This window comes from Thermomonospora cellulosilytica (assembly GCF_014138835.1).
Lineage (GTDB): Bacteria > Actinomycetota > Actinomycetes > Streptosporangiales > Streptosporangiaceae > Thermomonospora > Thermomonospora amylolytica.
This window is the reverse complement of the sequence record NZ_JACJII010000001.1, coordinates 5713052-5769045: the sequence shown is the minus strand read 5'-3', so window position 1 is coordinate 5769045 and position 55994 is coordinate 5713052. Positions and strand designations below refer to the sequence as shown.

The 55994-nt window shown below is 74.2% G+C and carries 53 protein-coding genes (2 of these 53 running past the window's edge); 40 read left to right on the top strand and 13 right to left on the bottom strand.

Annotated elements, in window-relative coordinates; all coding sequences use genetic code 11:
* On the top strand, positions 1–132 hold the final stretch of the coding sequence (locus tag HNR21_RS27180) for a nitroreductase family deazaflavin-dependent oxidoreductase (protein WP_182707440.1). It extends 411 nt beyond the left edge of the window; the window shows 132 of its 543 coding nt (coding positions 412–543); its start codon lies beyond the left edge, outside the window; its stop codon occupies positions 130–132.
* Here the strand turns inward: HNR21_RS27180 and HNR21_RS27175 are convergent.
* From HNR21_RS27175 to HNR21_RS27165, 3 genes are all read right to left on the bottom strand, one after another.
* Positions 129–644, bottom strand: coding sequence for an XdhC family protein (locus HNR21_RS27175; RefSeq protein ID WP_182707439.1), 516 nt, complete (start codon positions 642–644; stop codon positions 129–131). The genes HNR21_RS27180 and HNR21_RS27175 overlap by 4 nt on opposite strands.
* Positions 645–668: 24 nt before the next feature.
* The gene (locus tag HNR21_RS27170; protein WP_119729755.1) at positions 669–1880 is read right to left on the bottom strand and encodes a DUF6986 family protein; all 1212 of its coding nucleotides are present in this window, start codon (positions 1878–1880) and stop codon (positions 669–671) included.
* A 177-nt stretch (positions 1881–2057) separates the two neighbouring features.
* Complete coding sequence (locus HNR21_RS27165) at positions 2058–3527, bottom strand: MFS transporter (RefSeq protein ID WP_182707438.1); 1470 nt, start codon at positions 3525–3527, stop codon at positions 2058–2060.
* An 87-nt stretch (positions 3528–3614) separates the two neighbouring features.
* Here HNR21_RS27165 and HNR21_RS27160 point away from each other — a divergent pair, with 87 nt between their 5' ends.
* A complete protein-coding gene (locus HNR21_RS27160) occupies positions 3615–4316 on the top strand; it encodes a TetR family transcriptional regulator (protein ID WP_182707437.1) in 702 nt (233 codons plus the stop codon).
* Here HNR21_RS27160 and HNR21_RS27155 read toward each other — a convergent pair.
* The 3 genes from HNR21_RS27155 to HNR21_RS27145 form a co-directional block, all read right to left on the bottom strand.
* Positions 4276–5688, bottom strand: a complete 1413-nt coding sequence (locus HNR21_RS27155; protein WP_182707436.1) for a YlbE family protein — start codon at positions 5686–5688, stop codon at positions 4276–4278. The genes HNR21_RS27160 and HNR21_RS27155 overlap by 41 nt on opposite strands.
* Positions 5688–7166 carry an AllF/FdrA family protein gene (locus tag HNR21_RS27150; RefSeq protein ID WP_182707435.1) on the bottom strand — a complete coding sequence of 493 codons (1479 nt, stop codon included), beginning with the start codon at positions 7164–7166 and terminating at the stop codon, positions 5688–5690. The genes HNR21_RS27155 and HNR21_RS27150 overlap by 1 nt, the downstream gene beginning before the upstream one ends.
* Positions 7167–7238: 72 nt before the next feature.
* Positions 7239–8231, bottom strand: coding sequence for an oxamate carbamoyltransferase subunit AllH family protein (locus HNR21_RS27145; RefSeq protein ID WP_312881327.1), 993 nt, complete (start codon positions 8229–8231; stop codon positions 7239–7241).
* Between the two features lie 174 nt (positions 8232–8405).
* On the opposite strand from HNR21_RS27145, the gene HNR21_RS27140 reads away from it, so the two are divergent.
* The 5 genes from HNR21_RS27140 to cutA all read left to right on the top strand — a co-directional run bounded on the left by HNR21_RS27140 (position 8406) and on the right by cutA (position 15711).
* Positions 8406–10157 (top strand): PucR family transcriptional regulator, encoded by a 1752-nt coding sequence (locus tag HNR21_RS27140; RefSeq protein ID WP_119729762.1) that lies wholly within the window; start codon positions 8406–8408, stop codon positions 10155–10157.
* Between the two features lie 180 nt (positions 10158–10337).
* On the top strand, positions 10338–11801 hold the full coding sequence (locus HNR21_RS27135; RefSeq protein WP_182707434.1) for a uracil-xanthine permease family protein: 1464 nt from the start codon (positions 10338–10340) through the stop codon (positions 11799–11801).
* 6 nt (positions 11802–11807) lie between these two features.
* Positions 11808–12686 (top strand): FAD binding domain-containing protein, encoded by an 879-nt coding sequence (locus HNR21_RS36450; protein WP_182707433.1) that lies wholly within the window; start codon positions 11808–11810, stop codon positions 12684–12686.
* Positions 12683–13183, top strand: coding sequence for a (2Fe-2S)-binding protein (locus HNR21_RS27125; RefSeq protein WP_182707432.1), 501 nt, complete (start codon positions 12683–12685; stop codon positions 13181–13183). The genes HNR21_RS36450 and HNR21_RS27125 overlap by 4 nt, the downstream gene beginning before the upstream one ends.
* A 119-nt stretch (positions 13184–13302) precedes the next feature.
* On the top strand, positions 13303–15711 hold the full coding sequence (cutA, locus tag HNR21_RS27120; protein ID WP_182707431.1) for an aerobic carbon-monoxide dehydrogenase large subunit: 2409 nt from the start codon (positions 13303–13305) through the stop codon (positions 15709–15711).
* Positions 15712–15871: 160 nt separating this feature from the next.
* Here the strand turns inward: cutA and HNR21_RS27115 are convergent, their stop codons facing one another.
* Positions 15872–16729, bottom strand: a complete 858-nt coding sequence (locus HNR21_RS27115; protein WP_119729770.1) for a polysaccharide deacetylase family protein — start codon at positions 16727–16729, stop codon at positions 15872–15874.
* Positions 16730–16905: 176 nt separating this feature from the next.
* On the opposite strand from HNR21_RS27115, the gene HNR21_RS27110 reads away from it, so the two are divergent.
* The 5 genes from HNR21_RS27110 (at position 16906) to HNR21_RS27090 (ending at position 22837) form a co-directional block, all read left to right on the top strand.
* Entirely contained in the window at positions 16906–17574 is a 669-nt protein-coding gene (locus tag HNR21_RS27110; RefSeq protein ID WP_182707430.1) for an SRPBCC family protein, read from the top strand.
* Between the two features lie 36 nt (positions 17575–17610).
* Positions 17611–18522, top strand: a complete 912-nt coding sequence (locus HNR21_RS27105; protein WP_119729774.1) for a carbon-nitrogen hydrolase family protein — start codon at positions 17611–17613, stop codon at positions 18520–18522.
* Positions 18523–18604: 82 nt separating this feature from the next.
* Entirely contained in the window at positions 18605–21136 is a 2532-nt protein-coding gene (locus tag HNR21_RS27100) for an ATP-dependent Clp protease ATP-binding subunit (RefSeq protein WP_182707429.1), read from the top strand.
* A 57-nt stretch (positions 21137–21193) separates the two neighbouring features.
* On the top strand, positions 21194–21937 hold the full coding sequence (locus tag HNR21_RS27095; RefSeq protein ID WP_182707428.1) for an SDR family NAD(P)-dependent oxidoreductase: 744 nt from the start codon (positions 21194–21196) through the stop codon (positions 21935–21937).
* Positions 21938–21949: 12 nt separating this feature from the next.
* A complete protein-coding gene (locus HNR21_RS27090; RefSeq protein WP_182707427.1) occupies positions 21950–22837 on the top strand; it encodes an NAD-dependent epimerase/dehydratase family protein in 888 nt (295 codons plus the stop codon).
* On the opposite strand, the gene HNR21_RS27085 is transcribed toward HNR21_RS27090, so the two are convergent.
* A complete protein-coding gene (locus tag HNR21_RS27085) occupies positions 22830–23204 on the bottom strand; it encodes an FKBP-type peptidyl-prolyl cis-trans isomerase (protein WP_182707426.1) in 375 nt (124 codons plus the stop codon). The two genes, HNR21_RS27090 and HNR21_RS27085, sit on opposite strands and share 8 nt — an antisense overlap.
* Positions 23205–23341: 137 nt before the next feature.
* On the opposite strand from HNR21_RS27085, the gene HNR21_RS27080 reads away from it, so the two are divergent.
* The 3 genes from HNR21_RS27080 to HNR21_RS27070 all read left to right on the top strand — a co-directional run bounded on the left by HNR21_RS27080 (position 23342) and on the right by HNR21_RS27070 (position 28509).
* A complete protein-coding gene (locus tag HNR21_RS27080; protein ID WP_182707425.1) occupies positions 23342–25414 on the top strand; it encodes a hydantoinase/oxoprolinase family protein in 2073 nt (690 codons plus the stop codon).
* The gene (locus tag HNR21_RS27075) at positions 25411–27222 is read left to right on the top strand and encodes a hydantoinase B/oxoprolinase family protein (RefSeq protein ID WP_182707424.1); all 1812 of its coding nucleotides are present in this window, start codon (positions 25411–25413) and stop codon (positions 27220–27222) included. Before HNR21_RS27080 ends, HNR21_RS27075 begins: the two co-directional genes overlap by 4 nt.
* Before the next feature lie 105 nt (positions 27223–27327).
* On the top strand, positions 27328–28509 hold the full coding sequence (locus tag HNR21_RS27070; protein ID WP_182707423.1) for a winged helix DNA-binding domain-containing protein: 1182 nt from the start codon (positions 27328–27330) through the stop codon (positions 28507–28509).
* A 49-nt stretch (positions 28510–28558) separates the two neighbouring features.
* On the opposite strand, the gene HNR21_RS27065 is transcribed toward HNR21_RS27070, so the two are convergent.
* A complete protein-coding gene (locus tag HNR21_RS27065) occupies positions 28559–29350 on the bottom strand; it encodes a carbon-nitrogen hydrolase family protein (RefSeq protein ID WP_182707422.1) in 792 nt (263 codons plus the stop codon).
* Positions 29351–29458: 108 nt separating this feature from the next.
* On the opposite strand from HNR21_RS27065, the gene HNR21_RS27060 reads away from it, so the two are divergent.
* From HNR21_RS27060 to HNR21_RS27000, 13 genes are all read left to right on the top strand, one after another.
* Positions 29459–30409, top strand: coding sequence for an ABC transporter ATP-binding protein (locus HNR21_RS27060; RefSeq protein WP_182707421.1), 951 nt, complete (start codon positions 29459–29461; stop codon positions 30407–30409).
* A complete protein-coding gene (locus HNR21_RS27055) occupies positions 30406–31254 on the top strand; it encodes an ABC transporter permease (RefSeq protein ID WP_182707420.1) in 849 nt (282 codons plus the stop codon). Before HNR21_RS27060 ends, HNR21_RS27055 begins: the two co-directional genes overlap by 4 nt.
* A gap of 70 nt (positions 31255–31324) precedes the next feature.
* Positions 31325–32536 carry a sensor histidine kinase gene (locus HNR21_RS27050; protein ID WP_182707419.1) on the top strand — a complete coding sequence of 404 codons (1212 nt, stop codon included), beginning with the start codon at positions 31325–31327 and terminating at the stop codon, positions 32534–32536.
* Positions 32533–33138 carry a response regulator transcription factor gene (locus HNR21_RS27045; protein WP_182707418.1) on the top strand — a complete coding sequence of 202 codons (606 nt, stop codon included), beginning with the start codon at positions 32533–32535 and terminating at the stop codon, positions 33136–33138. Before HNR21_RS27050 ends, HNR21_RS27045 begins: the two co-directional genes overlap by 4 nt.
* A 134-nt stretch (positions 33139–33272) precedes the next feature.
* Positions 33273–33815 (top strand): snapalysin family zinc-dependent metalloprotease, encoded by a 543-nt coding sequence (locus HNR21_RS27040; protein WP_182707417.1) that lies wholly within the window; start codon positions 33273–33275, stop codon positions 33813–33815.
* Between the two features lie 105 nt (positions 33816–33920).
* Positions 33921–35084: a pyridoxal phosphate-dependent aminotransferase gene (locus tag HNR21_RS27035; RefSeq protein ID WP_182707416.1), complete on the top strand. Its 1164-nt coding sequence runs from the start codon at positions 33921–33923 to the stop codon at positions 35082–35084.
* Positions 35085–35160: 76 nt separating this feature from the next.
* Positions 35161–35706, top strand: a complete 546-nt coding sequence (locus HNR21_RS27030; RefSeq protein WP_182707415.1) for an RNA polymerase sigma factor — start codon at positions 35161–35163, stop codon at positions 35704–35706.
* The gene (locus tag HNR21_RS27025) at positions 35703–36839 is read left to right on the top strand and encodes a CU044_5270 family protein (protein ID WP_182707414.1); all 1137 of its coding nucleotides are present in this window, start codon (positions 35703–35705) and stop codon (positions 36837–36839) included. Before HNR21_RS27030 ends, HNR21_RS27025 begins: the two co-directional genes overlap by 4 nt.
* Positions 36840–36962: 123 nt before the next feature.
* Positions 36963–37913: a carbamate kinase gene (locus tag HNR21_RS27020; protein WP_312881321.1), complete on the top strand. Its 951-nt coding sequence runs from the start codon at positions 36963–36965 to the stop codon at positions 37911–37913.
* 5 nt (positions 37914–37918) lie between these two features.
* Entirely contained in the window at positions 37919–39025 is a 1107-nt protein-coding gene (bar, locus tag HNR21_RS27015) for a barbiturase (protein ID WP_119729791.1), read from the top strand.
* A gap of 164 nt (positions 39026–39189) precedes the next feature.
* Positions 39190–39894, top strand: a complete 705-nt coding sequence (locus HNR21_RS27010; RefSeq protein WP_182707412.1) for an SseB family protein — start codon at positions 39190–39192, stop codon at positions 39892–39894.
* Entirely contained in the window at positions 39878–40501 is a 624-nt protein-coding gene (locus HNR21_RS27005; protein WP_182707411.1) for a prepilin peptidase, read from the top strand. The genes HNR21_RS27010 and HNR21_RS27005 overlap by 17 nt, the downstream gene beginning before the upstream one ends.
* Complete coding sequence (locus tag HNR21_RS27000; RefSeq protein ID WP_312881319.1) at positions 40498–41049, top strand: HD domain-containing protein; 552 nt, start codon at positions 40498–40500, stop codon at positions 41047–41049. The genes HNR21_RS27005 and HNR21_RS27000 overlap by 4 nt, the downstream gene beginning before the upstream one ends.
* Here the strand turns inward: HNR21_RS27000 and HNR21_RS26995 are convergent.
* Positions 41034–42071 carry an alpha/beta hydrolase gene (locus HNR21_RS26995; protein WP_246442342.1) on the bottom strand — a complete coding sequence of 346 codons (1038 nt, stop codon included), beginning with the start codon at positions 42069–42071 and terminating at the stop codon, positions 41034–41036. The genes HNR21_RS27000 and HNR21_RS26995 overlap by 16 nt on opposite strands.
* A 105-nt stretch (positions 42072–42176) precedes the next feature.
* On the opposite strand from HNR21_RS26995, the gene aroC reads away from it, so the two are divergent.
* Genes aroC through aroQ form a run of 4 tightly spaced genes read left to right on the top strand, consistent with a single transcriptional unit; the run spans position 42177 to position 45398 of the window.
* A complete protein-coding gene (gene aroC, locus HNR21_RS26990; RefSeq protein ID WP_182707409.1) occupies positions 42177–43355 on the top strand; it encodes a chorismate synthase in 1179 nt (392 codons plus the stop codon).
* An 8-nt stretch (positions 43356–43363) separates the two neighbouring features.
* Entirely contained in the window at positions 43364–43879 is a 516-nt protein-coding gene (locus tag HNR21_RS26985; RefSeq protein ID WP_182707408.1) for a shikimate kinase, read from the top strand.
* Positions 43876–44952 (top strand): 3-dehydroquinate synthase, encoded by a 1077-nt coding sequence (gene aroB / locus HNR21_RS35590; RefSeq protein ID WP_182707407.1) that lies wholly within the window; start codon positions 43876–43878, stop codon positions 44950–44952. The genes HNR21_RS26985 and aroB overlap by 4 nt, the downstream gene beginning before the upstream one ends.
* On the top strand, positions 44949–45398 hold the full coding sequence (aroQ, locus tag HNR21_RS26975; RefSeq protein ID WP_182707406.1) for a type II 3-dehydroquinate dehydratase: 450 nt from the start codon (positions 44949–44951) through the stop codon (positions 45396–45398). The genes aroB and aroQ overlap by 4 nt, the downstream gene beginning before the upstream one ends.
* Before the next feature lie 149 nt (positions 45399–45547).
* Here the strand turns inward: aroQ and HNR21_RS26970 are convergent, their stop codons facing one another.
* Positions 45548–46123 carry a TetR/AcrR family transcriptional regulator gene (locus HNR21_RS26970; protein ID WP_119729799.1) on the bottom strand — a complete coding sequence of 192 codons (576 nt, stop codon included), beginning with the start codon at positions 46121–46123 and terminating at the stop codon, positions 45548–45550.
* Between the two features lie 145 nt (positions 46124–46268).
* Here HNR21_RS26970 and HNR21_RS26965 point away from each other — a divergent pair, with 145 nt between their 5' ends.
* The 8 genes from HNR21_RS26965 (at position 46269) to HNR21_RS26930 (ending at position 52847) form a co-directional block, all read left to right on the top strand.
* Entirely contained in the window at positions 46269–46931 is a 663-nt protein-coding gene (locus tag HNR21_RS26965) for an enoyl-CoA hydratase-related protein (RefSeq protein ID WP_182707405.1), read from the top strand.
* 70 nt (positions 46932–47001) lie between these two features.
* The gene (locus HNR21_RS26960) at positions 47002–48048 is read left to right on the top strand and encodes an LLM class F420-dependent oxidoreductase (RefSeq protein ID WP_119729801.1); all 1047 of its coding nucleotides are present in this window, start codon (positions 47002–47004) and stop codon (positions 48046–48048) included.
* 55 nt (positions 48049–48103) lie between these two features.
* Positions 48104–49186: a M24 family metallopeptidase gene (locus HNR21_RS26955; RefSeq protein ID WP_182707404.1), complete on the top strand. Its 1083-nt coding sequence runs from the start codon at positions 48104–48106 to the stop codon at positions 49184–49186.
* A gap of 49 nt (positions 49187–49235) precedes the next feature.
* On the top strand, positions 49236–49793 hold the full coding sequence (gene efp / locus HNR21_RS26950) for an elongation factor P (protein WP_119729803.1): 558 nt from the start codon (positions 49236–49238) through the stop codon (positions 49791–49793).
* A complete protein-coding gene (gene nusB, locus HNR21_RS26945) occupies positions 49793–50209 on the top strand; it encodes a transcription antitermination factor NusB (RefSeq protein ID WP_119729804.1) in 417 nt (138 codons plus the stop codon). The genes efp and nusB overlap by 1 nt, the downstream gene beginning before the upstream one ends.
* 22 nt (positions 50210–50231) lie before the next feature.
* Complete coding sequence (locus HNR21_RS26940) at positions 50232–51002, top strand: methyltransferase domain-containing protein (RefSeq protein ID WP_182707403.1); 771 nt, start codon at positions 50232–50234, stop codon at positions 51000–51002.
* A gap of 19 nt (positions 51003–51021) precedes the next feature.
* The gene (locus tag HNR21_RS26935; RefSeq protein ID WP_182707402.1) at positions 51022–52275 is read left to right on the top strand and encodes a DNA polymerase IV; all 1254 of its coding nucleotides are present in this window, start codon (positions 51022–51024) and stop codon (positions 52273–52275) included.
* 161 nt (positions 52276–52436) lie between these two features.
* The gene (locus HNR21_RS26930; RefSeq protein ID WP_182707401.1) at positions 52437–52847 is read left to right on the top strand and encodes an SCO2097 family morphological protein; all 411 of its coding nucleotides are present in this window, start codon (positions 52437–52439) and stop codon (positions 52845–52847) included.
* A 202-nt stretch (positions 52848–53049) separates the two neighbouring features.
* Here the strand turns inward: HNR21_RS26930 and HNR21_RS26925 are convergent, their stop codons facing one another.
* Positions 53050–55503, bottom strand: a complete 2454-nt coding sequence (locus HNR21_RS26925; protein ID WP_182707400.1) for a transglutaminase TgpA family protein — start codon at positions 55501–55503, stop codon at positions 53050–53052.
* A protein-coding gene (locus tag HNR21_RS26920) for a DUF58 domain-containing protein (RefSeq protein ID WP_119729808.1) crosses the window boundary here: on the bottom strand, positions 55503–55994 show its final stretch. Its footprint extends 753 nt past the window's final position; only the last 492 of its 1245 coding nucleotides appear in the window; the start codon falls outside the window, past its right edge; it ends in the stop codon at positions 55503–55505. The genes HNR21_RS26925 and HNR21_RS26920 overlap by 1 nt, the downstream gene beginning before the upstream one ends.

Genomic DNA, 55994 nt, shown 5'->3' with positions numbered 1-55994 from the left:
GACTTCGACGACTACCAGCGGTGGGCCGGCGACCGCGTCATCCCCGTGGTCGTCTGCGAACCCGTCCGGGAACGGCCCGGCGCGCAACGCCACCGCCGCGGCGACGCCGCCCGTGGCGATGGAGCCGTTTAGAACTCGAAGCCGCCGGGGCGGCCGTTGCGGTCGGCGAGGAGGCCCGCCAGCGTCGCCACCGCGATCTCGGCGGGGGTGCGGGAGCCGATGTTGAGGCCGATCGGCCGGTGCACCCGGGCGATGTCGTTCTCGGCGACCCCCAGGGCCCGCAGGGCCGGGACGTGCGGGGCGGGGTGGCGCGGGTTGCCCATCACGCCGATCCAGCGGATGCCGGCGGCCAGGATGTCGCGCAGCACCGGACCCAGTTCGTCACGGTGGTGGTCGGTGACCACCACGTCGGCTCGTCCGTCCAGGTCGGCGGGGGCGATCGGCTTGACGTCGGTCCAGTCGGCCGCGCGTTCGGGATCGGGTTCCAGCAGGAAGGCGTCGAACCCCAGATCGGCCCCGTAGCGCAGCAGGTACCGCGCCACCGGCGAGGCGAAGACCGCCACCAGGATCCGGTCGCCGGTGTCGGGCTTCACCTCGCCGTGCGCGACCGCGCAGGCCGCGTCGTCGTCGTGCGCGTGGGTCATGCGCCCAGTGTCGCACCGCCCCGCTCAGGTGGGCAGGGAGCCGGCGTCCAGGGCGCCGCAGTCGACGGCTCGCTGCAGGCGGTCGGTCAGGGCCTTGATGGTGGCGGGCTCGTCCAGCACGCCCTTGGCGCCCGCGACCTGCTCCCGCCATGCCCGCACGCGGGCGATCGCGTCGTCGACCCCGGACAGCAGGAACGCGTACATCACCGCGTACCGGCTCGGCAGATGCGCCGGGTGCAGGTCCCAGCCCTGGTAGAGGCCGTGCCGGAGGGAGTGGCGGACGCCCGCCGAGTGCGCCCGCCAGGTCCGGCCGACCTCCTCGGGGCCGTCGTTGCGGGGGACCACGTTGCACGAGCCGTCGCTGATCCGGATGCCGGTGCCCGCCAGCGCCACCTGCATGACGTGGCGGGCGAAGTCGCAGGCCGGGTGCTCCAGCCGCTGCTGGTCCGGGGGGAGGCCGAGGGCGGCGGTGAAGTCGTAGACCCCGAAGTGCGCGGCGGTGATGCGGCCCGCCCCGGCCCGCACGATGTCGCGCACCCCGAAGGCGCCCTCGCGGTCGATGATCGCCTCGGTGGTCTCGATCTGCACCTCGAAGCGCAGTATCCCGTTCGGCAGCCCGAGGGCCTCCTCCAGACGGTCCAGGTAGTCGACGAAGATCTGCACCTGCTCGGGCATCGTCACCTTGGGGAAGGTGATCACGAATCCGCCGGGCAGCCGGCCCAGCCGGTCGCGCAACTGGGTCAGGAACCCGTCCAGGGTCCGCATGGCCCGTTCGTGGCCGCCCTCGCTGAACGACTTGACCCGCAGCCCCCAGAAGTGCGGCAGCCCCTTGACCTGGTACGCCGCGGCGACCGCCTCCACCACCTGGGCGACGTGCGCGTCCTCCTCGGCGTCCGGGCGGACCCCGTAGCCGTCCTCGAAGTCGATGCGCAGGTCCTCCACCGGCTCGGTGCCGAGCTTGGCGGCCACCCGTTCGCGCACCGTCGCCGCCAGTTCCGGTTCGATGCCGAACGCCGCGCCGAACGACCCCGGATCGGGGGTGTGCACGGTGAACAGCCGCAGCGCCTCCGCGCCGAAGTCGGCCGGGGTGGTCCGGGAGAACCGGTCGGCCGGCACGTACACGGTGTGCACCGGCTGCCGTCCGGTCGCCGCGCCGGGAAAGTGCTTGTCGTGCTCGGCGTTGACCGCGGCCACCCGCGCGGACAGGTCGTCGATCGAGGAAACGCTCAGATTCACCCCGCCATGATCCCGCAAGTTCGGCCGATCGTGTCCATGGGTTCACAGGCGATCACATCCATGTCCGTGCCCGGTGCGTCCGGCGGGACGGGGGCCGGCTCCCCGCCCGCCATCATCTGTGGTTCCAGTGGCGTGGGGCCGCGGTGAGGGGCGGGCCCGTGCCGGACGGTGAAGCGGTCAGGAGGCCGGCTGGGGGACGGGCCTGTCGGCGTCCTCGGCCTGGCCGGGGTCCCCGGCGGGCCCGGGCACGGGGACGGCGCGCAGGCCGCGCAGGGCCCACAGGCTCAGAGGGGCGCCGACCGCGACGATCAGAGCGCCGACGACCAGGGTGAACTGGTAGGCGTCCAGGAAGGCGACCGGCGGGGCGAGGCCGTCGTGCACGCCGTCGCTCTGCCGGGAGTTCAGAACGGCGCCCAGGACCGTGATGCCCAGCAGGCCGAAGACCTCGCGGGAGACGTTCAGGGTGCCGGAGGCCACCCCCGCCCGGTCCGGCGGCAGCACGCCGAGGATCACGTCGGTGAGCGGCAGCAGCAGTCCGCCGCCCAGCCCGAACAGCAGGAACCACGGCAGCAGATCCAGATAGCCATCCCCGGCGCCGACCGTGGACACGCCGCCGACCGCCACCGCCATCAGCGCCAGGCCCGCCGCCACCGTGACGGCCGGGCCGAGGCGTGCCGCCACCCGGCCCGACAGCGGCGCCGCCACCGCCATCACCAGGGCCATCGGGATGAACCCGGCGCCCGACTCGGTGGGGGTGAAGCCGAGGGAGTTCTGCAGGTAGAGGGCGGTGAAGAAGTAGACGCCGAAGATCCCGAAGGCCCACAGGCCCATCGCCGCCAGGCCGCCGGCGAACACCCGGTCGCGGCCCAGCGACAGGTCGATCATCGGGTCCGCGGCCCGCCGTTCGGCCAGCACGAACAGCGCCGCGCCCAGCGCCGCCACCGCGAAGGAGCCCAGGATCACCGTCGAGGTCCAGCCCCGGGACTCGCCCTCGATCAGCGCGAACGTCAGCGCGAACAGGGCGGTGGCCGAGGCGGCCAGCCCGGCCGGGTCCAGCCGCCGCCAGGACGCGCCGCCTCCCGCGGGCAGGCCCCGCACGCTCACCAGGGCCAGCGCCGCCGTGACCGCGCCGATCGGCACGTTGATCAGGAAGATCCAGCCCCAGTGCGCCTGCTCGCTGAGCACCCCGCCGGTGAACGGGCCGACCGCCAGCGCCAGCGCGCCGACCCCGCCCCACACGCCGACCGCCAGGGTGCGCTCGCGCGGGTCGGGGAACATCGCCGGGAGCACCGCCAGCGCCGCCGGGGTGACCAGCGCGGCGCCCACGCCCTGCACGGCGCGCGCGGCGATCAGCACCTCCTGGCTCCCGGCCAGGCCCGCGGCCAGCGACGACAGGGTGAAGACCGCCAGGCCCGCCAGCAGCGTCCGGCGCACCCCGAACACGTCCGCCAGCCGCCCGCCGACCACCAGCAGCCCGGCGAACACCAGGATGTAGCCGCTGACGATCCACTCCAGCCCGGAGAGGGTCAGCCCCAGGTCGCGCTGGATCGACGGCAGCGCGACGTTGACCACGTTGTTGTCCAGATACGTCATGAAGGTGGCCAGCGCGACCGCGACCAGCGCGATCCACCGCCGTGAGTCGTTCATCGAAGCCTCCCGACCGTCCTGTACGGCGTACTTGTACGGCGTACATGTACTGCGTACAGGACAGCATGTACGGCGTATAGTCGTCAAGTGGCATCGGACAGGCTGACGCGGGACACGGTCGTGGCGCGGGCGCTGGAGCTCGCCGACGCGGAGGGGATCGAGGCGGTCACCATCCGGCGGCTGGCCCAGCGGCTGGGCGTCACGCCGATGGCCCTGTACTGGCATTTCAAGAACAAGGACGAGCTGCTGGTGGGGATGTTCGACGCCGTCTTCGCCCAGCTCGCCGACGCGCCCGACCCCGGCGACTCCTGGCGGCGCGGGCTGCGCGCCATGGTGACGGCGCTGGTCGAGGTGATGCGGCGGCACCGCTGGATCACCGGGCTCAAGCAGACCGCGGCCAAGCGGGGCACGCAGAACTTCCATCGCGCCACGGACCGGGCGCTGGCCCTGCTGACCGAGGGCGGCTACCCGCCCGAGCGCGCCTTCCAGGTCGCCTCGTACCTGCTGAACGGCGTGACGGCGCTGGTGGCCGGAGACCCGTCGGGCCCGCCGGGAATGTCGCCCGCCGAGGCCGAGCTGTGGCGGCGCGCGAACCGGCTGGAACTGGAGTCCCTGCCCCCCGGGGAGTACCCCTGCCTGGTCGAGTACGGCCGGCTGGTGGCGGAGAACCCGGACGTGGAGGGCTACTACGCGTTCGGCGTCGACCTGCTGATGGCGGGGGTCGAGGCGATGGCCCCCGGCGACCCGGTCAGCCCGCCAGCCTCGCCAGCGCCCGCAGAGCCTCGCTGAACGCCTCGGCGGGCGGGTCCACCAGCCCGGCCCCGACCTGGCCGGTGCCCGCCACCCGGCCCGCCATCCCGGTGTTGATCACCGGCAGGATCCCGGTGCGCACCACCCGGGTCACGTCGATGCCCGCCGGGGTGCCCCGGAACGACAGGATCGGCACCTGGAACACCGGGTGCTCGGCCAGCGTGATCTCGTACATCCGGTGGGTGGCGGCCAGCGCGTCGGGCACCTGGCCGCCCACGAACCGCACGATCGCCGGGGCCGCCGCCATCGCGAACCCGCCCAGCCCGGTGGTCTCCATGATGGTCGAGTCGCCGATGTCGGGGTTGGCGTCCTGCGGCCCGTACGAGCCCAGGAACAGCCCGTCCGGCACACCCGCCGGGCCGGTGAACCAGCGGTCGCCGGTGCCCGACACCTGGATCCCGAAGTCGGTGCCGTTGCGGGCCATCGCCACCACCATGCTCGACCCCGGCACCCCGCGCGCCGCGTCCGCGCCGACCTTGGCCGCCGCCATCGCCAGGTTCAGGTAGAAGTGGTCGTTGCCGTTGACGAACCGCAGCACCTCGGCCACGTCCGAGGCCGGCGCGCCGGCGGTGATGATGTCGGCGGCCAGCTCCCGCACCAGCAGCGACGTCGCGGCCCGGTTGCGGTTGTGCAGCTCGTCGCCCATCTGCAGGGCCTGCGCGGTGATCGCGGTCAGGTCCACCGGGCCGTGCCGGCGCACCGCGTCCCGCAGCACCGGGCCGAGCACCGCGCCCATCCAGCGCAGCCGCTCGATCACCTCCGGCCCGTACGCCCCGTACCGCAGGACCTTGCCCAGGCCCTCGTTGAGGGAGCAGTACGACCGGCGCGCCCGCCCGTTCTGGTCGTCCTCGACGACGAACATCTGCATCGACGGGCTCACCACGCCCGCCATCGGCCCGACCGCGCCGTGGTGGTGGCAGGAGTCCAGCGTCGCCGTCCCGGCCTCCAGCGCCCGCTCGGCCTCCTCGGGGGAGGAGGCCAGGCCCTCCAGCAGCATCGCGCCGACCAGTGCGCCGCGCATCGGCCCGGACGCCCGTTCCCACTCCAGCGGCGGCCCGGCGTGCAGGAACGTCCCCTTTTCCAGCCCCAGCACCTCGCTCGCGGGCCGGACGTCCACCAGCCGCGGACGGGCGGCCAGCATCCGCTCCACCGCCGTGGCGTTGGCCGCGGCGTGCCGCGGGTCGCCGAGCACGGCGTTCAGCGCGTCCACCGCCCAGTCCGGCGGGGGCCGCCAGTCCACCCGCTCGACCCGCACCGCCTGCTGCTGCAGCGCCTCGGCCAGGATCGGCGCGCCCGCCGCCACCACCTTCGGCTCGCCGCCCAGCAGCCCGCCCAGCCGCGCCCCGTCCATCACGCGCCCTCCAGGTGTCGCCCGTGCGCGGCCGCGGCGGCCCGGCCGCGGGCCAGCCTGGCCGCATGGCGCGCGGCCTCGGCGTTGGAGGCGAACACGTCCGCGCCCGCCGCCTGCAGCGCCGCCGCCTGCCGGTCCCGGTCCTGCGGGTCGGCCGGCGTCCCGCACAGCGACACCACCACCCGCAGGTCCGGCCGCCGCGCCAGCGCGTCCTCGATCGCCGGGGCCAGCAGCGCCGCCGGGTCCGGGTCGGCCCCGTACCCCAGCACCACGTCCATCAGCACCACCGCGCACGCCGGGTCGGCGGCCTCGGCGGCCAGCCGTTCCAGCCGCAGCGTCGGGTCGATCATCGGATGCGCCCGGCCCCGGGTGTACTCGTCGTCGCCGAAGTCGGTGAACGCGTGCCCGGAGACCGGGTCGGGGCCCAGCTCGCGGCGGGCGACCAGCGCCGCCTCCGCGCACAGCGTGCCGCCGGCGAACAGCCCGCGCAGCGCGCCCGGCGACGGCGGCCCCGGAGGCGGGGGCGCGGGCCAGGACGGCCACCGCGGCACGTCGCGGCCCAGCGCGCGCAGCACCTTCGCGGTGGCGTCGGTCAGGTCGGCGGCGTCCTCGCCGAGCATCGCGAACGTCACCGGGGTGTCCAGCCGGCGGGCCGCCGAGTGCACCAGGTCGGCCACCCGGGAGGCCGGCGGCTTGGTCACCACCGCGATCATCTCGGTGGCCGGGTCGGCGTCCAGCGCGGCCAGCGCCGCCAGCGTGGACCGCCCGCTGACCTCGGCGGACAGGTCCCGGCCGCCGACGCCCAGCACGTGCCGCACGCCCACCCCGGCGGTGTCCAGCAGGCACATCATCTGCTGCGCCCCGGTGCCGGAGGCGGCCACGATGCCGACCGGGCCGGGCCGCACCGCGTTGGCGAAGCCCAGCCCCACCCCGCCGATCATCGCGGTGCCGCAGTCCGGCCCCATGACGATCAGGCCGCGCCGCCCGGCGGCCTCCTTGAGCGCGATCTCCTGGTGCAGCGGGACGTTGTCGCTGAACACCATCACGTTCAGCCCGGCCGCCAGCGCGTCCATCGCCTCGGCGAACGCGTACCGGCCCGGCACCGACACCAGCGCCAGCCCGCCGCCCGGGTCCGCCAGCCGCCGCGCCGCGGCGCCCGTGGTCCGGGCCGGGACCGCCTCCGGCGCCCCGCCGGCGGCGGCCGGCGCGGGCGCTTCGGCCAGCAGCCCGTCCAGCGCCTCCCAGGCGGCCCGCACGGCCGCCTCGTCCTCCCCGCGGATCGCCACCACCAGGTCGTTCGGGCCCGCCCCGGCGGGCACCGTGAACCCCTGCTGCACCAGCAGGTCGAGGTTGAGCCCGGTGGCCATCGCGACGGTCGCCGCGGTCACCCCCGGACGCTGCGCCAGGGCCCGGCTCACCCGCAGCAGGGTGACCGAGTCGCGATAGATCCCGCCGCGCACCTCGACCCGGGTGTTCATGGCATCGCTCCGCTCCATGGGGTCATGCGTGTTGCCCGCTCGCCCGCGGCGCGCCGCGCGCCGCCGGCCCGCTCATGCGGTCGCCCGGTCGTCCTTCCGGGCCGCCAGCGCCAGGGCCAGCACGGCGCGGCAGCCCGCCAGCAGGCCGAACGCCAGGTCCGCGCCGGAGGTGTGGCCGGCGGCCAGCAGCCGGCGGGCGGCCGGGGCCGTCTGCTCGTGCCCGGCCACCGCGCGCAGCACCGCGGCCACCTCGGCGCTGGCCTGGCCCGCGGCGGCGCAGTGCAGCAGGCTGGCGGCCAGCGTGGTGGTGCGGGTGTCGGCGTCGGCGGTGACCGCGGCGCCCAGCCAGTCGGCCAGCCAGCCCGCGGTGCCGCCGTGCTGCACCGACGAGCTCAGCGTGCGCAGCGCCACCAGCAGCCCGGCCAGCACGTCGTCGCCGCTGGGGGTCAGCCCGGGGCCCAGCCCCACGATCCGCTCGGCGGCCTCCACCGCGCCCGCCAGGTCCCCGGCGGCGCACCGGGCCGCCAGCAGCGGCGGGTCGGGGTGCCCGGCCAGCCCGAACCGGGATCCGGTGACGGCGGCCTCCAGGTCGCGGACGCCGCGGTCCAGCCGGGCCAGCGACAGCGGGCCCAGCGCGGGCGAGGGGTCCCACCAGCGGCGTACCCGGACCCGCAGCGGGCCCACCTCGACATGGCCGTCGCCCGCCCACGCCTCGGCGCCCTCGTCGATCCCCTCCAGCGGCCGGTCGCGGCTGCCGGCGGCGATGACGACGGCGTTCGGCAGCCGTACCGCGTCGCTGGTCGCCACGGCCAGCACCCGGGGCTCGACGGGCGCCCGGGTCTCCAGGTAGACGGCCGAGGGGAACGCGGCGATCACCCGGGCGGGGACCCGGGGCGCGTCGAGCAGATGGCGCAGGCCGGTGCCGGCCGCGCCGGGGATGACCGGGCCGGCGGTCCGGGCGGCGCCCGGCTGGACGGAAGCGGCGGATCGCGCCGGGCCCGCGAGCGGAGGCCGGGGCCGCTGCCGGGTAGGCAGGGCGACCGGCTCACGCATGACGGCAGTCACAAGCCCTCCAGTCGTTGTTTTCTGGGAAACGTAGACCCCGGCCTAGGCCGGACGTATGGGGAAAGCTGCCAAGCCTGGTTGCCAGCCTTCGTATTTCTTGTCAGTGTTGACCGCGAAAATCAACAGGCGCGCCCTGGATCGGGGACCGCACGCACCGGCAGGAGAACCCTGGCAATGCTTCCCGACAAGCTCACCGATCGCGCCTACGCCGCCGCCGACCTGGGCCCCCCGGCGCTGCGGCTGGCCAGCACCGGCACCCTCACCTACGGGCTGTCGGTGGGGGAGGTGCTCGGGGTGTCCACCCTCAAGGGGGCCCGGCTGATCGGCGGGCGGTCCGGGCTGGACCGCATCGTGCAGCGGCTCAACGTCATGGAGGTCCCCGACATCCTGGCCTGGGTCAAGCCGAACGAACTGCTGCTGACCACCGGCTACCCGCTGCGCAACACCCCGCAGGCGCTGGAGAACCTGGTCGCCGACCTCGACGAGCGGGGCCTGTCGGCGCTGGCGGTCAAGCTCGGCCGGTACCTGGACGGGCTGCCGCCGCAGATGATCGAGCAGGCCGACCGGCTGGGCTTCCCGCTGATCCTGCTGCCCGGCGACGTGGGCTTCGACGACATCCTCAACCAGGTCCTCACCGACATCCTCAACCGGCAGGCGGCCGTGCTGGCGCGCACCGAGGAGGTGCACCGGGCGCTGGTGCAGATCGTGCTCGGCGGCGGGGGCCTGCAGGAGGTGGTGGACGAGGTCGCCGCGCTGCTGGAGGTGGCGGTGGTGGCGATGGACGGCGACCGCCGGATGCTGGCCGGGTCGGGTCCCGAGGACCAGTTGCAGGCGATGCTGGACTGGGACGGCCCCGAGCACGCCTCCGGGCCGGTGCTGTCCGGCCGGCACCTGATGGTGCCGGTGCTGGCCGGGGGGTTCGACCACGGCCGGATCATCGCGCACCGCCCCGCCGGGGGGCTGCGCGAGACCGACGTGGTGGGGATCTTGGAACGTGCCGCGACCGTGGCGGCGCTGCTGATCACCAAGCAGCAGGCGGTGGCCGCGGTGGAGAGCAAGTACCGCGCCGACTTCCTGCGCGACGTGCTGGCCGGGCGGGCCGGCGAGGACGACGGGATCATCGCGCACTGCGCCGGGTTCGGCTGGGACCTGGACCGTCCCATGGCGGTGCTGGTCGCCGAGCTCGACGACCGGGGCGCGGAGGGCCGCGGCCGCGGCGAGCCGGCCGGGGGCGGCGCCCGTTCCGCGCGCGGGCGCGGCGACGACGAGCGGATGGTGCAGGAACGGCTGGCGCAGGCGTGGACGACGGTGGTGCGGCGGCACGACCGGCGCGGCGCGGTGGTCAGCTTCGCCCACGAGGTGGTCGCCATCGTCGGGGCCGGCGGGCCGGGCGGCGACGGGCCCGCCGGATCGGCCGCCCCGGATCCGGCGGTGCTGGTCAAGGAGGCCACCGCGGTGTTCTGCGAGCCGCACGGCCAGCGCCGCACGTTCTCCACCGGGATCAGCCGCACGGTGACCTCCCCGGCGGGGCTGCCGGAGGCGTACGAGCAGGCGGTCAAGGCGGTCCGGGTGGGCCGGCAGATGCACGGGGCGGGCGCCCGCGCCCACTTCGACCAGCTCGGCGTCTACCGGCTGCTCAGCCTGGTGTCCGACCCGGCCGAGCTGCACGTGTTCGTCCGCGAGACGCTGGGCGAGCTGGCCACCGACGACGATCCGGAGGCGGTGGACCTGCGCCGCACCCTGCAGGTGCTGCTGGACACCAACCTGAACGTCGCCGAGACCGCCCGGCAGCTGCACTTCCACTACAACACGCTGCGCTACCGGATCGGGAAGCTGGAGCGGATGCTCGGCCCGTTCACCGAGGACGCCCACCTGCGCCTCAACCTGACGCTGGCGCTGCACGTGCTGCGGATGCGGGGCATCTGAGCTGCCGGTTAACACGGATGTGATCTGGGGCACACCGACTTGCCAAGGGGATGGCGGGCCTTTGGCACAAGTCGCCGAGGACTCCGTGCCGCGGCCCTTCTATGTTCCCGCCAAGGACAGGCGTCGCGGCGGGTCACGGGCGGGGGACCTGGCCCTTCCGCCGAGACCGAGGGAGAACAGATGGCATTCGGCTGGAAGGTGCACGGCGACGGGCGCCGCCCCGCGCCGGGCGATGTGGTCAGGCCGGACGAGCGGCTGACCTGGCCGCGCACCGTGGGGCTGGGGGCGCAGCACGTCATCGCCATGTTCGGCGCGACGTTCGTGTTCCCGCTGGTGATGGGGCTGGACCCGAACCTCGCGGTGATGATGTCCGGGGTCGCCACGATCCTGTTCCTGCTGATCGTGCAGGGCCGGGTGCCCAGCTACCTGGGCACCAGCGCCTCGTTCGTGGGCGGCGTGTTCGCCATCCGGGCCGGGGTGGACACCGCGCAGACCGACGCCTGGGTGACCGGGGCGATCCTGGTCGCCGGCCTGGTGCTGGCGCTGGCCGGCCTGGCGATCCACTTCCTCGGCCAGCAGATCATCCACCGGGTGTTCCCGCCGCCGGTGACCGGCGCGGTGGTGATGCTGATCGGCTTCGGGCTGGCGTTCGTGGTGGCCGACACCTACTGGCCGCAGGACCACTGGGTGGCGCTGATCACCATGACGTTCGTGTTCGTGGTGATGGTCGCCTTCCGCGGGTTCGTCGGCCGGATCTCGATCCTGCTGGGGCTGGTGTTCGGGTTCGCGCTGTCGTGGGTGCTGGACCTGTTCGGGCAGGTCACCTCGGTGGTGCCGGGCGCCAACCTGCGCGGTCCCGACGGGCGGCCGTGCCCGGCCGAGGGGCCGTACTGCGTGGCCACCCCGTTCCCGCACGACCGGGTGGACTTCTCCGGGGTCGAGAAGGCCGCCTGGTTCGGGCTGCCGGACATGCACGCCCCCGACTTCAGGATGTCGGCGATCCTGCTGGTGCTGCCCGCGGTGATCGCACTGATCGCCGAGAACACCGGGCACGTCAAGGCGGTCGGCGAGATGACCCGCACCGACCTGGACCCGATGATCGGCCGGACGATCTTCGCCGACGGCGCCGCCACCGTGGTCACCACCTCGGTCGGCGGCTCGCCCACCACCACCTACGCCGAGAACATCGGGGTCATGGCCGCCACCCGGGTCTACTCCACGGCCGCCTACTACGTCGCGGCGGTCATCGCGATCCTGTTCGGGCTGTGCCCCAAGTTCGGCGCGCTGATCGCGGCCACGCCCGGCGGCGTCCTCGGCGGCATCACCGTGATCCTGTATGGCATGATCGGCCTGCTCGGCGCCAAGATCTGGGTGGAGGCCCGGGTCAACTTCGCCGACCCGGTCAACATGGTGCCGATCGGCGCCGGGATCATCCTGGCCATCGGCCCGGTGGTGCACCCCATCACCGACGACTTCACCCTGGAGGGCATCGCGCTGGGCACCATCGTGGTGCTGGCCGGCTACCACCTGCTGCGGGCGATCGCCAACCGGGCCGGCGGCGGCGAGGTCTCCTACGGCGAGATCGGCTTCGAGAAGGACCCCACCGGGGCGGCCGGGGACTCCGGCAGGGAAAGGCCGGTGTAGCGGACCGTGAAACCACCGCCGTTCGACTACCGGGCCCCCCGCACCCTCGACGAGGCGCTGGCCGACCTCGCCGAGGGCGGCAAGGTCCTGGCCGGGGGCCAGAGCCTGATCCCGCTGCTCAACATGCGGCTGGCCGCCCCCGACCGGCTCGTCGACATCAACGGCGTCGCCGGGCTGGACGCCCTGGAGGTGACCGCGGCGGGCGTCCGGGTGGGGGCGCTGGCCCGGCACGCGGCGGTGGAGCGTTCCGACGAGGCGGCGGCCGTGCAGCCGCTGCTGCGCCAGGCGCTGCGGCACGTGGCCCACCCGGTGATCCGCAACCGCGGCACCGTGGTGGGCAGCCTGGCGCACGCCGACCCGGCCGCCGAACTGCCCGCCGTGCTGGCGCTGCTGGACGGCCACGTCGAGGCGGCCTCGGCGGCCGGGCGGCGCACCATCGCCGCCGCCGACTTCTTCACCGGCCCGCTGGAGCCCGCGCTGGAACCCGGCGAGCTGGCGGTCGCCGCGTTCTTCCCCGCCCTGCCGCCGCAGACCGGCACCGCGTTCGCCGAGGTGGCCCGCCGGCACGGCGACTACGCGCTGGTCGGGGTGGCCGCGATGGTCGCCCTCGACGACGACCTGCGGGTCCGCGCCGCCCGCGCCGCCTACCTCAGCGTCGCCGACACCCCCCTGGTGCTGGACCTGGCCGAGCCCGCCGCACAGGGGCAGGCGGGCCGCCCGCCGGGAGCGGCGGACTGGTCGGCCGCGGCCGCCTACGCCGCCGAACGGGTGGACCCCGACGGCGACATCCACGCCGGGGCCGACTACCGCCGCCACCTGGCCGGCGTGCTCACCGGACGCGCGCTGGCGGAGGCGGCCCGCAACGCACTGCCGGGAGGATCATGAGCGGCGAACCGACCTTCGAGATCGCGATGACCGTCAACGGGGTGCGGCGCAGCGCGCGGGCCCCCGCCCGGCGGCTGCTGTCGGACTTCCTGCGCCACGACCTGGGCCTGACCGGCACCCACGTGGGCTGCGAGCACGGCGTGTGCGGCTGCTGCACCGTGCTGATGGACGGGGAGCCGGTCCGCTCCTGCCTGACGTTCGCCGTCACCGCCACCGGCCACGAGATCACCACGGTCGAGGGGCTGGCGTCCGAGGACGGGGAGCTGTCGCCGGTGCAGCGGGCGTTCCAGGAGTGCCACGGCCTGCAGTGCGGCTTCTGCACCCCCGGGTTCCTGTGCACGGTCACCGCGCTGCTGCGCGACAACCCGCGCCCCACCGACGAGGAGGTGCTGGAGGGCATCTCCGGCAACCTGTGCCGCTGCACCGGCTACCAGAACATCGTCAAGTCCGTCCATCGCGCCGCCGACCTCATCGCCGAGAGCGGGGAGACCCCATGAGCGAGCCGGAGGACCGCGGCGCGGCCCTGAGGAGGAGCGCGCGGAGCGAGGAACGAGTGAGCACGCGACGACGAAGGGCCGCGCCTCACGGCGGTCCGCAGGCGAGCGGGGGATAGGTCATGAGCACGTCCATGTTCGGGGAGCCGATCGCGCGGCGGGAGGATCCCAGGCTGCTGACCGGGCAGGGCCGCTACCTGGACGACCTGGGGCGGGACGCGCTGGCGGCGGCGTTCGTGCGTTCGCCGCACGCGCACGCCCGCATCACGGGGATCGACGTGGACGACGCGCTCGACGTCGACGGGCTGGTGGCGATCTACACCTACGAGGACCTGCCCGGCCAGGTGGGGGACCCGCTGCCGCTGCTGATCCCGCATCCGGCGCTCACCCACGGCCGCACCGGCTACCCGCTGGCCCGCGACGTGGTCCGGTACGTGGGGGAGCCGGTGGTCATGGTGGTGGCCCGCGACCGCTACCTGGCCGAGGACGCCGCCGAACGGATCCGCGTCGACTACGAGGTGCTGCCCCCGGTCGTCGGGATCGAGAACGCGGCGGCGGCCGAGCACCTCGTGCACGACGACGTTCCCGGCAACGTGGGGGCGCACTTGGTGCAGGAGGTGGGCGACGCGCCCGCCGCCATCGAGAACGCCCCGCACCGGCTGGAGTTCCGCCTCGACATCGAGCGCAGCGCGTCGATGCCGCTGGAGGGACGCGGCGTGTACGCCCGCTGGGACCCCGACGACCGGTCGCTGCGGGTGTACTCCTCCACCCAGACCTCCACCAGCGTCCGCATGGCGCTGGCCGCCCGGCTCGGCCTGCCCAAGACCAAGATCGAGGTCATCGCCCCCGACGTGGGCGGCGGCTTCGGCGTCAAGGTGGTCCACCCGTGGCCCGAGGAGGTGCTGGTGCCGTGGGCGGCGCGGCTGCTCGGCCGGGAGATCAAGTGGACCGAGGACCGCCGCGAGCACTTCGTGGCCGCCGCCCACGAACGCGGCCAGGTGCAGCACGTGCGGGTCGGGTTCGACGACGCGGGGCGGATCCTCGGGCTGGACGTGACGATCCTGCACGACCACGGGGCCTACACGCCGTACGGGATCATCGTCCCGATCGTCACCTCCACGCAGCTCCTCGGCCCCTACAAGCCGGGGGCCTACCGGGTGGAGTTCACCAGCCTCTACACCAACACCGTCATCGTGACCCCGTACCGGGGCGCCGGACGGCCCCAGGGCGTGTTCTGCATGGAGCGGACGATGGACAAGATCGCCGCCCATCTGGGGCTGGACCGGGCCGAGGTGCGCGCGGCCAACTTCATCCAGCCCGACGAGTTCCCCTACGACCAGGGCCTGACGTTCCAGGACGGGCGCCCGCTGATCTACGACTCCGGCGACTACCCCCGGATGCTCGACATGATCAAGGAGCTGATCGGCTGGGACGGCTTCGAGGCCGAGCGGGAGGCGGCGCGGCGCGCGGGACGCCGGATCGGCATCGGGCTCGGCTGCTACGTGGAGGGCACCGGCGTCGGCCCGTACGAGGGCGGGCACGTCGAGGTCGACTCCACCGGCCGGGTGCACGTGGCGACCGGCCTGACCTCCCAGGGGCAGGGCCATCAGACGGTGTTCGCGCAGATCGCCGCCGCCGAGCTGGGGGTGCCGATCGAGGACGTGACGGTCACCACCGGCGACACCCGCCGGTTCGGGTACGCGGTCGGCACGTTCGCCTCCCGGGCCGCCGTGATGAGCGGCAACGCCATCGCGCTGGCCTGCCGCAAGGTCCGCGAGAAGGCGCTGCGGATCGCCGGGGAGGCGCTGGAGGCCGACCCCCGCGACCTGGAGATCACCGACGGGGTGGTGCACGTCCGCGGCAACCCGTCCGCGGCGATCCCGCTGCGCACGGTGGCGGTGCTGTCCAACCCGCTGCGGTACGCGTTCGACGAGGAGGCCCGGCGCGCCACCCAGTTCGCGGTGGGCGGGTCGTCGGACGAGCCGCCGGTCCCGGCGGGGGAGGAGCCGGGGCTGGAGGGCCGCGACTACTACTCGCCGGTGCGGTCGACGTTCGCCTCGGGGATGCACGCCGCCGTCGTGGAGGTGGACCCGGACACCGCCGAGATCCGCATCCTGCGGTACGCGGTCGTGCACGACTGCGGCCGCCTGATCAACCCGCGGATCGTGGAGGGCCAGATCCACGGGGGAGTGGCGCAGGGCGTCGGCGGGGCGCTGTACGAGCGGATGGTCTACGACGAGTCCGGCCAGTTGCTCAACGCCTCGTTCATGGACTTCCTCATGCCGTACGCGACCGAGGTGCCGCGGATCCGGACCGGGCACATGCAGACGCCGTCGCCGCTGAACCCGCTGGGCATCAAGGGCGCGGGGGAGGCCGGGGTGATCCCGGTGTCGGCGGTGATCGCCTCCGCCGTCGAGGACGCCGAGGGCATCCGGATCGACGCCATGCCGCTGTCCCCGGACGGGCTGTTCCGGCTGCGCCGGAGGGCCGCCGCCGACCCGGGCCTGCGGGTGGGGCGCGTCGCCGTCTGAGGCGGGCGACGCGGGGCGGACGGCCGGCAGGGCCCGTCTGGGAGCGGGGGACCCACGCCCCGCCGGCCGATTGCACCCTATGCGGACCCGCCCCCGGCGCCACGGCCATTTGGGGAAAGCTCCGGATAAGTGCGTTACCGGGGCGATGTCCGCCTTATGGTCATTTGACGGTGGTGGCGTTGTCCGGGGCGTTGCCGCCGAGGGAACGCGGAATGTAGTTCTCGATCGCGGCGGCCCGGAAACCCTGCTGCTCGATCCAGCCGAGGATCATCTGCATCTGCTGCGCCAGCCCCTTGCGGTAGTGCATCAGCACGATGTCCCCGGGCTGGAATCCGCGGCCCTGCCCGTCGCCGCGGGCGAACCCGTTGAAGCCCACCCCCGGCCCGGTGGTGCCGTTGTAGAACTCGGTGTTCCACAGCATGATCAGCTTGATCCCGCAGTCCTTGGCGGCCTGCTGGGTGAGCTCGTTCATCGCCCCGAACGGCGGCCGCAGGAACACCGGGCGCCTGCCGTACTGCTGGGCGATGGCGGCGGAGGCGCCGCAGATCTGCTGCCGCTGCGCCTCCAGCGGAAGGGTGTTGAGCGCGGGATGGTCCACGGTGTGGTTCTCCATGCGCGAACCCGCCCGGCGCAGCGCCCAGAAATACTGCCCCTGGCCCTTGACGTACGTCGTGGTCAGGAAGGTCATGATGGGAATGCGCCGCTCCCGCACGATCCGGACGAATTCCGGGTCGTACTCGTAGCCGTCGTCGATCGTCAGGAACACCACCTTGTCCTTGGTGTTGATCCGCCGGATCGTCGGCACCGCCCCGCGCGGGATGTCGGCGGCCTGCTCCACCGTCCACGTGCCGGGCTTGGGCCGCGGCCACTCCCGGTCGGCCAGCAGCGCGGTCAGGTCGTCGCGCAGCGCGGGGTCGGTGTCGGCGGCGGCCTGGGTGCGCACCTCCGGGCCGGTGCCGGCCCCCACCCCCAGCACGGCCGCGACCAGGCAGGCGACCAGGGGGATCTTGCCGCGCATGGGACCTCCTCGGGGGCACGCGTCGGACCCGTGTCCGACGGGGGGTTCGGCGCGCCCGCGTTGATCGACGCGCCCGCGCGCAGGAAGGTTCGCACATCAGGCATGCCAAAGGCACGAGACTCGCTCGGCATATCTTGCCATTCGTTCCGCCCGGGGGGATTTCCTAGGGTCGGGACATGAAGGTCACCGGTAGTGCCACCCTCGCCGCCCCCCTGCCCGAGGTCTGGGACGCGCTGCAGGATCCGGCGGTGCTGGCCCGCAGCATCCCCGGCTGCCACAGCCTGGAGGCGCTGGGCGACGACGCGTACAGGATGACGATCACCGCGGGCGTCGCCGCCATCAAGGGCACCTACGTCGGACAGGTCGCGCTGGCCGAGCCGGAGCCGCCGCACTCGTTCGTGCTGCGCGCCCGCGGCCAGGGCGCCCCGGGCACGGTGGAGGCCACCGTCACCGTCCGGCTGTCGGAGGACGCGGGCGGCACCCGGGTCGACTACGACGCCGACGCGGTCGTCGGCGGCATGATCGGCGGTGTCGGCCAGCGGATGCTCGGCAGCGTCGCCCGGCGCACGGCCGGCGAATTCTTCAGCTCGGTGGAACGCCTGCTCACCGCCCCGGCGCCGGTGCCCGAGCCCGCCGTCCCGGCGCCGGCCCCCGCTCCCGTCCCCGAGGGGGCGGCTCCGGCGCCCGCGCCCGCCGCGACCTTCTACGGCCCGGCCGCCGAGCCCGCCCCGGCCGGAGCGGGCGTGACCGGGCCGATGACGCTCGCGTTCGGGATGGGCGGCCTGGTCGCGTTGGCCGGCGTGGTCATCGGGTACGCCCTGGGACGTCGCCACGGCGCCGGCTGAGCCGGCACCGAGAGGCGCCGAGAGGACGGTGCGACGATGCGGAGATTCATTGCGGCGGCGGTGCAGTTCGCCCCGGCCCCCGGGCCGCTGACCGCCGCGTCGGTCGAGGCCAACCTGGACAAGGCCGAGTCCTTCGTGCGGCGCTGCGTGGCCGCCACCGGCGCCGAACTGGTCGTGCTGCCGGAGTCGTGCACCACCGGGTTCACCCCCGGGGTGCCGGCGGGCGAGCTGTGGTCGCTGATGTCGGCCGTTCCCGGCCCGGTCACCGAGCCCCTCCAGCAGGCCGCCCGGGAACTGGGCGTGCACGTCTGCATGGGCACCTACGAGCGCGGCGATGCCGGCCGGGGCTCCGGCACCGTGCACAACGCGGCGGTGCTGATCGGCCCCACCGGCGACGTTCTCGGCGTCTACCGCAAGACCCACCCGTTCGGCACGGAGAACACCACCGACGGAGGGTGGGTGACCGCCGGGACGGACGTGTGCGTGGTCGACACCGACCTCGGCCGGATCGGCATGGCCATCTGCTTCGACGGGGACTTCCCCGAGCTGTGGCGGATCCAGGCGGTGCGCGGTGCCGAGGTGATCTGCCGCCCGTCGGCGCTGCTGCGGTCGGCCGACATCTGGGAGCTGACCAACCGGGCCCGCGCCTACGACAACCACGTCTACGTGGTGGGCGCCAACGCGGTCGGCGCCGACCCGGCGGGCACCCTGTACTTCGGCAACTCGATGATCGTGACCCCGATCGCCGAGGTGGTGGCGCGCGCCGCGACCCAGGAGTCGTGGGTGGCCGCCGAACTCGACCCCGCCAGGGCGATGGCGTCGCTGTCCCCCGGCTCGTCGGTGCCGCAGCCGTTCGACCATCTGGCCGCCCGCAACCTGGAGCTCTACGACAAGCACGCCGCCGACCTGCTGGGACCCGCGCGGACCTCGTTCCCGTACGGCTCCTGACCCACTGAGGTTTCGGCTCAAGGCCACGGGTAGGGGCCGCCTACGGAGTCGATACCGAATCACGGGTCGAGGAGGTCACGACATGGTGGGGGGCTGGTACGGTCCCGGCGGCCTGGATCCCTTCGAGGAACTGCTCGCACGCTTCTTCGGGGCGGGCGGGCGCCGGCCGGTGGAACGCGTGAACCTCGCCCGGTTCATGAGCGAGCCGGGCCGGGAGCTGATCCGGGACGCGGCGACCCGGGCCGCCGAGTGGGGCAGCCCGGACCTGGACACCGACCATCTGCTGTGGGCGGCGACCCGGCAGGAGGGCTCGCGGCACCTGCTCGGCAAGGCGGGCGGCGACCCCGACGAGATCGCCGGCCGGATCGAACGGGCCGGCGGCCACGGGTCGCCGACCGACGTGCCGCCGATGATGACGCCGTCGGCCAAGCGGGCGCTGCTGGACGCCTACCAGATCTCCCGCGCCGTGGGCTCCTCCTACATCGGCCCCGAGCACGTGCTGTACGCGCTGGCCCTCAACGCCGACTCCGAGGCCGGGCGGCTGCTGCACGAGGCGCACGTCACCCCGGAGGCGCTGCGGGAGGCCGCCGGCGTGGCCCGGCCCGCCCCCGCCCCGCAGCCGCCGCCGGAGACCCCGACGCTGAACGAGTTCGCCCGCGACCTGACCGAGCTGGCCCGGGAGGGGCGGATCGACCCGGTGATCGGCCGGGACGAGGAGATCGCGCAGACCGTCGAGGTGCTGTCGCGGCGCACCAAGAACAACCCGGTGCTGATCGGCGACCCCGGGGTCGGCAAGACCGCCATCGTGGAGGGCATCGCCCAGCGCATCGCCGACGGCGAGGTCCCCGAGACGCTGGCCGGCAAGCGGCTGGTGCAGCTGGACCTGGCCGGGGTGGTGGCCGGCACCCGCTACCGCGGCGACTTCGAGGAGCGCATGTCCAAGCTGATCGACGAGATCCGCGGCAACTCCGAGCACCTGGTGGTGTTCATCGACGAGATCCACACCATGGTCACCGTGGGCGGCGGCGAGGGCGCGATGAACGCCGGCAACATGCTCAAGCCCGCGCTGTCCCGCGGCGAGCTGCACGTCATCGGCGCCACCACCATCGACGAGTACCGCAAGAACATCGAGAAGGACGCCGCCCTGGAACGCCGCTTCCAGCCGATCCTGGTGCCCGAGCCCGCCGAGGAGGACACCGTCGAGATCCTGCGCGGCCTGCGCGACCGCTACGAGGCCCACCACCAGGTCCGGTTCGGCGACGAGGCGCTGGTGGCGGCGGTGCAGCTGTCCAGCCGCTACCTGACCGACCGGTTCCTGCCCGACAAGGCCATCGACCTGATCGACCAGGCCGGCGCCCGGGTGCGGCTGCGCACCCGCACCCCCGGCCGGGACGTCCGCGAGCTGGACCAGCGGATCGACCAGGTGCGCCGGGAGAAGGACCAGGCGGTCGCCGAGGAGAACTACGAGCGCGCCAAGATGCTCCGCGACGAGCTGGCCGACCTGGAACGGCGGCGGAGCGAGGCGGCCCCGCCGCCGGGCGGCGGCCACGGCCCGGGCACCACGGTGCCCGAGGTGACGGTGGAGGACATCGCCGAGGTGGTGTCGCGGACCAGCGGCATCCCGGTCGCCCAGCTCACCCAGGAGGAGCGCGAGCGGCTGCTGAAGCTGGAGGAGCGCCTGCACCGGCGGGTGATCGGGCAGGACGAGGCGGTCGCCGCGGTCGCCGAGGCCGTCCGCCGGTCCCGCGCCGGGATGGGCGATCCGGACCGGCCGATCGGCAGCTTCCTGTTCCTCGGGCCGACCGGGGTCGGCAAGACCGAGCTGGCCCGGGCGCTGGCCGAGGCGCTGTTCGGCAGCGAGGACCGGATGATCCGGTTCGACATGAGCGAGTTCGGCGAGCGGCACACCGTCAGCCGGCTGATGGGCGCGCCCCCCGGCTACGTCGGGTACGAGGAGGCCGGCCAGCTCACCGAGGCGGTCCGCCGCCGCCCGTACTCGGTGCTGCTGCTGGACGAGATCGAGAAGGCCCACCACGACGTGTTCAACGTGCTGCTGCAACTGCTGGACGACGGGCGGCTGACCGACGCCCAGGGCCGCACCGTGGACTTCCGCAACACCGTGGTGATCATGACCAGCAATCTGGGCTCGGACGTGATCGGCGGGTCGGCCACGCTGGGCTTCACCGCCGACGACGGCGCGGTGGACGCCTCGCTGCGCGACCGGGTGATGGGCCGGCTGCGCGAGGCGTTCCGGCCGGAGTTCCTGAACCGGATCGACGAGATCATCGTGTTCCGCCGGCTGGAGCCCCGCCAGCTCCGCCAGATCACCGACCTGCTGCTGGAGGAGACCCGCCGCCGGCTGCACGCCCAGGACGTCACCATCGAGTTCAGCACCGAGGCGGTCGACTGGCTGGCCCGCAGGGGGTACCAGCCGGAGTTCGGCGCCCGGCCGCTGCGCCGCACCATCCAGCGGGAGGTCGACAACCGGCTGTCGGAGATGCTGCTGTCCGGCAGGCTGCGGCCGGGCGCGCACGTCGTGGTGGCGGTGCGCGGCGACGCCATCGACCTGGAGGTGACCGCCGGGCGGGAGGCCGCCGCGATCGGGCACAGCTGACCCATTCACTACCGGCCCTTGGCCGGGACGATCCCGGCCGCCGGGGACCTACCAGGCATGACGGTTCTCAGCGGGCAGGTCGCCCTGGTCATCGGCGGCACCCACGGCCTGGGCCGGGCCATCGCCGGCGCGCTCGCCGGGGCGGGCGCGGCCACGGTGGTGGTCAGCCGGGACGCCGACGAGTGCGCGGCGGCGGCCAAGGAACTGGCCGCCGAGCACGACGTGCCGGCCGCCGGGCTGCGCGGCGACGTCACCGACGAGGGGGACGTGGACGCGGTGGTGGCCGGGACGCTGCACCGGTTCGGCCGCATCGACGTCCTGGTCAACAGCGCCGGGACCAACGTCCGCGGCCCCATCGAGGAGGTCACCCGCGCCGACTTCGAGCACAGCATGGCGGTCAACGCCACCGGCACCTGGCTGGCCTGCCGGGCGGTGGCCGCCCCGATGAAGGCCGCCGGGTACGGCCGGATCGTCAACATGGCCTCCGCCCTCGGCCTGGTCGGCGCGCCCGACCGGTCTGCGTACGCGGCCGCCAAGGGCGCGGTCGTGCAGATCACCAAGGCCCTGGCGGTGGAGTGGGCGGGCACCGGGATCTGCGTCAACGCGCTGGCGCCCGGCGCGTTCGAGACCCGGATGAACGCCGCGGTCGCCCATGACCCGCAGGCCCGCCTCGGCTCCCCGATGGGCCGCTGGGGGCGGCCGGAGGAGGTGCAGGCGGCGGCGCTGTTCCTGGCGTCCCCGGCGGCCAGCTACACCACCGGCGCGATCCTGAGCGTCGACGGCGGCGCCACGGCCCGCTAGGAGGGTGCACGGATGCGAGTTCTGGTGACCGGCGCGCGCGGAAAGGTCGGCCGGTCGACGGTCGGGGCGTTACTGGCGGCGGGGCACGAGGTGGTGGGCACCGACCTCGGCGTTCCCCGCTACGAGCTGCCGGACGAGGACGGCGCCGCCTACGTGCAGGCCGACCTGCGCGACCCCGGGGACGTGTACGCCGTCGTCCGCGGCTGCCAGGCGATCGTGCACTGCGCCGCCATCCCCACCCATGCCCGCAACACCCCGCACCACGTGTTCGCCAACAACCTGCTGAGCACGTACCACCTCGCCGAGGCGGCCGAGGCGCTGGGGGTGCGGCGGATCGTCAACCTGTCGTCGGCGGCGGTGGCGGGTCACGCCACCGCGGTGCGGCCGTCGCTGCCGGAGTACCTGCCCGCCGACGAGGCCGAGACGGTCCGCCCGCAGGAGCCGTACGCGCTGGCCAAGCACGTCGGCGAGCAGATCATGGACATGACGGCGCGGCGCAGCGACGTGGCCTGCGTGTCGCTGCGGCCCAGCTGGGTGCAGCGGGCCTGCGACTACGAGGCCAACCTCGGCCCGCTGGTCCGCGACCCGCAGCCGAGGCTGAGCCGGTGGAGCTACGTCGACATGGGCGACCTGGTCGCCGCGATCGCGCTGGCGGTGGACTGCGACCTGCCGGGGCACGAGGTGTTCCACATCGCCGCCGAGGACAACACCACCGGGCGGCCGCTGCACGAGCTGGTGGAACGGTTCTACGGGGACCGGGTGGCGGTCCGGCCGACGGGCCGGCCGGACGCCAGCGCCGTGTCCTGCGAGAAGGCGCGGCGGCTGCTGGGCTTCCACGCCAAGCGGTCCTGGCGCGACCATCTGGGCGAGGACGGCCGCGCCCTGACCGCGGTCAGTTGACGGCCAGCAGGTCCACCACGAAGATCAGCGTCTCGCCCGGCCGGATCGCCGCGCCCGCGCCGCGGTTGCCGTACGCCAGGTGCGGCGGGATCACCAGCCTGCGGCGCCCGCCGACGCGCATCCCGGCCACGCCCATGTCCCAGCCCTTGATGACGCGGCCCGCGCCCAGCGGGAACTCGAACGGCTCACCGCGGTTCCAGGAGGCGTCGAACTCCTCGCCGGTGGAGTAGGCCACGCCGAGGTAGTGCACCGAGACCGTCGACCCCTTGGTGGCCTCCGGGCCGTCGCCGACGGTGATGTCGGTGATGTCGAGGTACTCCGGCGGGGGGCCTTCGGGGAAGTCGATCTCAGGTCGTTCAAGCGCCATCGCTGGTCTCCATCGTCATCGGTCGTGGCCGCAGGCCACCCTATAGGTGCCCGCAGTGCGATCCCGAAACAGGCGGACGGTCGTTGTCAGATCTCGACAGTTCCCCGGCGCCCGGACCGGCGGTACATGTGGACCTCATGCAGCCTGAGCAGCGGCGGATCCGGATCGGGATCGACACCGGCGGCACGTTCACCGACGTGGTCGCCCTGGACACCGGCACCGGGCGGGTGGTCACCAGCAAGACCCCCTCCACCCCGGCGGACCCGGCCGAGGGCTTCATGAACGCCGTGGCGGTGGCGCTGGAGCTGCTGGAGGCTCAGGGGCCCGACGTCGCCGCGCTGGCGCACGGCACGACCGTGGCCACCAACCAGCTGCTGGAGGACCGGATCGGGGACCTGGGGTTCATCACCACCGAGGGCTTCGAGTTCGTCCTGGAGATCGCCCGGCAGAGCGTGCCGGACGGCTACGGCAACTCCTACTTCTGGGTCAAGCCGCCCCGGATCGTCCCGGTGCACCGCGTCCGCACGGTGGGCGGGCGGCTGGACCACACCGGAGCGGAGATCCACCCGTTCGACGAGGCGGGCGCGGTGGCGGCGGCCCGCTGGTTCCGCGAGCGGGGCATCACCGCGATCGGGGTGTGCTTCCTGCACTCCTACGCCAACCCGGCGCACGAGCTGGCCATGCGGGAGGTGCTGCGGCGCGAGCACCCCGACGCGGTGGTGTCGCTGTCGTGCGAGGTGCTGCGGGAGTACCGCGAGTACGAGCGGTCCGTCACGACCCTGGTGGACGCCGCGGTCAAGCCGACGATGATGCGCTACATCGACCGGATCTCCCGCCGTCTGGAGCCGCTGGGCGCGCCGCCGTTCTACGTGATGAAGAGCAACGGCGGGGTGCTGTCGGCCGAGGAGGTCGTGCACCAGCCGATCACCACCGTGCTGTCGGGGCCGGCGGCGGGCGCGCTGGGGGCGGCGCTGGTCGCGGGGGCGGCCGGGCACCGGTCGGTGATCACCCTGGACGGCGGCGGGACCTCCACCGACGTGGCGGTGGTGCTGGACGGGGAGCCGACGCTGACCACCGAGGGCTCGGTGGGCCGCTACCCGTCGAAGATCCCGATGGTCGACATCGTCACCGTGGGCGCGGGCGGCGGCTCCCTGGCCCACCTGGCGGCGGGCGGCACCCTCAAGGTCGGCCCCGCCTCCGCGGGAGCCGATCCGGGGCCGCTGTGCTACGGCAAGCGCTCCGATGGGGCGCCGACGGTGACCGACGCGCACGTGTTCCTCGGGCGGATCCCGTCGCACCTGCTGGGCGGGCGGATCCCGCTGGACGTCGAGGCCGCCCGCAAGGGCCTGGCGGCCCTCGGCGACGACCTGGGCCTGGACCCGGAACGGTGCGCCGCCGGGATCCTGGAGATCAGCGCCTGGAACCAGGCCAACGCCATCCGCCGGATCACCGTGCAGCGCGGCCTGGACGTCCGCGACTACCCGATGGTGGCGTTCGGCGGGTCCGGGCCGCTGCTGGCCTGCCGGCTGGTGGACGTGCTGGGCCTGCCCTCGGCGATCGTCCCCGAGAACCCCGGCAACCTGTCGGCGTTCGGGCTGCTCACCGTGGACGTCAAGAACGACTACGTGCAGACCCGCGTCCGGCGTGACGCCGACCTGGACCTCGCGGGCCTGGCCGAGACGTACGCCGGCCTGGAACGGCAGGCCGCCGAGGCGCTGCACCGCGAGGGCTTCCCCGCCGAACGGCACCGCCACCTGCGCACCGCCGACCTGCGCTACTACGGCCAGGCCTACGAGGTGCGGGTCACCGCCCCGGACGGGCCGGTGGACGAGGCGTTCCGCGCCGAGGTGGTCCGCCGCTTCCACGACGCCCACGAGGCCCTGTACGGCTACTGCTACCGCGACGACGACCGCCGCCACGCCGTCGAATGGGTCAACCTGCGGGTCTCCGGCATCGGCCCCATCGTCCGCCCCGAACTGGCGCGCCGCCCGCCCGGCGACGGCGACGCCTCCCGCGCCCGCACCGGCACCCGCCGCGTCTACTTCGACGAGTGGGCCGACACCCCCGTCTACCAGCGAGAACGGCTCCGGCCCGGGGACCGGGTCACCGGCCCCGCGGTGATCGAGGAGTTCGGCTCCACGTTCCCGCTGCACCCCGGCTTCCAGGCCGGCATGGACGACTACGGCAACCTGGTGGTGACCCGCGCATGAAGGCCGACCCGATCGTCGTGGAGATCGTCGAGGGCACGCTGGCCTCGGTGGAACGGGAGGTGGAGACCGCCATCGCGCGGACCGCCCGGTCGCCGATGATCCGGGACGCGCACGACTTCCGCGCCGGCATCCACGACCGGAGGCTGCGCAAGCTCACCGGGCGGTCCTACTCGGCGCTGGTGCACCCGATCGTGCGGGACTTCCCGATCGAGACGATGCGGCCCGGCGACGTGTTCTTCCACAACGACGTGTACCTGTCCGAGGGCGGCATCGGGCACCTGCCGGACCTGTGCGTCACCGTGCCGGTCTTCCACGACGGCGAGGTGGTGGCGTTCGTGCAGGCGTTCGGCCACCACGACGACATCGGCGGGGCGGTGCCCGGGTCGATGCCCAGCCACGCCCGCAGCGCGTTCGAGGAGGGCCTGATGGTCCCGCCGATCAGGCTGTGGGACCAGGGCGTGCCCAACGAGGCGGCGCTGCGGATCATGACCCGCAACTCGCGGATGCCCGACTCGCTGGCCGGGGACCTGGACGCCGAGTGCTCGGCCTGCCTGATGGGGGCGCGGCGGCTGGGCGAGCTGTTCGACCGGTACGGCCGCGCGCAGGTCGAGGCGTGCTTCGACGCCATCCTGGACCGCACCACCGAGACGTTCCGGCGGGAGATCCTGTCCAAGATCCCGGACGGGACGTACGTGTGGGAGGACTACGCCGAGCACGACGGGGTGGACCCGCCCCGGCTGCACACCCAGCGGATCACCCTCACCAAGACCCCCGAGAAGATCGTCATCGACTTCACCGGGACCTCCCCGCAGGCCAAGGGGCCGATCAACCACGCCGGGGACTACGCCGACGGGGTGTTCCTGAAGAAGTGGCTGGCGCCCGTGCTGCGCAACCTGGCCGACACGCCCGAGCGGATGGCCGAGCTGGACGTCAACGAGGGCGTGGTGCCGCTGATCGAGATGCGGTTCCCGGAGAAGGGCACGCTGCTCACCCCGATCTTCCCGGCGCCCACCAACGCCCGCACGTTCGTGATCCTGCGGCTGCTGGGGGTGCTGGCCGGGGTGCTGGCCAAGGCCACCGGCGGCCGGATGCCCGCCGACCAGGAGACCATCCGCTACACCGGCGTCTACGGCGAGGACGCCGACGGCAACCCGTACCTGATGCGGGAGGTGCTGGGCGGCGGCTCGGGCGGGCGCTACTACGCCGACGGGGAGGACACCATCCACGTCGTCCCCGACTCCCGCAACATCCCGGTGGAGTTCGCCGAGTCCCGCTGGCCGTTCGTCGTCGAACGCCTCGGCCTGGCCGTCGACTCCGGCGGGCCGGGGGAGAAACGCGGCGGCCTCGGCTACGACAAGCACATCCGGATGCTGCGCGACGCCCACTTCATGTCGATCGCCGACCGCTCCATCCTGTCCTGCTGGGGCGTGAACGGCGGCCGTGCCGGACGTCCGTTCCGGGTGGACATCGACGGCCGCCCCATGGAGGGACTGGTCGACGACGAGCCCGTCAAGGCCGGGCAGGTCATCCGCATCCGCACCACCGGAGGCGGCGGCTGGGGCGACCCGCTGAACCGCGACCCGCAGGCCGTCGCCGACGACGTCCGCGACGGCAAGGTCTCCGTGGAGGGCGCCCGCGACGACTACGGCGTGGTCCTCACCGCGGACGGCGAGGTCGACAAGACCGCCACCGACGACCTGCGCCGCCGCATGGCCACCGAACGCGGCCCCGCCCCGTTCTTCGACCGCGGCCCCGGCTACCCCCTGCTCGCCGGGGGCCGCACCGAGTCGGAGTTCGACCGTCTTTGACCCGCCCGCGCACCGCGGGTCTTTCACGTCCGCCGCGGCCTTGCGGAATCGGGATTGTCCGACCCGGGTGGCAGGATCGGGGGACGGTCCCGAGCGGAGGCGAGGATGGCGACGGTGTCCCTGGCGCAGGCGCGCGCGCACGTGCTGGTCAAGCAGGGGCTGGCGGGGAGGGGCCTGGGCTCGGTCCTGGAGGCCGTCGACGCGACCGGCGGGATCTACGGGACCGCCCCCACCTGCTACCTGTCGTGCGCCGCGCGGATCCCCTCGTTCCGGCTGGCCGACCTCGACCGGGAGCTGTACTCCGAACGCAGCGTGGTCCGGCTGCGCGCCATGCGGGGGATGGCCTACATCGAGCCGCTGCCGCTGCTGCCCGCCCTGCTCGCCTGCACCGGGGAGCCGCGCGACAAGACGCTCAAGCGGATCGCCCGGAACGCCGAGATGACCGAGGCGCAGACGCTGGAGCTGGCCGACCGGATCGAGGCGGTGCTGGCCGGACGCCCGCCGATGACCGTCAAGGAGATCCGCGAGGCCCTCGGCGGCGACCTGCCCGGCAACTCCGGCGCCCTGCAGATGACGGTGGCGCTGCTGGGCCGGTACGGCCGGATCGTGCGGACCAGGGCGCGCGGCTCCTGGCGCAGCGACCTGTACCCGTACGCCCGGTGGACCGACTGGCTCGGCGCCCCGGTCGAGGAGATGGACCCCGCCGAGGCCCGCGTCGAGGTCGCCCGCCGCTACCTGCGCGCCTACGGCCCGGCCACCGCCGACGACCTCAAGTGGTGGACGGGCTGGACCAAACGCGACACCCTCCCCGCGCTGGCCGCCTTGGGGGAGGAGGCCACGCCGGTGTCACTGGACGGGCGGGACGCCCGGGTCCTCACCGACGAGCTCGACGCCCTCACTTCGATCGGCCCGCAGGACGGCCGCGGGGTGCGGCTGCTGCCGGTGTGGGACTCCTACTTCATGGGGTACGCCACCACCCCGGCGGGCCGCCTCCGGCAGGTCCGCGCGGAGGACTACCCCCGCGTCTACGACAAGAGCGGCAACGCCACCTCGGTCGTCATCCGCGACGGCATGGCCGCCGGGGTGTGGGAGCTGGACGCCGACGCGGGCACCGCCACCGTCGCCCCGTTCGGCGACGACCTGCCGTGGGACGACGTCGCCGCCCAGGTCGACGCCCTCGGTCACGCCATCGGCACCGACCTGCGGATGGAACGCGCCCACGTCCCCGGCCCGCTGTCGGACGGCCCGCGCAACACGTTCCTGTCGCCGATCTCGCTGCGCTCCTGAGTGCGCGGGCGACCGCGGCCGGGGTCCGGGCGTCCCCGGACGAGCAGGTCTAGAGGACGTCGGGGCGGCGGTGCGCCAGGGACGGCAGGAAGCGGCGGACCCGTTCGGTGACCGCCATGTCGATCTCGCCGGTCATCACCGTCGCGAACGGGCCCAGGTCCGCCAGCACCGTCCCCATCGGGTCGACCAGCATGCTGCGGCCCACCCCGCCCGGGTTGCCCTTCGGCGGCGGGGTGCGGTCGGGGGCCTTGTCGACGGCGACCACCCAGGTGGTGTTCTCGATGGCGCGGGCCCGCACCAGCGTGGCCCAGTGCTCCTCCTTGAACACCCCCTGCGCCCACGCCGCGATGATCACCAGGACCTGTGCGCCGCGGTCCACCAGCGCCCGCGCCAGCTCGGGGAACCGCACGTCGTAGCAGGTGATCAGGCCGATCCGGACGCCCGCCAGGTCCACCACCACCGGGGCGTCGCCGGGCGCGACCCGTTCGGACTCCCGGTCCCCGAACGCGTCGAACAGATGGATCTTGCGGTACGCCCCGGCCAGTTCCCCGGCCGCGTCGATCGCCACGGCGGTGTTGTGGACCCGGCCGTCGCCCGCGGGCTCGAACACCCCGGCGATCAGCGCCGTGCCGTGCTCGCGGGCCGCCTGCCTCAGCTCGCCGACGAACGGCCCGTCCAGCGGCTCGGCGACGTCGGCCAGCGTGTTGCCGAACCGCACCTGCGCCGCCTCCGGGAACACCGCCAGATCCGCCCCCGCCGCCCGTTCCAGGGCCGCGCGGATCTCCCGCAGGTTCTCCTTCGGATCGTCGCCCACCGGGATCTGACACAGTGCCACGCGCATGCCCCCAGCATGACATGACAACTGTCACGCCCCCCGGCTGACAACCGCGGCCCCGGCCGGTGACAGCGGCGACTACCCGGCGTTCCGCCCCGAAACGATCATCGAGGCATGAACGCCGACAACGTCATCGAAGTGGCCGGGCTGCACCAGCGGTACGGCGAGTTCGAGGCCGTGCGGGACGTGTCGTTCGAGGTCCGCGAGGGCGAGCTGTTCGCGCTGCTGGGCACCAACGGCGCCGGCAAGACCACGACGATGGAGACCGTCGAGGGCTTCCGTCCCGCCCACTCGGGCACCGTCCGGGTGCTCGGCCGCGACCCGCACCGCGAACGCCGCGCCGTCCGCCCGCACGTCGGGATCATGCTGCAGGAGGGCGGGCTGTTCCCCGACCTGACCGTGGCCGAGACCGTCGACCTGTGGCGCGACATCGTGCCCGGCTCCCGTCCCCGCGACGAGGTGCTGGAGCAGGTGGACCTGGCCGACAAGGCCGGCGTCCGCACCCGGCAGCTGTCGGGCGGGCAGAAGCGGCGGCTGGACCTGGCGCTGGCGGTCGTGGCCCGCCCCCGGGTGCTGTTCCTCGACGAGCCCACCACCGGCATGGACCCCGAGGCCCGCCGCACCACCTGGCGGACCGTCCGCGGCCTGGTCGCCGACGGCGCCACCGTGCTGCTGACCACCCACTACCTGGAGGAGGCCGAGCAGCTCGCCGACCGGCTGGCGATCATGCACAGGGGCGAGATCCGGGTGGCCGGCACCGTCGCCGAGGTGCTGGCCGGGCACGGCGACCGCATCGACTTCCGGATCCCCCCGCAGGTCGCCGTCGCCGACCTGCCGCGGGTGGGCGGCGCCGCGCCCCGGGTGTCGGCCACCTCGGCCGGGCCCGTCGCGACGTACGTCCTGACCGGCCGCAGCGTGCAGGCCGCGCTGCGCGAACTGCTCGACTGGGCCGACGCCGGCCGGCTGGAGCTGGCCGGGCTGCGGGTCCGCAGCGCGTCCCTGGAGGACGTTTTCCTGCAGGTCGCCGGGCACCCGGCGGTCGAGACCGAGGAGGCGAACCGATGACGACGACCCGGCCCGCCATGCCCGTGGGGCCCGCCGCGGCCCGCGTGGACCTGCGGCGGATGCTGCGGCTGGCCCGGCTGGACCTGACCCTGATGTGGCGCAACCGCACCGCGATGTTCGGGGTGCTGGGGATCCCCGCCTTCTTCTCCGCGATGCTGGTGGTCGGGTCGGGCAACGGCAACACCACCGCCGGGATCGACGCGGTGCTGTACACCGGCACCGGCGACCTGGCGTTCTTCCTGATCTTCGCGGTGTTCATCCACCTGACGACCGGCTTCACCGCCCGCCGCGAGGAGCTGACGCTCAAGCGGCTGCGCAGCGGCCCGCTGTCGGACCTGGAGGTGCTGGGCGGCAGCGTGCTCGGCGCGGTGCTGATGTACTTCGCCCAGTCGGCCGTCCTCGTCGTGATCATCATGGCGGTGCTGGACGGCGGCCCGCCCGCCGACCCGGTGCTGCTGCTGGCCGGGATGCTCGGCGGCGCGGCGGTGTGCGCGCTGCTGGCGACGGCGCTGTCCGGCGTCACCTCGACCGCGGAGATGGCGCAGTTCACCGTGCTGCCGATGCTGCTGCTGTCGATGGGCCTGTCGGGGTTCATGTTCCCGCTGGACGGCATGCCCACGGCCGTGCAGGCCGTCGGCCAGGTGGCGCCGCTGACCCCCGTCGTCGAGATCCTGCGCACCGCCTACCTGGGCCGCGACTACACCGTCGGCGGCGACCACGGAACGCTCGGCCTGGTGGAGGGCTGGACGGTCTGCGTTCCCTCGCTGCTCACCCTGGCCGCCTGGGGCGTGGTGGGCGCGTGGCTGGCCCGGCGGTACTTCCGCTGGGAGCCCCGGCGCGGCTGATCCGGCCGCTCCGGCGGAGGCCGGACGGCCGTTACGCTGAGCACGGATTGCGGAGGGTGTGGGCGAAGTGATGGAAACCGGCACCTCGGCCGACATCGCCGAGCGCGCGGCCCGAAGATTCCAGACGGCCCGCCGGATCACCGAGGGCACCTTCGGGGCGGCGAGCGCGGGGCTGGGCATCGGCGTCGGCATGAACACGGCCGTGCTGTACACCGACGGTGAGATCGGCCTGCCGCTGGTGGGGCTGCTGCTGGTGGGCCTGGCGGCCTTCACGGTGCTGTACATGCGGCTGGTGCGGGCCGGGATGCAGGGCCGCGCCCCGGCCCGGGAACTGGTGCTCAGCGCGCTGCTGGCGGCGGCGCTGAGCCTCATGCTCTTCGAGAACCCGATGTGGATCATGGTGGGGCCGTTCTGGGCGTCGGTGGCCGCGCTGTGCCTGCCCGGCCTGCGGAACCTGATCGCCGTCTGCGTCGGGACGTCGGCGCTGCTGGCCACCTACAGCGTGATCGCCGCCTGGGAACGGGCGCACTGGTTCATGTGGCCGACGATGTTCCTCATCTGCATGGGCATCTGCGGGCTGGCGGTGGGCGGCAACATGGCGCAGAAGTGGCTGTGGGACGTGATGCAGGAGGTGGACGCCGCCCGCGAGGCGCAGGCGCGGCTGGCGGTCACCGAGGAGCGCCTGCGGTTCGCCCGCGACCTGCACGACCTGCTGGGGCACAACCTGTCGCTGATCGCGGTCAAGAGCGAGCTGGCCATCCGGATGACCGAGGCCGACCCGGCCCGCGCCCGCGCCGAGATGGCCGACGTGCGGCAGGCCGCCCGCGACGCGCTCCGCGAGGTCCGGGCGGCGGTCCGCGGCTACCGGGTGGTGGAGCTGGACGCCGAGCTGGCCAGCGTCCGCGCCGTGCTGGAGGCCGCCGGGGTGCGCTGCACCGTACCGGACGATCCCGGCGGGCTGCCCGAGGAGATCGGCGGAGTGCTGGCCTGGGTGGTCCGCGAGGGCGCCACCAACGTGCTCAAGCACAGCGAGGCCCGCCGCTGCGACATCACCCTGGCCCGCTACGACGGGTCGGTGGTGCTGGAGATGGTCAACGACGGCGCCCGCCCCGCCGCCGAAGGCTCCGGCACCGGGCTGACCGGCCTGACCGAACGGCTGGCCGCGGTCGGCGGTACGCTCACCGCCGAGCACACCGGCCAGGGCCGGTTCCTGCTGCGGGCGGCCGTCCCGCTGCCGGAACCGTCGAAGAGCACCGACGAGCCGCTGCGGAGCGTGGCGTGATCCGGATCCTGCTGGCCGACGACGAGCACCTGATCCGCGGCGCCGTCGCGGCCCTGCTCGGCCTGCAGCCCGACCTGGAGGTGGTCGCCGAGGTCGGCCGCGGCGACCAGGTCCTGGACGCGGTGGCCGAGCACGACCCCGACGTGGCCGTCCTCGACATCGACATGCCCGGCGCGGACGGGCTGACCGTCGCCGAACGCCTGCACGAGACCGGCGCCCGCTGCGCCGTGTGCATCCTCACCAGCCTGGGCCGTCCCGGCTACCTGCGGCGGGCGATGGCCGCCGGGGTCCGCGGCTTCATCGCCAAGGACGCCCCCGCCGAGGACCTGGCCGCCGCCGTCCGCAAGATCCACGCCGGGGGCCGCTACCTGGACGCCGAACTGGCCGCCACCGCCATGGCGGCCGGCGACAACCCCCTCACCGAGCGGGAGCGCGAGGTCCTCCGCCTGGTCGGCAAGGGCGTGGAGGCCCCCCGGATCGCCGCGACCCTGCACCTGTCGGAGGGCACCGTCCGCAACTACCTGTCCAGCGCCATGACCAAGCTCGGCGCCGGCAACCGGCTGGCCGCCGTCCGCGCCGCCGAGGACATGGGCTGGATCTGACACCTGCCATACGACAGGTGCGATTTACGGCACATGACGCCACTTGTTGCGACATGGGCGCGCACGTACGCTCGGGCCGATCTGACCCGGGTCATGCAGCACCAGTCCTTACCCAGACAGGAAGGCCCCCCGCCATGCTGCATCGCAAGACCGCCCGCATCCTGATCGGTGCGGGAGCGCTCGCCCTCTCGATGACCGCGGCCCCGGCCGCCCACGCCGCCCCCACCACCCTCTACTACGACGACTCCCTGGCCGCGGAGTTCAAGAGCGCCGTGGCCGCCGGAGCCGCCGCCTGGAACTCCAGCGTCCAGAACGTCCGCCTGGTCAAGGCCCCCGCCGGCCGGCGCGCCGAGATCCAGATCATCGCCGACAACGGCTGGCCGCGCGCCACCCTCGGCCCCGTCCGCCCCGGCGGGCGGGTCACGATCTGGTTCGGCCGCCAGGCGGTCGCCGAGGGCTACAACACCACCCGGATCGCCGCCCACGAACTCGGCCACAGCCTCGGCCTGCCCGACCGCAAGCCCGGTCCCTGCTCGTCGCTGATGTCCGGCTCCACCGGCGGCGTGTCCTGCACCAACGCCCTGCCCAACACCTCGGAACGGGCCGCCGTCGAACGCAACTACGCCGGAACGGCCGTCACCACCGGCACCGGCCGGATCCTCGTCGACGCGCCCTGACCCATCCTGCTCCCAGCCTGGTCCCACCCTGATCCACCATGTCCGCCGTCCCCGCGACCGTGCCGTCCGCGGGGGCGGCGGGCCGGACGGCCTTAGGCTGGCGGCGTGAGCGAGCCACTCGTGTCCCGCATGCAGGGTTTCGGCACCACGATCTTCGCGGAGATGACCGCCCTCGCCGTCCGCACCGGCGCCATCAACCTCGGCCAGGGCTTCCCCGACAGCCCCGGCCCGCAGCCGATGCTGGAACGCGCCGCCGCCGCGATCCAGGGCGGCGACAACCAGTACCCGCCCGGTCCCGGCGTCCCGGAGCTGCGGGAGGCGGTCTGCCGGCAGCGCGCGCAGCGGTACGGGCTCGCCTACGACCCCGACGGGGAGATCCTGGTCACGGTCGGGGCGACCGAGGCCATCGCCGCCGCGATCCTGGCGCTGGCCGGGCCCGGCGACGAGGTGGTGGTGTTCGAGCCGTACTACGACTCGTACGCGGCGATGATCGCGCTGGCCGGGGCGGTGCGGCGGCCCGTCACGCTGCGGCCCGAGGGCGGCCGGTTCACCTTCGACCCCGACGAGCTGCGCGCCGCGGTCGGCCCCCGCACCCGCCTGATCCTGGTCAACTCGCCGCACAACCCGATGGGCACCGTCTTCACCCGCGACGAGCTGGAGGTCATCGCCGCCCTCTGCCGCGAGCACGACCTGACCGCCGTCACCGACGAGGTGTACGAGTACCTGACGTTCGACGGCGTGGAGCACGTGCCGCTGGCCTGCCTGGAGGGCATGCGGGAACGGACCGTGGCGATCTCGTCGGCGGGCAAGACGTTCTCCGTCACCGGCTGGAAGATCGGCTGGGTCACCGCGCCCGCCCCGTACGTGCGGGCCGTGCAGACCGTCAAGCAGTTCCTCACCTTCACCGCCTCGGCCCCCTACCAGCGGGCCGTCGCCTACGCCCTGGAGAACGAGATGGCCTGGGTGGCGGAGCTGCGCAAGTCCCTGGAGGCCAAGCGGGACCGGCTGATCACCGGGCTGGAGGCCGCCGGGTTCACCGCGTTCCGGCCGCAGGGCACCTACTTCGTGCAGGCCGACATCCGCCCGCTCGGGTTCGCCGACGGCATGGAGCTGGCCCGCGCCCTGCCCGGCAGGGCCGGGGTGGTGGCCATCCCGTCCCAGGTCTTCTACGACCACACCGAGGCGGGCGCGCGCTTCCTGCGGTTCGCGTTCTGCAAGCAGGACCACGTGATCGACGAGGCGGTCGCCCGACTGTCGCGGCTGCGCTGAAACCGCCCTGTAAGACCCGCCGGGATCTCCGGACTACTCCACGACAACTCCCCACCAGACCGTTGAAGGGGGCCTTGTGGATGACCCGAGATCCCGGTTCACCCGCCTGTACGACGAGCACTACCGGCGGGTCCTGGCGTACGCCCTGACCCACGCCGACCAGGGCGTCGCCGAGGACGTCGTCAGCGAGACGTTCCTGGTCGCCTGGCGGCGGCTGGACGACCTGCCCGCCGCCGAGCTGCCCTGGCTGCTGGGCGTGGCCCGCAACATGCTGCGCCGCCAGCGCGACGGCGGCCACCGGCGGCGCGCCCTGGCCGAGCGGGCGGCCGAGCTGACCACCCCCGCCGACCTGGCCGCCTGGGACGTGGCCGAGCACGTGGTGGAACGCGAGGCGGCGCTGGACGCACTGGCCTGTCTGCCGGAACGCGACGTGGAACTGCTGACCCTGATCACCTGGCACGGCCTGTCCCCCCGCGAGGCCGCCAGGGTGCTGGGCTGCAGCGCGGCGACGCTCTTCGTCCGGCTGCACCGCGCCCGCAAGCGCCTGGCCCGCGCCCTGGAGGCGGCCCCGGCGCGCTCCGCCCGTCCCCTCCGCAGGGTCGCCGGGGAGGCGGCCCGATGAGCACTGGAGTGAACGTGAACCCCGAGAAGACCCTGGCCGCCCTCGAGCCCGCCGCGCTGACGGAGATCACCGAGGAGGCCCACGCCCGCCGCCGCGACCACGACCTGGCCCGCGCGCTGGCGGCCGAGCCCGCCCGGGGCCGCGCCCGGCGGCGCCCGATGCTGCTGCTGGCCACCGGGCTGGCGGCCGGCGCCGTGGCCGCCGGCGCCGTCGTGGTCACCGGGACCGGCGACGCCGCTCCGCCCGCCCCCGGCGTCTCCCGATCGGCGGACGCGGTGGACGCCCGGTCGTTCCTGCTGGCCAGCGCCCGCACCGCCGAGCAGGCCCCCGACACCACCGGCGCGTACTACTACACGCGGATGCGGGAGCAGCGCATGGTCCGGGCCCTGGTGGACAAGCTGTCGCCCGGCGAGCAGGCCCGCAAGGAGCTGCGGCCCACCCGCAAGGAGCTGCCGTTCACCGCGTTCGTGACCACCACCCAGGACAGCTGGCACGGCCGCAGCCGCGCGGGCAGGGCCCGGACCGTCACCGGCCTCGACCGCGAGATCACCTTCTCCACCCCGGCGGACGAGGCCGCCTGGAGGAAGATGGGCTCGCCCGAGCTGGAGGAGTGGTCGGCCAGGCCGCAGACCAACGACTACGACTTCCCCGCCGCGGAGCTCACGCCCGAACAGCGCCGGTCCGAGCCGGGCGAGCTGGCGAAGCTGCCCACCGACGAGAAGGCCCTGGAGAAGGTGCTGCGCGGGTGGCACCGGGCCACGGACCGCCAGGCGATCCGGCACGACGGGGTCCCCACCGGGACGGGCTTCGCCGAGTTCGTCTTCTACGAGGCGGAGAACCTGCTGTCGGGCGCGGCCCGTCCCGGCACCCGCGCCGCGTTCTACCGGCTGCTGGCCGCCCAGCCCGGCATCGTCATGGGCGGCCGGGTCACCGACCTGCTCGGCCGCGGGGGCGTCGCGCTCGCGTACCGGTCCGCCGCCGGGGAACAGCGGCTGATCATCGACCCGGCCACGGCGGCGCTGCTCGGCCGCGAGGCGTACCAGCCGCTGAAGCGGGGCCGGGCCCCGATCCGGGTCCTGGCCCAGGCCATGGTGATCGAAGGCTGGGTCGGCGACATCGGCGAACGCCCCTGAGCGTCACCGGCGCCACGGCCGGGGCGGCGGGGGCCGCCCCGGCCACAACCTGCCGAAAGAACGGCCTCCGTTAGGCGGGTTTCGCCCATGAGCGGCCCGCCCGGCGGGGGCTACTTTCGGCAGGTGGACACCGTGGGGGAACGACTGCTGGTCGCGTTGGGCGGGAACGCGATGACCGCCCCCGACGGCAGCGCCACGCCGCAGGAGCAGGCGGTGGCGGTGCGCACGGCCATGGAACGGGTGGCCGACGTGATCGCCGAGGGCCGCGAGGTGGTCCTCACCCATGGCAACGGCCCCCAGGTCGGCAATCTGCTGATCAAGAACCAGCTGGCCGTCCGGGTGGTGCCGCCGGTGCCGCTGGACTGGTGCGGCGCGCAGACCCAGGCCACCATCGGGATGCTCATCGTCGGGGCGCTGGAGCACGCGCTGGCCGAACGCGGCACCCCCCGCCCGGTGACCGCCGTGGTCACCCGCACCCTGGTGGACGCCGCCGACCCGGGCTTCCGGCACCCCAGCAAGCCGATCGGCCGGTACTTCTCCGATGTCGCGGCCCGCGCGTTCATCGCCCGCGGGGAGACCTGGCGGTCGTTCGGCGGGCGCGGCTGGCGGCGCGTGGTGGCCTCGCCGGAACCGCTGGAGATCCTCGACGTGCCCGCGGTGGAGGCGCTGATGGCCGCCGGGCACGTGGTGGTCGCGGCCGGCGGCGGGGGAGTGCCGGTGGTCCGCGCCGGCGACGGCGCCCTGCACGGCGTGGAGGCCGTCATCGACAAGGACCTGGCCGCCGCGCTGCTGGCCCACAGGATCGGCGCCACCGTCCTGGTCATCGCCACCGACGTGGACCACGTCATGGTCGGATACGGCACCCCGGGGCAGCGCCCGCTGCTGCGGACCACGCCGGAGGAGCTGCGCGCCCTGGCCGCCGCCGGGCACTTCGCCGAGGGCAGCATGGGCCCCAAGGTCGAGGCCGCGCTGCGGTTCGTCGCCGGCGGCGGGCGGCGGGCCGTGATCACCGCGCTGGACCGCATCGCCGACGCGGTCCACGGCAACGCCGGAACCATCATCGAGGAGGACTGAACGCCATGCCCGACCCGATCGAAGTGCGCAAGGTGCCCATCAAGAGCGTCACCGACGCCTCCGGTCTGGCCGAGCTCATCGACGACGGCGTGATCGAGGCCGACCGGGTGCTGGCCGTGATCGGCAAGACCGAGGGCAACGGCGGCGTCAACGACTACACCCGCATCCTCGCCGACCGGGCGTTCCGCGAGGTGCTGGTGGCCAAGGGCACCCGCACCCCCGAGGAGGTCGCCGAGGTCCCGCTGGTGTGGTCGGGCGGCACCGACGGCGTGCTCAGCCCGCACGCGACGATCTTCGCCTCGGTGGACCCGGCCCGGGTCCCGGCCACCGACGAGCCGCGGGTGTCGGTCGGGATCGCGATGAGCGAGGTGATCCTGCCGGAGGACATCGGCCGGCCCGCCATGGTGGAGAAGGTCGCCGCCGGGGTCCGCGAGGCCATGAAGATCGCCGGGATCGAGGACCCCGCCGACGTCCACTACGTGCAGACCAAGACCCCGCTGCTCACCCTGGACACCATCAACGACGCCAAGAGCCGCGGCCAGGACGTGGTCACCGAGGACACCCTCAAGTCCATGGACATCTCCAACTCCACCACCGCCCTCGGCATCGCCGTGGCGCTGGGCGAGATCGGGATGCCCGCCGCCGAGCAGATCCACCGCGACCTGTCGCTGTACTCGTCGGTGGCGTCCTGCTCGTCGGGGGTGGAACTGGACCGGGCGCAGATCGTGGTGGTCGGCAACGTCCGCGGCATCGGCGGCCGGTACCGCATCGGCCACTCGGTGATGAAGGACGCCCTCGACGCCGACGGCATCTGGGAGGCGATCCGCTCCGCCGGCCTCGACCTGCCCGAACGCCCGCACCCCAGCGACCTGGACGGGCGGCTGGTGAACGTGTTCCTCAAGTGCGAGGCCGACCCCAGCGGCTTCGTGCGCGGGCGCCGCAACATCATGCTGGACGACTCCGACGTGCACTGGCACCGGCAGATCAAGGCCTGCGTCGGCGGGGTCGCCGCCAGCGTCACCGGGGACCCGGCGGTCTTCGTGTCCGTCGCCGCCGTGCACCAGGGCCCGTCCGGCGGCGGAACCGTGGCGGCGATCGCCGACCTGGGCTGACGCGTCCTGTCCGGGGGACGACCCCCCAGGCTCCAGGCCCCCGAAGAGGCGTCAGGCGATCCTCGCTTCGCTGCGGTCGCCTGACGCCTGGGAAGTTCCCGACATGCGGAGAGTGGTCCCGCAACGACCGTCAGTGGCGGTCCGGGGCGTATACGCTCTCAGGCGTGTCCGGACCATCCCTGATCAGACCACAGTTCCCCGACGACGACGGCAGCGCCCACCCCGGCCTGCGGGACGCGCTGGCCGCCTACGAGGCGGGGCGGGCCGGCGAGCACGCCGTGCTGGCGCAGCTCCCGGCGGCCCGGCTGCTCGTCCCGGTGGTGGCGATCCTCACCGAGGAGGAGGACGTCGCGCCGGGCGAGCTGCGCCGGGAGAAGTCCAGCGACATGGCCACCCCCACGCTGATCGGCGCGGACGGGCGGCGCGGGTTCCTCGGCTTCACCTCGCTGGAGACCCTGCGGCGGTGGCGGCCCGACGCGCGGCCGGTGCCGGTGGCGGCCGCCGACGCCTGCCGGGCGGCCCTGGAGGAGGGCGCCGACGCCCTGGTCGTGGACGTGGCGGGGCCGGTGCCGTTCGCGGTGGACGGGCTGCGGCTGCACCTGCTGGCCGAGGGCCGGCCGGTGCCGCCGCCGCACGAGGACCCCGACGTGCTGGCCGCCGTCGACGCCGCGTTCGGCGGCGAGGCGGGGATCCGCGGGGTGCGGGTCGGCCCGGGCGAGTCCGCCGAGCTGTCCATCCGCTGCGGCATCGTTCCCGGCCATGACGAACGGGCCACCATCCAGCGGGTCTCCGACCGGCTCGCCGAGCTGCTGCGCGGCCGGATCGTCGGCGGGGTCGAGCTCACCGTCAGCCGTGGCCCCCTCGACTGAGGCCGCCGCTCCGCCCGGGGAGGACGCCCCGCGGGGATGGCGGGCGCTCGCCCCGGTGGCGCGGTGGCCCGTGCCGACCGCGCTGCTCACCGTGGCCGCGGTCGCCCTCATGGTCTGGCGGTTCGGCCCGCGTCCGGAGACGGCGGCGTTCGCCTATCTGGGCGCCGTCGCGGTCCCGCTCGCCGTCGTCGACGCCGCCACCCGCCGGCTGCCCGACGTGCTGACACTGCCGTCGTATCCGATCGCCGCCGCGCTGCTCGGCGTCGCCGCCCCGTTCGCAGCGGGCGGCGGCGCGCGTTATCTGCAGGCCGTGATCACCATGGGCGTGCTGTGGCTGCTGTACGCGGTCCAGTGGTTCGCGCTGCCCGGCAAGTTCGGCTTCGGCGACGTCAAGCTGGCCGGGGTGCTCGGCCTGTACCTGGGCTGGTTCGGCCCCGCCGTGACGATCCTCGGCCTGCTGGCGATCCACGTCATCGGCGCCCTGGTCGCGGTGTCCCTGCTGATCGCCCGGCGCGCCCGCCGCGGCTCCGAGATCCCCTTCGGTCCCTCGATGGTCGCCGGCGCCCTGCTGGTCATCGCCTGGCTCGCCCCCGGCTGGCCGGCGTGACGTTCACCCCGCACCCGCTGCCCGAACCCGCCGCCCGGCTGCTCGCCGAGGTCGGCGCCCCGGCCCGTCTGGTCGCCCACCTGGAGCTCGTCCACGACGTGGCCGTACGGCTGCTCGACCGGCTCGCCGACGCCTGCCCGGACCTGGCGGTCGACCGGGAGGCGGTGCTGTTCGGGGCCGCGACCCACGACATCGGCAAGGCGCTGCACCGCCACGAGCTGACCGGCCCCGGATCGGCGCACGAGCCGGACGGCCACCGGCTGCTGCGCGAGCACGGGGTGGCCGAACGGCTCGCCCGGTTCGCCCGTACCCACGCCGACTGGCACGCCCCCGGCATCGGCGTCGAGGACCTGCTGGTCGGCCTGGCCGACAAGATCTGGAAGGCCAGGCGGGCGGCCGACCTGGAGAACCTGGTCGCCGCCCGGATCGCGGCCGCGTCGGGCCGGGAACGCTGGGCGGCGTTCCTGATCCTGGACGACATCCTCGACGCCCTCGCCGCCGACGCCGACGCCCGCCTGGCCTACCAGAACGCTCACCCCGTGGACTGAGCGGCGATGCGCTGGCACAACCAGGCCAGCGCCAGGGGATAGCGGTACTCGATCCTCCCGTGACCCGCCTCGAACAACTCGAAGCGGATCCGCTCCTCCGGCAGGCCCACGTCGACGATCGCCTGCCGGAACGCCTCGGCGCCGATGTCCAGGTACCACTCGTCGCGCGTCCCGCCGTCGATCCACACCGCCCGCAGCGAACGCACCGCGTCCGCGTACCGCGGCACCATCCGGACCGGGTCCAGGTCCAGCCACCGTTGCCACAGATCCGGCCGCAGCACCCCGGTGCGCGGATCGAACGGCAGCTCGGGGGTGCCGTCGTCGCGGGCCGAGAAGCACGCCGACACGCCCAGGACCATCAGCAGCGACTCATCCTCCGGGCGGGTGAACGCGGTCCGGCTCCGGAAGTCCTTCCACCACGCCCAGACGTCCCCGTCATAGCCCCGCAGGTGCCGCACGCACTGGGCGAACTCGGGCAGGTAGCAGTACTCGTACAGGGCGTCCCCCGCGTGGGTGGCCAGCGCCCCGAACAGGTCCGGCCGCAGCATCGGCGTGATCATCGCGCCGAAGCCGCCGCTGGACTTGCCGGTGATCGCCCGATGGTCCCGGTCGGGCAGCGTCCGGTAGTGCGCGTCCACCCACGGAACGATCTCGTCGCACAGGTACGAGTGGTACGGCCCGGTGCCGGGGGAGTCCACGAACTGGCTGCCCCCGTACGCCGTCCACGCGTCCACGTACACCAGGATCGCCGGGGGAGCCTCGCCCCGGGCGAACACCGCGTCGGCCTCCACGGGGAACGGGTTCCGGTAGGCCGTCCGGTTCCACCACATCTCCATCTGGCCCGTGTAGCCCATGATCACGTACACGGTGGGGTGGCGGCGGTCCGGCTCGTCGTCGTACCCCGGCGGCACGTACACCCACAGCGGCCGCTCGTGCGGATCGCCCAGCGGGTTGCCGCGCAGCAGCTCGCTGGTGAACACGTGCTCGTCGATCCGGCCGGACAGCTCCGTGCGACTCGGCATCAAGGCCCTCCAAACGTCGTCGTTCCAGGCGACGCTAACGCCCGCCGCGTCTCACGGTGCGGACCGAGGCACGGCCACCGGGCGGAACTCAATAGGATCGTTCGCATGCTGCGCTGGTTGACCGCCGGAGAGTCCCATGGCCCGGCACTCGTCGCGATCCTCGAAGGGCTCCCGGCCGGTGTCCGGGTGACCTCCGCCGACATCGCCGAGGCCCTGCGCCGCCGCCGGCTCGGGCACGGGCGGGGCGCCCGGATGAAGTTCGAGCAGGACCAGGTCACCATCGTCGGGGGGATCCGGCACGGCCGCACCCTCGGCGGCCCGGTGGCCATCGAGGTCGGCAACACCGAGTGGCCCAAGTGGCAGACGGTGATGGCCGCCGACCCGGTGGACCCGCAGGTGCTCGCCGAGCAGGCCCGCAACGCCCCGCTGACCCGGCCCCGCCCCGGCCACGCCGACCTGGCCGGGATGCAGAAGTACGGCTTCGACGACGCCCGCCCGGTGCTGGAGCGGGCCAGCGCCCGGGAGACCGCGGCGCGGGTGGCGCTCGGCGAGGTCGCCAGGGCGTTCCTGCGGCAGGCGGTCGGGGTGGAGGTGCTCAGCCACGTGGTCGGGCTGGGCGAGGTGTCGGCCCCCGAGGGCCTGCAGCCCACCCCCGCCGACCTGGCCGCCATCGACGAGGACCCGGTCCGCTGCTTCGACGCCGAGACCAGCGCCGAGATGGTCGCCCACATCGACGAGCTGCGCAAGGCCGGCGACACCATCGGCGGGGTCATCGAGGTGCTCGCCTACGGGCTGCCGCCGGGCCTGGGCAGCCACGTGCACTGGGACCGCCGGCTCGACGCCCGGCTGGCCGGGGCGCTGATGGGCATCCAGGCGATCAAGGGCGTGGCGCTCGGCGACGGGTTCGAGACCGCCCGCCGCCCCGGCTCCAAGGCCCACGACGAGATCGAGCGGACCGAGGACGGCATCCGCCGCCGCACCAACCGGGCCGGCGGCGTCGAGGGCGGCATGACCACCGGCGACGTGCTGCGGGTGCGCGCCGCGATGAAGCCGATCTCCACCGTGCCGCGGGCGCTGGACACCGTGGACGTCACCACCGGCGAGCCCGCCAAGGCCATCAACCAGCGCAGCGACGTCACCGCGGTGCCCGCCGCCGGGGTGGTCGCCGAGGCGATGGTGGCGCTGGTGCTCGCCGACGCCGTACTGGAGAAGTTCGGCGGCGACTCGGTGGAGGAGACCGCCCGCAACGCCCAGGGATACCTGTCCTCGCTGACCATCAAGTAGGGACCGTCATGACGCGACCCGCGGCCGTGCTGATCGGCCCGCCCGGCTCCGGCAAGTCCACCGTCGGCCAGGGGCTGGCCGAACGCCTGGGCCTGCCGTTCCGCGACACCGACGCCGACGTGGAGGCCGTCGCCGGCAAGCCCATCGCCGAGATCTTCATCGACGACGGCGAGGAGCACTTCCGCGCGCTCGAACGCGAGGCCGTGGCCAGGGCGCTGGCCGAGCACGAGGGCGTGCTGGCGCTCGGCGGCGGGGCGATCCTGGACCCGGGCACCCAGCAGGCGCTGTCCGGCCACACCGTCGTCTACCTGCAGGTGGGCCTGTCGGACGCGGTCAAGCGGGTGGGCCTGGCATCGGCCCGGCCGCTGCTGGTGCTCAACCCGCGCAGCCAGCTCCGCAAGCTGCTGGAGGAACGGCTGCCCATCTACGAGCGGCTGGCGGTGATCTCGGTGGACACCGACGGCCGGGAACCCGCCGAGGTCGTCGACGAGGTGGCCGCCGCGATCGAGGAGCGCACCCGATGACCGCGACCAGGATCGCGGTCCGCGGCGCCGATCCGTACGAGGTCGTCATCGGCGCCGGGGTGCTGGGCGAGCTGCCCGGGCTGCTGGGCGGGAAGGTCCGCACCGTCGCCGTGGTCCACGACGAGAGCCTGCCGGAGATCGCCGGGCCGGTGGTCAAGGCGCTGGAGGAGTCCGGCCACGCCGTCCACGCGCTGCCGGTGCCCGCCGGGGAGGCCGCCAAGGAGGTCGGCGTGCTGGCCGGCCTGTGGTCGCGGTTCGCCCGGATCGGCATCACCCGTTCCGACGCGGTCGTGGGGGTCGGCGGCGGCGCCACCACCGACCTGGCCGGGTTCGCGGCGGCGTCCTGGCTGCGCGGGGTCAAGGCGGTGCTGGTGCCCACCACCCTGCTCGGCATGGTGGACGCCGCGGTCGGCGGCAAGACCGGCATCAACATCGCCGAGGGCAAGAACCTCGTCGGCGCGTTCCACCCCCCGGCCGGGGTGCTGTGCGACCTGACCACCCTGATGACGATGCCGCACGAGGACTACATCAGCGGCCTCGCCGAGATCGTCAAGGCCGGGTTCATCGCCGACCCGCGGATCCTGGACCTGGTCGAGGACGATCCCGCCGGGGCCGCCTCGCCCGCCGGGCCGCACACCCGCGAGCTGGTCGAACGCGCCGTCAGGGTGAAGGCCGACGTGGTCTCCGCCGACCTGCGGGAGAGCGGGCTGCGGGAGATCCTCAACTACGGCCACACCCTCGGGCACGCCATCGAGAAGGCCGAGGACTACCGGTTCCGGCACGGCCACGCGGTCGCCATCGGCATGGTCTACGCCGCCGAGCTCGGCCGTCTCGCCGGCCGCCTGTCCGCCGACCTGGTCGAACGCCACCGCACCGTGCTGACCTCCGTGGGGCTGCCCACCGCCTACGCGGCCGACGCCTGGCCCGTGCTGCGCGACGGGATGCGCGTGGACAAGAAGGCCCGGGGGGCCACGCTGCGCTTCGTGGTGCTCGACGGCCTGGCCAGGCCCGCCCGGCTGGAGGGTCCCGACGAGGACCTGCTCGCCGCCGCCTACCGGGAGATCGCCCAGTGAGGAACGTGTTCGTGCTCAACGGCCCCAACCTGCGGCGGCTGGGGACCCGCGAGCCCGACGTGTACGGCTCGCGGACGTTCGACGACCTGGCCGCGCTGTGCCGGGAGACCGGGCGGCGGCTGGACCTGCACGTCGAGGTGCGGCAGACCGACGACGAGGCCGAGATGGTCCGCTGGGTGCACGAGGCCGCCGACGGGCGCGTCCCGATCGTGCTGAACCCGGCCGCGTTCACGCACTACTCGTACGCGCTGCGGGACGCCCTCGCCCAGCGCACCGCGCCGCTGATCGAGGTGCACATCTCCAACCCGGCCGCCCGCGAGGAGTTCCGGCACACCTCGGTGGTCGCCGGGGTCGCCAACGGGACCATCGCCGGGTTCGGGCTGTACTCGTACGTGCTGGCGCTGCAGGCCGTCGCCGAGCTGCTGGCCGAGGAGTCCGCCCGCTGAGCGCGCTCGCGCAGTGCGGCGGCGGGACGGGATCTGTGCGGGAGCCACGCGGCCGTCGCCGTCACGTTCCCGCCGTTCCTCATCGGCTGGCCGCACCGCGGTCCGGAACCCGCCGGTGACGTCCGCGTCGGGCGTTCCGCGGGTCCGGGTCAGGAGTCCTCGGCGGCGTCGCGGGTCAGCTCCTTGAGCTCGGCGACGACGTCGTCGAGCGGCCGCACGTCGCGGTGCGCCCGGCACAGGATGGTGGCGCCCTCCACGGCGGCCACGATCAGCCTGGCCAGGCGGGTGGCGCGGTCGTCGGGCACGCCCGCGTTGCCCAGCCCGGTCGCCAGCGTGTCCTCCCACCGCGCGAACACCGCCGCCGCCGCGTCGGCGAGTTGCGGCGCCTCGTCGTGGGACTCGACGGTGACCGCGACCACCGGGCAGCCGGCCCGGAACTCGCTGCGGACCAGCACCGAACGCCACCAGCCGACGAACGCGTCGACCGCCGCCGCCGGGTCGCCGCCCTCCATGGCGGCCCGGATCCCGGAGTCCAGGAACTCCCCGGCGTAGCGGACCGCCTCCTGGGCCAGCTGGACCTTGCCGCCGGGGAAGTGGTGGTAGATCGACCCGCGCGGCGCCCCGCTGTGCGCGATCACGTCCCGGAAGCCCGTCCCGCTGTAGCCGCGCTCGCGGAACAGGTAGGCGGCGCTGCGGACCATGCGTTCCCGGCTGTCGGATGCCATGGACACCGATTATGACATTCATCATAAGCGTCGTGGGTTGTCCATGACGGACGTCATACCCCAAGCTCCCTATGACGGACGTCATGCCGAGCGCGGTGCCACCGCTGAGTAGGGTCGTGCCGACCGTCATCGGAAGGAGACCGGCATGATCGACCTGCGCCGCGACGGGGACGTGTTCGTCCTGCGCTTCGACCACGGCGAGAACCGCTTCCACCCCGACTTCCTGGACGCGGTGCTCGGCGCGCTGGACACCGTCGAGAAGGCCGAGGGGCCGCGCGCCCTGGTCACGGTCGGGACCGGCAAGTTCTACTCCAACGGCCTGGACCTGGACTGGCTCGGCGCCAACTCCGACCGGTTCGGCTGGTACCTGGGACGGGTCCACGAGGTGTACGCGCGGCTGCTGTCGCTGCCCATGCCGACCGTGGCGGCCGTCAACGGGCACGCCTTCGCCGGCGGCGCGATGCTCGTGCTGACCCACGACCTGTCGGTGATGCGCACCGGCCGCGGCTACTTCTGCCTGCCCGAGGTCGATCTGGGCATGACGTTCACGCCGGGGATGAACGCGCTGCTGCAGGCTCGGCTGCCCAGGGTCACCGCGCACGAGGCGATGATCACCGGCCGCCGGTACACCGCCGAGGAGGCGCGGTCCGCCGGGATCGTCGGCGAGATCGCCCCCGAGGAGGAGGTGCTGCCGGTCGCGCTGGCCCGGGCGGCGGCGCTGGCGGGCAAGGACGGCGGCGTGGTCGCCCGCATCCGCACCGCCCTGTACCCGCAGGTCCTGGCGGCGCTGCGGGGCCCGGTGTCGTGACCGGGCGGCGCAGGCTACGCTCGACGCCTAAACAGAATTTGATTCGGTTCATGCCGGGAAGGGGTGCGGGATGCGCATCGGGATGCCGCTGAGCTATGCGGGCGGTTTCAAGGAGACCGTCAACGACCTGGCCGAGTACGAGAAGGCCGGGCTGGACATCGTGTTCGTCGCCGAGGCCTACAGCTTCGACGCGGTCAGCCAGCTGGGCTACATCGCGGCCAAGACCGAGCGCCTGGAGATCGCCTCGGGCATCCTGCCGGTCTACACCCGCACCCCCAGCCTGCTGGCGATGACCGCGGCGGGCCTGGACTACGTCTCCGACGGGCGCTTCACCCTCGGCCTCGGCGCCTCCGGCCCCCAGGTCATCGAGGGCTTCCACGGCCTGCCCTACCACGCGCCGCTGGGCCGCACCCGCGAGGTCATCGAGATCTGCCGCAAGGTCTGGAAGCGCGAGCGGGTCCAGTACGACGGCAGGCACTACAAGCTCCCGCTGCCCCCCGAGCAGGGCACCGGGCTCGGCAAGCCGCTCAAGCTGATCAACCACCCGGTCCGCGACCGCATCCCGATCCACATCGCCGCCATCGGCCCCAAGAACGTCGAGCTGGCCGCCGAGATCGCCGAGGGCTGGCAGCCGATCTTCTACCTGCCGGAGAAGGCCGCCGACGTGTGGGGCGCCGCGCTGGACGCCGGCCGGGCCAAGCGCGCCCCCGAGCTGGGCGAGCTGGACGTGGTCGGCCAGGCCCCGCTGGCCATCGGCGACGACGTCGACGGGTTCCTGGAGTTCGGCCGCCCCATGGTCGCCCTGTACGTCGGCGGCATGGGCGCCAAGGGCAAGAACTTCTACAACGACCTGTGCCGCCGCTACGGCTGGGAGAAGGAGGCCGAGGAGATCCAGGACCTCTACCTGTCCGGCAAGAAGGACGAGGCCGCCGCCAAGGTCCCCGTCGAGCTGCTGCGCGGCATGTCCCTCATCGGCCCCGAGTCGCACGTCAAGGAGCGGCTGGCGGCGATGAAGGAGTCCGGGATCACCACCCTCAACGTCACCCCGATCGCCGGCGACCACAAGGCCCGCCTGGCCCTGATCGAGAAGGTCAAGGAACTGGCCGCCGACCTCTGAGCCCCACCGGCGGGGGCGGGCGCCGGGCCGCCCGCCCCTGCCGTAGGGTGCGGCCATGGGTGACGTTCACATCGTTCGCAGGCGGGCGCTGGCCGCGGCGCTGCAGGAGTCCGGGATCGACGCGGCGCTGATCACCCGGCTGGTCAACGTCCGCTACCTGACCGGGCTGGCCAGCTCCAACGCCGCGCTGCTGGTGTGGGCCGACGGGTCGGCGACCCTGGCCACCGACGGCCGGTACGCCGGCACCGCCGCCGCCGTCTGCCCCGACCTGGAGACCGTGATCGACCGGCGGACCGCCCTCGTCCTAGCCGAACGGGCGGCCGCCGCGCCGGCCCAGGTGCTGCTGGGCTTCGAGGACCACCACGTGACCGTGCGCCAGCACGGGGACCTGACCGCCGTCGGCGACACCCTCACCCTGACCTCGCTCGACCAGGCCGTGGAACGGCTCCGCACGGTCAAGGACGAGACCGAGCTGGACCTGCTCCGCCGGGCCTGCGCCATCACCGACGCCGCCTTCGAGGCGGTGCTGCCGCGCATCCGCCCCGGCATGACCGAACGCGAACTGGCCGTCGCCCTGGAACGCCAGATGGTCGACCTGGGCGCCGAGGCCCCCGCGTTCGACTCCATCGTGGCCGCGGGACCCAACGGCGCCGTCCCGCACCACCGCCCCGGCGACCGCCCCATCGCCGAGGGCGACCTGGTCACCATGGACTTCGGCGCGCGCTGCGACGGCTACCACGCCGACATGACCCGCACCGTCGCGGTCGGCCGCGTCGCCGACTGGCAGCGGGAGACGTACGAGCTGGTCGCCGCCGCCCAGCAGGCCGCCGTCCAGGCCGCCGTGGACGGCGCCGAGACCAGGGCCGTCGACGCCGCCGCCCGCGACCTGATCCGCGAGGCCGGCCACGGCGACCACTTCCCCCACGGCGTCGGGCACGGAGTGGGCCTGGAGATCCACGAGGCCCCGCTCATGGGGTACGACAAGACCGGTAGACTGAGCGATCGGGCCACGATCACCGCCGAGCCCGGGGTGTACCTCGCCGAACGGGGCGGAGTGCGCATCGAGGACACCCTGGCGGTCCGCGCGGACGGGCCCGAGATCCTCACCAAGACGACCAAGGACCTGCTCGTGGTGTGACGCCGGCCGGGCCGGCGCACCGGGCGGGGCCGCGACCGGGAGAAGCACCGTGGCCACCACGAACGACCTGAAGAACGGCATGACGCTGAACCTCGACGGCCAGCTGTGGACCGTTCTGGAGTTCCAGCACGTCAAGCCAGGCAAGGGCGGCGCGTTCGTGCGCACCAAGCTCAAGAACGTGCTCTCCGGCAAGGTCGTGGACAAGACCTTCAACGCCGGGGTCAAGGTCGACGTCGCCAGCGTCGACAAGCGGGAGATGCAGTACCTCTACCGCGAGGGCGAGGACTTCGTCTTCATGGACACCGAGACCTACGACCAGCCGCACATCCCGGCCGCCACCGTGGGCGACGCCGCCAACTACCTGCTGCCCGAGCAGACCGCGGTGGTCGCGTTCAACAACGACACCCCGCTGTACGTGGAGCTGCCCGCCGCGGTGGTGCTGGAGATCACCCACACCGACCCGGGCGTGCAGGGCGACCGGTCCACCGGCGGCACCAAGCCCGCCACCCTGGAGACCGGCGCGGAGATCCAGGTGCCGCTGTTCATCAGCACCGGTGAGAAGGTGAAGGTCGACACCCGCACCGGCGAGTACCTCGGCCGGGCCTGATGGCCGCACGCACCAAGGCCCGCAAGCTGGCCCTGGACATCCTGTACGCCGCCGAGATGCGCGGCGAGCGGCCGATGGACGTGCTCGCCCAGCGGGGCCGTCCCAACACCGACGAGATCGCCGCGCGCGAGCACGCGGTCCGGCTGATCGAGGGCGTGCAGGAGCACCAGGAGCGGATCGACGAGCTGCTGGCGACCTACGCCACCGGCTGGACGCTGGACCGGATGCCGGCCGTCGACCGTAACCTGCTCCGCCTGGGGGCCTACGAGCTGCTGTGGGTCGACGACGTGCCGGACGGGGTCGCGGTCGCCGAGGCGGTGGCGCTGGCCACCGAGCTGTCCACCGACGAGTCCCCGCGGTTCGTCAACGGGCTGCTGTCGCGGCTGCAGCGGCTCAAGCCGTCGCTGGCGCTGTAGCGGCAGGTCTAGGGTTGTCTCGATGACCGATGCGAGCCGCGGCGCCGGAGGCGCGATCATGGGCACTCGGGGGACCGGGCGGGTACGCACCGCCGTGGTGTGGGACGTGCTGCGCCGTACGGTGGAGGAGCTGTCCGGTTCCGGCGGCCGGTGCCTGGAGGTGATCGACGCCGGGGGCGGCACCGGCGGGTTCGCCGTGCCGCTGGCCGGGCTGGGCCACCGGGTGACGGTGGTGGACGCCAGCCCCGACGCGCTGGCCGCCCTGGAACGCCGCGCCGCCGAGGCCGGCGTCACCGTCGACTCGGTGCAGGGCGACGCCGGGGACCTGCTCGACCTGGTCGGCGCCGGCAAGGCCGACCTGGTGCTGTGCCACAGCGTGCTGGAGTACACCGAGGACCCGGCCGCCGCGATGGCCGCGCTGGCCGGGACGGTGCGCCCGGGCGGCGCGGTGAGCGTGCTGGCCGCCGGGCAGGTGGCCGCCGCCGTGCACCGCGCCCTGGCCGGCCACTTCGACGAGGCGCGCCGGGCGCTGGGCGACCCGGCGGGCCGGTGGGGCGAGCGCGACCCCGTTCCGCTGCGCTTCACCCGCCGGATGCTGACCGACCTGGTCACCGGGGCGGGCCTGCGGGTGGCCGAGCTGCACGGGGTGCGGATCTTCGCCGACCTGGTGTCCGGCGGGGTGCTGGACGACCCGGAGGCGGTCCAGGCGCTGATCGAGCTGGAGACCGCCGCCGCCGTGCACCCGGTGCTGCGCGACCTGGCCACCCAGCTGCACGTGCTCGCCCGCAGGTGAGCTGGCTACCCTCGGGCGGGTGAGCAGGAAGCAGCAGCTGCGCCGCCCCGGTCCGCCGCCCGGACCGCCCGCCGACGACACCGGGTGCGGCATCCTGCACGTCGACATGGACGCGTTCTTCGTCAGCGTCGAGCTGCTGGAACGCCCGGAGCTGCGGGGCCGCCCGGTGATCGTGGGCGGCACCGGCGGCCGCGGGGTGGTCGCCTCGGCCTCCTACGAGGCCCGCGCGTTCGGGGTGCATTCGGCGATGCCGATGACCCGGGCCCGGCGGCTGTGCCCGCAGGCGGTGGTGCTGCCGCCCCGCCACGACCGGTACGCCCGGGTCTCGGCCGAGGTGATGGAGATCTTCCGGTCCGTCACCCCGCTGGTCGAGCCGCTGGCCCTGGACGAGGCGTTCCTGGACGTCTCCGGGGCGCGCCGGCTGCTGGGCCGCCCCGCCGAGATCGGTCGGCTGATCCGCGAGCGGGTCCGCGAACGGCAGGGCATCACCTGCTCGGTCGGGATCGCGAGCACCAAGTTCGTCGCCAAGCTGGCCTCGACCCACTGCAAGCCGGACGGGCTGATGGTGGTGCCCGCCGGCCGGGTCACCGAGTTCCTGCACCCGCTGCCGGTGGCGGCGCTGTGGGGCGTGGGGGAGCGCACCGAGGAGCACCTGCTGCGGCTGGGCCTGAAGACCGTCGGCGACCTGGCCCGCGTGCCGCCCGACACGCTGCGCCGCGAGCTGGGCGACGCGCTCGGCGCCCACCTGCACGAGCTGGCGTGGGGCCGCGACCCCCGCCCGGTGACCCCGGTCACCCCGGACAAGAGCATCGGCGCCGAGGAGACCTTCGACCACGACATCGCCGACCCGGAGCTGATCCGGCGGGAGCTGCTGCGGCTGTCGGAGAAGGTCGGCGCGCGGCTGCGGGCGGGCGGCCACGCCGGCCGGACGATCAGCGTCAAGCTGCGCACCGCCGGGTTCCGCACGATCACCCGCGCCCGGACCCTGCCCGAACCCACCGACATGTCCCGTGTGATCTATATCACCGCATGCCGGCTGTACGAGGCGGCGGGCCTGGACCGGGTACCGCTCCGGCTGGTCGGCGTGCGGGTGGAGAACCTGGTCGCCGGGGGCGCCGCCGTCCGCCAGCTGGCCCTGGACGAGCCGGAGAGCGGCTGGCGGGAGGCCGAGCGCGCGATGGACCGGGTGTCCCGCCGGTTCGGCCGCGGAGCGGTCCGCCCGGCGTCGCTGGTGGACCCCCGGGACGACCCCGAGGACCACCGTGACCAGTGAGATCACCGGGAGTCCCGGGGAGGACGGGACTGCCGGGGGACTACCTCGGGATGGACGTTTCCTTTCGAACACTCGTGGGGCCTCGTATTGTGGGCATATCACCGTTGAGTTCTCCGTCCGTCATCGGAACCCCCGATGCGGGGCTGTCGTTGGGAGGCGCCGTGCCGCTCTCTGAGCACGAGCAGCGTCTGCTCGACCAGATCGAGCGGGCGTTGTACGCCGAGGATCCGAAATTCGCGCACGCCGTCCGTGCCAAGGATCCTCAGGTGCATTACAAGCGCCGGATCGTCAAGGCGGTCCTCGGTTTCGTGCTGGGCGTGGTCGTGTTGATGACCGGGCTGGTCATCAACGCCGGCACCGCGACGATCGTGGTCGGCGTGACCGGCTTCCTGATCATGGTCGTCGCCTGCGTGTGGGGACTGACCAGCTGGAAGCGGATGGCGGGCATCGGCTCCGAGCCCGACCCGGGCCCCCGGCCCCGGTCCCGGCAGTCCGGCGGCCGCCGCCCGTCCCGTGGGAGCTTCATGGAGCGCATGGAGGAGCGCTGGCGCCGCCGTACCGAGGGACAGTGACCTCCCGTCCGGCCCCCTGACCGGACACCCCCTGCCCCCCGGCCCGGATCGCCCCGCCCACCATCGCACCGGACCCGCCACGGGTTCCTCCGGCATGCCCGCACATCGCCTCGCAGGCCCCGGACCATGCCCCCGCGTCCTCATGTCCCGGAGCGCCCGGACCCGCTCGTGAACGGAATCCCCTCCCGGGGCCGGCGGCGGATCAGCCGCGGCGGAGCCTGCGGCGGGCCAGGTCGCGCAGCCGGGTGACGCTGAGGCCGTCCACGGTGCCGACGGCCCGCCGGCCGCTCTCGCGCAGGGAGCGCAGCGTGGACGGCGGGGCCAGCCGGGCGCGCCAGCGGGTCCGGCGGTCCACCGCGGCGCCGAACGCCTCATGGACGATGCGCAGGTCCTCCCGCAGCGTGTCGGGCGGCGCGGGAACGGGGGCGTAGCGGGCGCGTTCCTCCGCGGTGGCCAGGCGCCGCAGCGCGTCCACCGCCGGGCCCGCCAGCCCGAGGGACTCGGTGATGCGGCGGGCGGCGGCGCGCGGGCTGTCGCCGGGACGCCAGTCCACGCCGTGGTCGATCGCGTCGTCGCGCAGCTCCTGCCAGGCGGCGTGGGCCAGCCCGGCCGCGTCGCCCGCCGCGACCGGCGGCGCGAGACGGCCGCCGGTCCCGCGCGCGGGGGGCGGGCCGCCGGCCGCGACGGGGGTCAGGGCCTGCGCCCAGCGACGCCGCCGGGCCACCAGCCGGGCCGCCATGGGGGTCGCCAGGAGCAGCAGCACCAGCATCCCCGCCGACAGCCAGCCCACGGGAGGACCGTCGTCCTCCGCCGCGTCGATCTCCCCGGCCTGCGCCGTGTCGCCGGTGTCGGTACGGTCCCGGGCCTCCGGCTGCGCCGACGGCTGCGCCGCCCCGCCGGTCGGGGACGGGGCCGCCGAGCTCTGCCCGCCGTTCGCCGTCTGCCCGTCGTCCTCCGGCTCCGGCTGCGCGTGCGCGGGAACGGTCGCGGTGCTCTGCCCGGCGCCGCCGGCCGGGGTCGGCTCGAACCGCACCCAGCCCGCCCCCTCGAAGTACAGCTCCGGCCAGGCGTGCGCGTCGCGGGACCGCACCACCCACCGGCCGTCCGGCCCCAGCGACCCGCGGGTGTAGCCCATGGCGACCCGGGCCGGGATGCCCAGGATCCGGGCCATCATCGCCATCGAGGCGGCGAACTGCTCGCAGTAGCCCCGCTTGCTGATCATCAGGAAGTCGACCAGGTCGGAGGTCCCGCGCGGGGCGGCGGCGCCCAGGTCGTAGACGAACCCGCCCTCGGCGGTGAACCACCGCTGCAGCATCATCGCCTGCTCGTACTGCGACCTGGCGCCCTCGGTCACCTCGTCGGCCAGCTCGCGGACCGGCTGCGGGATGCCGCCCGGCAGCCGCAGATGCCGCCGCAGCACGTCGGCGGCGGCCGGCCCGGCCCCGGCGAGCTGGCCGGCGGTGGGCTCGGCGCGCACGCTGGTGACGTTGTAGGAGCGGCCCCCGGCGTCGTCGCGCAGCGAGTAGAGCATCAGCGACTCGCGGTCCACCCGCCAGTCGCCCCTGATCGACACCCGCGACGGGGCGTACGGAGCGGGCAGGAACGTCATGTTCCGCACGTTCTCGGCCACCGAGATCCGGGTGGTGACCGCATGGGTGCGGGCGGTCAGCAGCCCGGGCGGCGCGGGCAGGTTGCGGCCGGCCACCCGGTCGTCCGGGGTGCTGCGCAGCGGGCTGTAGGTCCAGCGGTCCCCGTCGAACCGGTCCAGCGCGTACAGCCGCAGGTAGTCCGGGGACGGGTCGTCGGTCTGGTAGGTCAGCACCACCTGGTCGCCCAGCCGGGTCAGCTCCCGCTTCAGGCTGACCAGCGGGTCCGGGGTGGTCACCGTCTGCGAGCCGCCGTCCTCGCCGCCCCCGCCCAGGTCGAACGGCCCGCGCGGATGCACCCCCGGCACCACCGTGGGCACGGTCACCGCGATCGCCACCGCCGCCAGCCCCAGCCGCCGCCCGGTGACCACCAGCGAGCGCGCGTCCGGCCGTTCCCGCCGGCCCTCCCCGCCGCCGTACCGGCCGTGCACCGGACGTCCCCAGGCGCCCACCTGCTCCCGCGAGTCGGCCAGCAGCAGGGCCAGGAATCCGGCCGCGCCCAGCGCGAACGCCACCCAGTTCAGGCTCTCCTCGCGGATCGCGGCCGGGACGCTGTACAGCGCCAGCAGCGGCAGCCCCGCCGGGGCGGCGCGCCGCAGCCGCACCGCCAGCAGGTCCACCAGCACTGCCACCGTCCCGACGCCCAGCGTCGCCAGCAGCTCGATCCCGGCGCCGCGCGGCACCGGCGCCGCGTACCGGTTGGCCGCCGCCCATCCGTCGGACACCAGCTGGGCCAGCCGCGTCACCGACCCCGGGGTCGGCACCACCGCCAGCAGGGCCTGCCCGGGGGCGTACCGCACCGTCAGGTACACCAGCAGCGCGGCCAGCGTGACCGGCGCGGCGGCCGCCGCCGGCAGCCGCAGCCGCCGGGCCAGCACGCCGCCCGCCGCGACCGCGATGATCGCGCCCAGCCCCGACCACGCCCAGCCGGCGCCCTCGAACAGCGGGTACAGCCCCAGCGAGGCGAGCAGCGTCGCCAGCGCGGCGACGACCGTCAGTCGGATGTGCATCATCGGCCTCCGCCCCGCGCGCCCCGGACCGACTCCTCGGCCGCCTGGTCCGCCGCCGTCCACGCCGCGGCCAGCTCGGCGGCCGAGCGGACCGTCACGACCCGCCAGCCGGCCGTCCGCAGCAGCCCGGCCGTCCGCCGCGTCTCCGCACCGCCCAGGGGGTCCACCAGGATCGCCACATAGGTCGCGGTCCCGCGCCGGACGGCCGCCAGCGTCCGCGCCTCCTGCGGGTCCAGCGCCCCGAGCACCGCCACGACCAGCCCCTCCGACTCCCGGCCCGCGCCCAGCTCGGCCAGGCCGGGCGTCAGCGACCTCGCCGAGGAGGGCCGCGCCACCGCCAGATGGTCCAGCAGCGCGTTGTGGAACGACGCCGACGCCGGCAGCGCGGCCCCGGCGTCGGTGACCAGCCGCAGCCCCATGCCCGCCCCGGTCAGGTGCACCCCCACCGACGCGGCGACCGACACCGCCTGCTCGAACCCCGAGGCCGGGCC

What these genes read in the sequence shown, in the direction of transcription:
- HNR21_RS27175 (WP_182707439.1), bottom strand. Translation starts at nt 644, where the DNA reads ATGACCCACGCGCACGACGACGACGCGGCCTGCGCGGTCGCGCACGGC.
- HNR21_RS27165 (WP_182707438.1), bottom strand. Translation starts at nt 3,527, where the DNA reads ATGAACGACTCACGGCGGTGGATCGCGCTGGTCGCGGTCGCGCTGGCC.
- HNR21_RS27155 (WP_182707436.1), bottom strand. Translation starts at nt 5,688, where the DNA reads ATGGACGGGGCGCGGCTGGGCGGGCTGCTGGGCGGCGAGCCGAAGGTG.
- HNR21_RS27150 (WP_182707435.1), bottom strand. Translation starts at nt 7,166, where the DNA reads ATGAACACCCGGGTCGAGGTGCGCGGCGGGATCTATCGCGACTCGGTC.
- HNR21_RS27140 (WP_119729762.1), top strand. Translation starts at nt 8,406, where the DNA reads ATGCTTCCCGACAAGCTCACCGATCGCGCCTACGCCGCCGCCGACCTG.
- HNR21_RS27135 (WP_182707434.1), top strand. Translation starts at nt 10,338, where the DNA reads ATGGCATTCGGCTGGAAGGTGCACGGCGACGGGCGCCGCCCCGCGCCG.
- HNR21_RS27125 (WP_182707432.1), top strand. Translation starts at nt 12,683, where the DNA reads ATGAGCGGCGAACCGACCTTCGAGATCGCGATGACCGTCAACGGGGTG.
- cutA (WP_182707431.1), top strand. Translation starts at nt 13,303, where the DNA reads ATGAGCACGTCCATGTTCGGGGAGCCGATCGCGCGGCGGGAGGATCCC.
- HNR21_RS27115 (WP_119729770.1), bottom strand. Translation starts at nt 16,729, where the DNA reads ATGCGCGGCAAGATCCCCCTGGTCGCCTGCCTGGTCGCGGCCGTGCTG.
- HNR21_RS27110 (WP_182707430.1), top strand. Translation starts at nt 16,906, where the DNA reads ATGAAGGTCACCGGTAGTGCCACCCTCGCCGCCCCCCTGCCCGAGGTC.
- HNR21_RS27105 (WP_119729774.1), top strand. Translation starts at nt 17,611, where the DNA reads ATGCGGAGATTCATTGCGGCGGCGGTGCAGTTCGCCCCGGCCCCCGGG.
- HNR21_RS27100 (WP_182707429.1), top strand. Translation starts at nt 18,605, where the DNA reads ATGGTGGGGGGCTGGTACGGTCCCGGCGGCCTGGATCCCTTCGAGGAA.
- HNR21_RS27095 (WP_182707428.1), top strand. Translation starts at nt 21,194, where the DNA reads ATGACGGTTCTCAGCGGGCAGGTCGCCCTGGTCATCGGCGGCACCCAC.
- HNR21_RS27090 (WP_182707427.1), top strand. Translation starts at nt 21,950, where the DNA reads ATGCGAGTTCTGGTGACCGGCGCGCGCGGAAAGGTCGGCCGGTCGACG.
- HNR21_RS27085 (WP_182707426.1), bottom strand. Translation starts at nt 23,204, where the DNA reads ATGGCGCTTGAACGACCTGAGATCGACTTCCCCGAAGGCCCCCCGCCG.
- HNR21_RS27080 (WP_182707425.1), top strand. Translation starts at nt 23,342, where the DNA reads ATGCAGCCTGAGCAGCGGCGGATCCGGATCGGGATCGACACCGGCGGC.
- HNR21_RS27075 (WP_182707424.1), top strand. Translation starts at nt 25,411, where the DNA reads ATGAAGGCCGACCCGATCGTCGTGGAGATCGTCGAGGGCACGCTGGCC.
- HNR21_RS27070 (WP_182707423.1), top strand. Translation starts at nt 27,328, where the DNA reads ATGGCGACGGTGTCCCTGGCGCAGGCGCGCGCGCACGTGCTGGTCAAG.
- HNR21_RS27065 (WP_182707422.1), bottom strand. Translation starts at nt 29,350, where the DNA reads ATGCGCGTGGCACTGTGTCAGATCCCGGTGGGCGACGATCCGAAGGAG.
- HNR21_RS27060 (WP_182707421.1), top strand. Translation starts at nt 29,459, where the DNA reads ATGAACGCCGACAACGTCATCGAAGTGGCCGGGCTGCACCAGCGGTAC.
- HNR21_RS27055 (WP_182707420.1), top strand. Translation starts at nt 30,406, where the DNA reads ATGACGACGACCCGGCCCGCCATGCCCGTGGGGCCCGCCGCGGCCCGC.
- HNR21_RS27050 (WP_182707419.1), top strand. Translation starts at nt 31,325, where the DNA reads ATGGAAACCGGCACCTCGGCCGACATCGCCGAGCGCGCGGCCCGAAGA.
- HNR21_RS27040 (WP_182707417.1), top strand. Translation starts at nt 33,273, where the DNA reads ATGCTGCATCGCAAGACCGCCCGCATCCTGATCGGTGCGGGAGCGCTC.
- HNR21_RS27025 (WP_182707414.1), top strand. Translation starts at nt 35,703, where the DNA reads ATGAGCACTGGAGTGAACGTGAACCCCGAGAAGACCCTGGCCGCCCTC.
- bar (WP_119729791.1), top strand. Translation starts at nt 37,919, where the DNA reads ATGCCCGACCCGATCGAAGTGCGCAAGGTGCCCATCAAGAGCGTCACC.
- HNR21_RS26995 (WP_246442342.1), bottom strand. Translation starts at nt 42,071, where the DNA reads ATGCCGAGTCGCACGGAGCTGTCCGGCCGGATCGACGAGCACGTGTTC.
- aroC (WP_182707409.1), top strand. Translation starts at nt 42,177, where the DNA reads ATGCTGCGCTGGTTGACCGCCGGAGAGTCCCATGGCCCGGCACTCGTC.
- HNR21_RS26985 (WP_182707408.1), top strand. Translation starts at nt 43,364, where the DNA reads ATGACGCGACCCGCGGCCGTGCTGATCGGCCCGCCCGGCTCCGGCAAG.
- aroB (WP_182707407.1), top strand. Translation starts at nt 43,876, where the DNA reads ATGACCGCGACCAGGATCGCGGTCCGCGGCGCCGATCCGTACGAGGTC.
- HNR21_RS26970 (WP_119729799.1), bottom strand. Translation starts at nt 46,123, where the DNA reads ATGGCATCCGACAGCCGGGAACGCATGGTCCGCAGCGCCGCCTACCTG.
- HNR21_RS26965 (WP_182707405.1), top strand. Translation starts at nt 46,269, where the DNA reads ATGATCGACCTGCGCCGCGACGGGGACGTGTTCGTCCTGCGCTTCGAC.
- HNR21_RS26960 (WP_119729801.1), top strand. Translation starts at nt 47,002, where the DNA reads ATGCGCATCGGGATGCCGCTGAGCTATGCGGGCGGTTTCAAGGAGACC.
- HNR21_RS26955 (WP_182707404.1), top strand. Translation starts at nt 48,104, where the DNA reads ATGGGTGACGTTCACATCGTTCGCAGGCGGGCGCTGGCCGCGGCGCTG.
- nusB (WP_119729804.1), top strand. Translation starts at nt 49,793, where the DNA reads ATGGCCGCACGCACCAAGGCCCGCAAGCTGGCCCTGGACATCCTGTAC.
- HNR21_RS26940 (WP_182707403.1), top strand. Translation starts at nt 50,232, where the DNA reads ATGACCGATGCGAGCCGCGGCGCCGGAGGCGCGATCATGGGCACTCGG.
- HNR21_RS26925 (WP_182707400.1), bottom strand. Translation starts at nt 55,503, where the DNA reads ATGCACATCCGACTGACGGTCGTCGCCGCGCTGGCGACGCTGCTCGCC.